This window comes from Achromobacter marplatensis, assembly GCF_049060505.1.
GTDB classification, from domain to species: Bacteria; Pseudomonadota; Gammaproteobacteria; order Burkholderiales; family Burkholderiaceae_B; genus Achromobacter; species Achromobacter marplatensis_A.
The window spans coordinates 111,976-167,270 of record NZ_JBMGRB010000004.1 but is presented as its reverse complement, the minus strand read 5'-3'; the positions used below and the strand labels follow the sequence as shown (position 1 = coordinate 167,270).

Annotated in this window: 52 protein-coding genes and 1 pseudogene (2 of these 53 only partly in view); 40 read left to right on the top strand and 13 right to left on the bottom strand. The window is 65.2% G+C overall.

Features of this window, described 5'->3' with window-relative positions:
* From ACI0FO_RS11810 to ACI0FO_RS11790, 5 genes are all read left to right on the top strand, one after another.
* Positions 1-1,023, top strand: the 3' portion of a protein-coding gene (locus tag ACI0FO_RS11810) for a M20 aminoacylase family protein (RefSeq protein WP_310035414.1). It extends 177 nt beyond the left edge of the window; the window shows 1,023 of its 1,200 coding nt (coding positions 178-1,200); the start codon falls outside the window, past its left edge; it ends in the stop codon at positions 1,021-1,023.
* 245 nt (positions 1,024-1,268) lie between these two features.
* Entirely contained in the window at positions 1,269-2,177 is a 909-nt protein-coding gene (locus ACI0FO_RS11805; RefSeq protein ID WP_416026869.1) for a TauD/TfdA dioxygenase family protein, read from the top strand.
* Between the two features lie 47 nt (positions 2,178-2,224).
* A complete protein-coding gene (locus tag ACI0FO_RS11800; protein WP_416026867.1) occupies positions 2,225-3,268 on the top strand; it encodes an ABC transporter substrate-binding protein in 1,044 nt (347 codons plus the stop codon).
* A gap of 1 nt (position 3,269) precedes the next feature.
* Positions 3,270-4,112, top strand: a complete 843-nt coding sequence (locus tag ACI0FO_RS11795; protein ID WP_416026865.1) for an ABC transporter ATP-binding protein — start codon at positions 3,270-3,272, stop codon at positions 4,110-4,112.
* Between the two features lie 49 nt (positions 4,113-4,161).
* Complete coding sequence (locus ACI0FO_RS11790; RefSeq protein ID WP_416026864.1) at positions 4,162-5,040, top strand: ABC transporter permease; 879 nt, start codon at positions 4,162-4,164, stop codon at positions 5,038-5,040.
* A gap of 295 nt (positions 5,041-5,335) precedes the next feature.
* Here ACI0FO_RS11790 and ACI0FO_RS11785 read toward each other — a convergent pair whose 3' ends face one another.
* From ACI0FO_RS11785 to rpmH, 5 genes are all read right to left on the bottom strand, one after another.
* Positions 5,336-6,781 (bottom strand): catalase, encoded by a 1,446-nt coding sequence (locus tag ACI0FO_RS11785; RefSeq protein WP_416026862.1) that lies wholly within the window; start codon positions 6,779-6,781, stop codon positions 5,336-5,338.
* A gap of 267 nt (positions 6,782-7,048) precedes the next feature.
* A complete protein-coding gene (gene yidC / locus ACI0FO_RS11780; protein ID WP_416026861.1) occupies positions 7,049-8,728 on the bottom strand; it encodes a membrane protein insertase YidC in 1,680 nt (559 codons plus the stop codon).
* Between the two features lie 48 nt (positions 8,729-8,776).
* The gene (gene yidD / locus ACI0FO_RS11775) at positions 8,777-9,049 is read right to left on the bottom strand and encodes a membrane protein insertion efficiency factor YidD (RefSeq protein WP_183017186.1); all 273 of its coding nucleotides are present in this window, start codon (positions 9,047-9,049) and stop codon (positions 8,777-8,779) included.
* On the bottom strand, positions 9,049-9,420 hold the full coding sequence (locus ACI0FO_RS11770; RefSeq protein ID WP_105555642.1) for a ribonuclease P protein component: 372 nt from the start codon (positions 9,418-9,420) through the stop codon (positions 9,049-9,051). The genes yidD and ACI0FO_RS11770 overlap by 1 nt, the downstream gene beginning before the upstream one ends.
* 111 nt (positions 9,421-9,531) lie before the next feature.
* Positions 9,532-9,666, bottom strand: a complete 135-nt coding sequence (gene rpmH / locus ACI0FO_RS11765) for a 50S ribosomal protein L34 (protein WP_006228069.1) — start codon at positions 9,664-9,666, stop codon at positions 9,532-9,534.
* 404 nt (positions 9,667-10,070) lie between these two features.
* Between rpmH and dnaA the strand changes: the two genes are divergently transcribed.
* The 4 genes from dnaA to ACI0FO_RS11745 all read left to right on the top strand — a co-directional run bounded on the left by dnaA (position 10,071) and on the right by ACI0FO_RS11745 (position 17,122).
* On the top strand, positions 10,071-11,522 hold the full coding sequence (gene dnaA / locus ACI0FO_RS11760; protein WP_416026859.1) for a chromosomal replication initiator protein DnaA: 1,452 nt from the start codon (positions 10,071-10,073) through the stop codon (positions 11,520-11,522).
* Between the two features lie 2 nt (positions 11,523-11,524).
* Positions 11,525-12,634 (top strand): DNA polymerase III subunit beta, encoded by a 1,110-nt coding sequence (gene dnaN, locus ACI0FO_RS11755; protein ID WP_006227714.1) that lies wholly within the window; start codon positions 11,525-11,527, stop codon positions 12,632-12,634.
* A gap of 95 nt (positions 12,635-12,729) precedes the next feature.
* Positions 12,730-15,177, top strand: coding sequence for a DNA topoisomerase (ATP-hydrolyzing) subunit B (gyrB, locus tag ACI0FO_RS11750; protein ID WP_416026857.1), 2,448 nt, complete (start codon positions 12,730-12,732; stop codon positions 15,175-15,177).
* A gap of 73 nt (positions 15,178-15,250) precedes the next feature.
* The gene (locus ACI0FO_RS11745) at positions 15,251-17,122 is read left to right on the top strand and encodes a WG repeat-containing protein (protein WP_416026855.1); all 1,872 of its coding nucleotides are present in this window, start codon (positions 15,251-15,253) and stop codon (positions 17,120-17,122) included.
* A gap of 7 nt (positions 17,123-17,129) precedes the next feature.
* Here the strand turns inward: ACI0FO_RS11745 and ACI0FO_RS11740 are convergent, their stop codons facing one another.
* On the bottom strand, positions 17,130-18,035 hold the full coding sequence (locus ACI0FO_RS11740; RefSeq protein WP_416026853.1) for a LysR family transcriptional regulator: 906 nt from the start codon (positions 18,033-18,035) through the stop codon (positions 17,130-17,132).
* Positions 18,036-18,197: 162 nt separating this feature from the next.
* On the opposite strand from ACI0FO_RS11740, the gene ACI0FO_RS11735 reads away from it, so the two are divergent.
* Together ACI0FO_RS11735 and ACI0FO_RS11730 are read left to right on the top strand one after the other, a co-directional pair.
* Positions 18,198-18,686: a VOC family protein gene (locus ACI0FO_RS11735; RefSeq protein WP_416026851.1), complete on the top strand. Its 489-nt coding sequence runs from the start codon at positions 18,198-18,200 to the stop codon at positions 18,684-18,686.
* An 18-nt stretch (positions 18,687-18,704) separates the two neighbouring features.
* Positions 18,705-19,373: a flavin reductase family protein gene (locus ACI0FO_RS11730; RefSeq protein ID WP_416026849.1), complete on the top strand. Its 669-nt coding sequence runs from the start codon at positions 18,705-18,707 to the stop codon at positions 19,371-19,373.
* A 90-nt stretch (positions 19,374-19,463) separates the two neighbouring features.
* Here ACI0FO_RS11730 and ACI0FO_RS11725 read toward each other — a convergent pair whose 3' ends face one another.
* Entirely contained in the window at positions 19,464-20,396 is a 933-nt protein-coding gene (locus ACI0FO_RS11725; protein ID WP_416026847.1) for a LysR substrate-binding domain-containing protein, read from the bottom strand.
* A 171-nt stretch (positions 20,397-20,567) separates the two neighbouring features.
* On the opposite strand from ACI0FO_RS11725, the gene ACI0FO_RS11720 reads away from it, so the two are divergent.
* The 6 genes from ACI0FO_RS11720 (at position 20,568) to ACI0FO_RS11695 (ending at position 25,821) form a co-directional block, all read left to right on the top strand.
* Positions 20,568-21,479 carry an amino acid ABC transporter substrate-binding protein gene (locus ACI0FO_RS11720; RefSeq protein WP_416026845.1) on the top strand — a complete coding sequence of 304 codons (912 nt, stop codon included), beginning with the start codon at positions 20,568-20,570 and terminating at the stop codon, positions 21,477-21,479.
* A gap of 84 nt (positions 21,480-21,563) precedes the next feature.
* Entirely contained in the window at positions 21,564-22,313 is a 750-nt protein-coding gene (locus ACI0FO_RS11715; protein WP_105555634.1) for an amino acid ABC transporter permease, read from the top strand.
* Between the two features lie 8 nt (positions 22,314-22,321).
* The gene (locus tag ACI0FO_RS11710; protein WP_416026843.1) at positions 22,322-23,011 is read left to right on the top strand and encodes an amino acid ABC transporter permease; all 690 of its coding nucleotides are present in this window, start codon (positions 22,322-22,324) and stop codon (positions 23,009-23,011) included.
* Positions 23,012-23,074: 63 nt separating this feature from the next.
* A complete protein-coding gene (locus tag ACI0FO_RS11705) occupies positions 23,075-23,809 on the top strand; it encodes an amino acid ABC transporter ATP-binding protein (RefSeq protein WP_416027399.1) in 735 nt (244 codons plus the stop codon).
* Between the two features lie 5 nt (positions 23,810-23,814).
* Positions 23,815-24,873: a threonine aldolase family protein gene (locus ACI0FO_RS11700; protein ID WP_416026841.1), complete on the top strand. Its 1,059-nt coding sequence runs from the start codon at positions 23,815-23,817 to the stop codon at positions 24,871-24,873.
* A 42-nt stretch (positions 24,874-24,915) separates the two neighbouring features.
* Positions 24,916-25,821, top strand: a complete 906-nt coding sequence (locus ACI0FO_RS11695) for an EamA family transporter (RefSeq protein ID WP_416026839.1) — start codon at positions 24,916-24,918, stop codon at positions 25,819-25,821.
* A gap of 85 nt (positions 25,822-25,906) precedes the next feature.
* On the opposite strand, the gene ACI0FO_RS11690 is transcribed toward ACI0FO_RS11695, so the two are convergent.
* Entirely contained in the window at positions 25,907-26,203 is a 297-nt protein-coding gene (locus ACI0FO_RS11690) for an acylphosphatase (protein WP_105555629.1), read from the bottom strand.
* 163 nt (positions 26,204-26,366) lie between these two features.
* On the opposite strand from ACI0FO_RS11690, the gene ACI0FO_RS11685 reads away from it, so the two are divergent.
* Positions 26,367-27,263: a phytanoyl-CoA dioxygenase family protein gene (locus ACI0FO_RS11685; RefSeq protein ID WP_313456544.1), complete on the top strand. Its 897-nt coding sequence runs from the start codon at positions 26,367-26,369 to the stop codon at positions 27,261-27,263.
* A 206-nt stretch (positions 27,264-27,469) separates the two neighbouring features.
* Positions 27,470-28,633 (top strand): alpha-hydroxy acid oxidase, encoded by a 1,164-nt coding sequence (locus ACI0FO_RS11680; protein ID WP_416026837.1) that lies wholly within the window; start codon positions 27,470-27,472, stop codon positions 28,631-28,633.
* 396 nt (positions 28,634-29,029) lie between these two features.
* Here ACI0FO_RS11680 and ACI0FO_RS11675 read toward each other — a convergent pair whose 3' ends face one another.
* Positions 29,030-29,875, bottom strand: a complete 846-nt coding sequence (locus ACI0FO_RS11675) for an IclR family transcriptional regulator (RefSeq protein WP_416026835.1) — start codon at positions 29,873-29,875, stop codon at positions 29,030-29,032.
* A gap of 215 nt (positions 29,876-30,090) precedes the next feature.
* On the opposite strand from ACI0FO_RS11675, the gene ACI0FO_RS11670 reads away from it, so the two are divergent.
* The 9 genes and pseudogenes from ACI0FO_RS11670 to ACI0FO_RS11630 form a co-directional block, all read left to right on the top strand.
* Positions 30,091-31,158 (top strand): ABC transporter ATP-binding protein, encoded by a 1,068-nt coding sequence (locus ACI0FO_RS11670; RefSeq protein ID WP_416026833.1) that lies wholly within the window; start codon positions 30,091-30,093, stop codon positions 31,156-31,158.
* A gap of 1 nt (position 31,159) precedes the next feature.
* Positions 31,160-32,047 carry an ABC transporter permease gene (locus ACI0FO_RS11665; RefSeq protein WP_416026831.1) on the top strand — a complete coding sequence of 296 codons (888 nt, stop codon included), beginning with the start codon at positions 31,160-31,162 and terminating at the stop codon, positions 32,045-32,047.
* A 16-nt stretch (positions 32,048-32,063) separates the two neighbouring features.
* Positions 32,064-32,858, top strand: a complete 795-nt coding sequence (locus ACI0FO_RS11660) for an ABC transporter permease (protein ID WP_416026829.1) — start codon at positions 32,064-32,066, stop codon at positions 32,856-32,858.
* A gap of 37 nt (positions 32,859-32,895) precedes the next feature.
* The gene (locus tag ACI0FO_RS11655) at positions 32,896-33,234 is read left to right on the top strand and encodes a (2Fe-2S)-binding protein (protein ID WP_416026827.1); all 339 of its coding nucleotides are present in this window, start codon (positions 32,896-32,898) and stop codon (positions 33,232-33,234) included.
* Positions 33,231-34,616, top strand: a complete 1,386-nt coding sequence (locus ACI0FO_RS11650) for an NAD(P)/FAD-dependent oxidoreductase (RefSeq protein ID WP_416026825.1) — start codon at positions 33,231-33,233, stop codon at positions 34,614-34,616. The genes ACI0FO_RS11655 and ACI0FO_RS11650 overlap by 4 nt, the downstream gene beginning before the upstream one ends.
* The gene (locus ACI0FO_RS11645; RefSeq protein WP_416026823.1) at positions 34,613-35,785 is read left to right on the top strand and encodes an NAD(P)/FAD-dependent oxidoreductase; all 1,173 of its coding nucleotides are present in this window, start codon (positions 34,613-34,615) and stop codon (positions 35,783-35,785) included. The genes ACI0FO_RS11650 and ACI0FO_RS11645 overlap by 4 nt, the downstream gene beginning before the upstream one ends.
* Positions 35,782-36,852, top strand: a complete 1,071-nt coding sequence (locus tag ACI0FO_RS11640; protein WP_416026821.1) for an ABC transporter substrate-binding protein — start codon at positions 35,782-35,784, stop codon at positions 36,850-36,852. The genes ACI0FO_RS11645 and ACI0FO_RS11640 overlap by 4 nt, the downstream gene beginning before the upstream one ends.
* A gap of 91 nt (positions 36,853-36,943) precedes the next feature.
* Positions 36,944-37,879, top strand: a complete 936-nt coding sequence (locus ACI0FO_RS11635; RefSeq protein WP_416026819.1) for a 2-hydroxyacid dehydrogenase — start codon at positions 36,944-36,946, stop codon at positions 37,877-37,879.
* Between the two features lie 613 nt (positions 37,880-38,492).
* Positions 38,493-38,660: pseudogene (locus tag ACI0FO_RS11630) on the top strand (AraC family transcriptional regulator); the annotation flags it as partial.
* A 9-nt stretch (positions 38,661-38,669) separates the two neighbouring features.
* On the opposite strand, the gene ACI0FO_RS11625 reads toward ACI0FO_RS11630, so the two are convergent.
* The gene (locus tag ACI0FO_RS11625) at positions 38,670-39,551 is read right to left on the bottom strand and encodes a LysR family transcriptional regulator (protein WP_416026817.1); all 882 of its coding nucleotides are present in this window, start codon (positions 39,549-39,551) and stop codon (positions 38,670-38,672) included.
* 174 nt (positions 39,552-39,725) lie between these two features.
* On the opposite strand from ACI0FO_RS11625, the gene ACI0FO_RS11620 reads away from it, so the two are divergent.
* The 3 genes from ACI0FO_RS11620 to ACI0FO_RS11610 are packed head-to-tail and all read left to right on the top strand — an operon-like array spanning position 39,726 to position 44,522.
* On the top strand, positions 39,726-40,706 hold the full coding sequence (locus tag ACI0FO_RS11620) for a Bug family tripartite tricarboxylate transporter substrate binding protein (protein WP_416026815.1): 981 nt from the start codon (positions 39,726-39,728) through the stop codon (positions 40,704-40,706).
* 38 nt (positions 40,707-40,744) lie between these two features.
* Positions 40,745-42,802, top strand: coding sequence for a hydantoinase/oxoprolinase family protein (locus ACI0FO_RS11615; protein WP_416026813.1), 2,058 nt, complete (start codon positions 40,745-40,747; stop codon positions 42,800-42,802).
* The gene (locus ACI0FO_RS11610; protein ID WP_416026811.1) at positions 42,795-44,522 is read left to right on the top strand and encodes a hydantoinase B/oxoprolinase family protein; all 1,728 of its coding nucleotides are present in this window, start codon (positions 42,795-42,797) and stop codon (positions 44,520-44,522) included. Before ACI0FO_RS11615 ends, ACI0FO_RS11610 begins: the two co-directional genes overlap by 8 nt.
* Here the strand turns inward: ACI0FO_RS11610 and ACI0FO_RS11605 are convergent.
* Entirely contained in the window at positions 44,509-45,312 is an 804-nt protein-coding gene (locus tag ACI0FO_RS11605) for a GntR family transcriptional regulator (RefSeq protein ID WP_416026810.1), read from the bottom strand. The two genes, ACI0FO_RS11610 and ACI0FO_RS11605, sit on opposite strands and share 14 nt — an antisense overlap.
* A gap of 131 nt (positions 45,313-45,443) precedes the next feature.
* On the opposite strand from ACI0FO_RS11605, the gene ACI0FO_RS11600 reads away from it, so the two are divergent.
* The 9 genes from ACI0FO_RS11600 to ACI0FO_RS11560 are packed head-to-tail and all read left to right on the top strand — an operon-like array spanning position 45,444 to position 53,702.
* Positions 45,444-46,475 (top strand): ABC transporter substrate-binding protein, encoded by a 1,032-nt coding sequence (locus ACI0FO_RS11600; RefSeq protein ID WP_416026808.1) that lies wholly within the window; start codon positions 45,444-45,446, stop codon positions 46,473-46,475.
* Positions 46,476-46,533: 58 nt separating this feature from the next.
* The gene (locus ACI0FO_RS11595) at positions 46,534-47,595 is read left to right on the top strand and encodes an ABC transporter ATP-binding protein (RefSeq protein ID WP_313456573.1); all 1,062 of its coding nucleotides are present in this window, start codon (positions 46,534-46,536) and stop codon (positions 47,593-47,595) included.
* Positions 47,592-48,458 (top strand): ABC transporter permease, encoded by an 867-nt coding sequence (locus tag ACI0FO_RS11590; RefSeq protein WP_416026805.1) that lies wholly within the window; start codon positions 47,592-47,594, stop codon positions 48,456-48,458. The genes ACI0FO_RS11595 and ACI0FO_RS11590 overlap by 4 nt, the downstream gene beginning before the upstream one ends.
* 1 nt (position 48,459) lies before the next feature.
* On the top strand, positions 48,460-49,260 hold the full coding sequence (locus ACI0FO_RS11585) for an ABC transporter permease (RefSeq protein WP_416026803.1): 801 nt from the start codon (positions 48,460-48,462) through the stop codon (positions 49,258-49,260).
* Entirely contained in the window at positions 49,260-50,417 is a 1,158-nt protein-coding gene (locus ACI0FO_RS11580; protein ID WP_416026801.1) for an NAD(P)/FAD-dependent oxidoreductase, read from the top strand. The genes ACI0FO_RS11585 and ACI0FO_RS11580 overlap by 1 nt, the downstream gene beginning before the upstream one ends.
* The gene (locus ACI0FO_RS11575; protein WP_006227750.1) at positions 50,401-50,709 is read left to right on the top strand and encodes a (2Fe-2S)-binding protein; all 309 of its coding nucleotides are present in this window, start codon (positions 50,401-50,403) and stop codon (positions 50,707-50,709) included. Before ACI0FO_RS11580 ends, ACI0FO_RS11575 begins: the two co-directional genes overlap by 17 nt.
* Positions 50,706-52,148, top strand: coding sequence for an NAD(P)/FAD-dependent oxidoreductase (locus tag ACI0FO_RS11570; RefSeq protein WP_416026799.1), 1,443 nt, complete (start codon positions 50,706-50,708; stop codon positions 52,146-52,148). The genes ACI0FO_RS11575 and ACI0FO_RS11570 overlap by 4 nt, the downstream gene beginning before the upstream one ends.
* A 4-nt stretch (positions 52,149-52,152) precedes the next feature.
* Entirely contained in the window at positions 52,153-53,316 is a 1,164-nt protein-coding gene (locus ACI0FO_RS11565) for an NAD(P)/FAD-dependent oxidoreductase (protein ID WP_416026797.1), read from the top strand.
* On the top strand, positions 53,313-53,702 hold the full coding sequence (locus ACI0FO_RS11560) for a RidA family protein (RefSeq protein ID WP_416026795.1): 390 nt from the start codon (positions 53,313-53,315) through the stop codon (positions 53,700-53,702). The genes ACI0FO_RS11565 and ACI0FO_RS11560 overlap by 4 nt, the downstream gene beginning before the upstream one ends.
* Here ACI0FO_RS11560 and ACI0FO_RS11555 read toward each other — a convergent pair.
* Together ACI0FO_RS11555 and ACI0FO_RS11550 are read right to left on the bottom strand one after the other, a co-directional pair.
* Entirely contained in the window at positions 53,677-54,957 is a 1,281-nt protein-coding gene (locus ACI0FO_RS11555; protein ID WP_416026793.1) for an amidohydrolase family protein, read from the bottom strand. The genes ACI0FO_RS11560 and ACI0FO_RS11555 overlap by 26 nt on opposite strands.
* A 131-nt stretch (positions 54,958-55,088) precedes the next feature.
* Positions 55,089-55,295, bottom strand: partial view of an ABC transporter permease gene (locus tag ACI0FO_RS11550; protein WP_088589856.1) — the 3' end only. It continues 744 nt past the right edge of the window; only the last 207 of its 951 coding nucleotides appear in the window; the start codon falls outside the window, past its right edge; it ends in the stop codon at positions 55,089-55,091.

The window sequence follows — 55,295 nt, the reverse complement described above, 5'->3', positions numbered from 1 at the left end:
GGCGTGCTGCGCGCCGGTAGCGGCAAGGCGACGGTGGGGCTGCGCGCCGACATGGACGCGCTGCCCATGCCCGAACACAACCGCTTCGCGCACAAGTCCACCATCAGCGGCCGGATGCACGGCTGTGGTCATGACGGCCACACCGCCATGCTGCTGGGAGCGGCGCAGTACCTGTCCACGCACCGAAATTTCGACGGCACCGTCGTGTTCATCTTCCAGCCTGCCGAGGAAGGCGGCAATGCGGGCGCGCGCGCCATGATGCAGGACGGCCTGTTCGAGAAATTCCCTTGCGATGCGGTGTTCGGCATCCACAACATGCCGGGCATGCCAGTGAACCAGTTCGGCTTTCGCGCGGGGCCGACGATGGCCTCCAGCAACCGCTGGGATATTGTCATCAAGGGCGTGGGCGGCCACGCGGCGCAGCCTCACGCGTCGGTGGACCCGATCATCGTGGCAGCCGACATGGTGCATGCCCTGCAGACGGTGATTTCGCGCAGCAAGAACCCGCTGGACCAAGCGGTGCTGTCGATCACGCAGATTCATGCGGGCGACGCGTACAACGTGATCCCGGGCGAAGCGGTGCTGCGCGGCACGGTGCGCACGTACTCCGTCGAAACGCTGGACAAGATCGAAGCCGACATGCGCCGTATCGCTACGACGTTGCCGCAGGTGTACGGCGGCACGGGCGAACTGGACTTCGTGCGCGCCTATCCGCCGCTGGTGAACTGGGAAAAGGAAACGGCCTTCGCGGCCCAGGTCGCCGAAGACGCGTTCGGCGCCGAGAACGTGCTGCGCGACATGCCGCCATTCATGGGTGCGGAGGACTTTTCATTCTTCCTGGAAGCGATTCCGGGCGCCTATCTGTTCCTGGGCAACGGCGATGGCGACCACCGCATGGAAAGCTATCACGGCATGGGCCCGTGCCAGTTGCACAACCCGAACTACGATTTCAATGATGCCTTGCTGCCGGTGGGGGCAACGTACTGGGTGAAGCTGGTCGAGGCCTATCTGCCGGCCGCCTGACAGGCCGGCGCAGGCCGGCGCAGGCGGGCGCAGGCTGGCGCGGGCCGACTCGGGCCGACGCTTAACATCGATCGATGCGCTATTTGCTTATAGGCGTCCGGCATGAGGCCGCGGGGTTTCCGCCCTGCGGCTTTTCTATATGACGTGAAGCTCTGTTCAAACGTCGATAACTTCGTTTGAGATACAAGGCGCGCTTTCCATAATCGATCGTTCCAGACATGCCGCAAGGCGAACCGGAGCGATCGATGTCCCAGAGCAACGCCTTGCGGCGAGAAGTAGACGCTGCCCCCGTCCCCCAGGCGCAGGCCTTTGAATTGCGCCCCCTTCCCGGCCCTTTGGGCGCCGAGATCATCGGCCTGGATTTGTCGCGCGAACTGGCGGCGGCCGACTTCGCCCGGGTGCACCAGGCGCATCTGGACCATCACCTGCTGGTGTTCCGCGACCAACGCATCACGCCGCAACAGCACATCGATTTCAGCCGCCGCTTCGGCCGCTTGATGATCCATGTGCTGCATCAATTTCACCTGGCGGGCCACCCCGAGATCCTGATCGTTTCCAACATCGTGGAAGACGGCAAACCGATTGGTTTGGGCGACGCGGGCAAGTACTGGCATTCAGACATCTCGTACAAGGAGCTGCCCAGCCTGGGCTCGTTGCTGCACGCGCAGGAACTGCCGGCCGAAGGCGGCGACACGCTGTTCGCCAACATGCACCTGGCCTACGACACCTTGCCTGCGGCGCTGCGCAATGCGGTCGAAGGCAAACGCGCCGTGCATTCGTATCTGGCGCAATACGGGCAACTGCAAAAAGAAGGCAATTGGCGTCCGACATTAAGCGCGCAGCAGATCGCGCAGGTGCAGGAAGTGGTGCATCCGGTGGTGCGCACGCACCCCGAAAACGGCCGCCGCGCGTTGTTCGTGAGCGAAGGCTTCACGACGCGCATCGTCGATGTGCCGGAAGACGAAAGCCGCGCCTTGCTGGCCGAGTTGTTCGCGCACAGCGTGCGTGCGGAAAACACGTATCGCCACCACTGGCAGCCGCATGATCTGGTGTTCTGGGACAACCGTTCGCTGATCCATCTGGCGGGCGGCACGCCGGACCATCTGCGGCGCAAGCTGTACCGGACCACTATCGAAGGCGATACGCCCTTCTGAGGCCATACGCGGTATTCGACGCCAAGCACTTATCCACAAGGAATTCCATGCGCATGTCCTCCGCCCTACGGGATCGTTTGGTCCAAACCGTTACCGCCGCTGGCCTGGCGCTGATACTGGGAGTATTGGCGTTGGCGTCGCCCACGCCTGCCGTGGCCGAAGGGCGCATCCGCATCGCGGAGCAGTACGGCATCGTGTACCTGCTGCTGAACGTGGCGCGCGACCAGCAACTGATCGAAAAGCACGGCAAGGCCGAGGGTGTGGATATCTCGGTCGAGTGGGCCAAGCTGTCCGGCGGCTCGGCCGTGAACGATGCGCTGCTGTCGGGCGCCGTGGATATCGCGGGGGCGGGCGTAGGGCCGCTGTTGACGATCTGGGACCGCACGCGCGGCAAGCAGAACGTGAAGGGCGTGGCGTCGCTGGGCAACTTTCCCTACTACCTGGTCACGAACAACCCCAATGTGAAAAGCATCGCGGACTTTACGGATAAGGACCGTATCGCGGTGCCGGCCGTGGGCGTATCGGTGCAGTCGCGCGTGCTGCAACTGGCGTCCGCCAAGCTGTGGGGCGATGCGCAATTCAACAAACTGGACAAGATTTCGGTGGCGCTGCCACATCCGGACGCGGCGGCGGCGATCATCGCCGGCGGCACGGAAATCACGGGCCATTTCGGCAACCCGCCCTTCCAGGAGCAAGAGCTGGCCGAGAACCCCAAGGCCCGCATTGTGCTGAATTCCTATGATGTGCTGGGCGGCCCCAGTTCGTCCACCGTGCTGTTCGCCACCGAGAAATTCCGCAAGGAAAACCCCAAGACGTACAAGGCATTCCAGGAAGCACTGAAGGAAGCGGCGGCTTTTGCCACGGCCAATCCGGAAAAGGCTGCGGATATTTACCTGCGTGTCACGGGCGCCAAGCAAGACCGCGCCTTCCTGATCAAAGTAATCAAGAACCCCGACGTGCAATTCAAGCTTGAACCCCAGAACACCTTTGCGCTGGCCGAATTCATGCACAAGGTGGGCGCCATCAAGAATGCGCCGGCCAACTGGCGCGACTACTTCTTCGACGATGCGCTGACGGCAAAGGGCAGCTGAGATGCCGGTGACCGCCGCCAGGCCTGTGGATAACGTTGACAAGGCGTCGCCGCTGCTGGCTGTGGATAAGGTGACGATCGAATATAAGACGCGCGAACGGCGGGTCCGCGCCACGCACCAAGTCAGTTTTGACGTTCATGGGGCGGACCGCTTCATCCTGCTGGGGCCTTCCGGTTGCGGCAAATCGACGCTGCTGAAGGCGGTGGCCGGGTTCATACCCCCGACCGAAGGACGCATCGCAATCGACGGGCAGGCAGTGCAGGGGCCGGGGCCGGACCGCATTGTCGTGTTCCAGGAATTCGACCAATTGCCGCCGTGGAAAACGTTGCGGCAGAACGTGGCGTTTCCGCTTGTGGCTTCGCGCAAGCTGGGCCGGCGCGAAGCGGATGAGCGCGCCATGCACTATCTGGACAAGGTGGGCCTGGCCGCGTTCGCGGACGCTTATCCCCACACGCTTTCCGGCGGCATGAAGCAGCGCGTGGCGATCGCGCGGGCTTTGGCCATGCAGCCCCGCGTGCTGCTGATGGACGAGCCCTTCGCCGCGTTGGACGCCCTGACCCGGCGCCGCATGCAGGAAGAGCTGATGGCGTTGTGGGAAGACGTGCGCTTTACCTTGTTGTTCGTCACGCATTCGATCGAAGAGGCGCTGGTGCTGGGCAGCCGCGTGCTGCTGCTGTCCCCGCATCCCGGCCGCGTGCGCGCCGAACTGAACGCGCATGCCTTCGGGCTGCATAGCCAGGGCTCGGCCGCCTTCCAATCGGCGGCCAAGCGCATCCACGACCTGTTGTTCGAGTCACCCCTTGCGCTGTCCGATCCCGCGCCGGCCGAGCGCGCGGCGGCTTGAACGTAGCGCGCGTGCCGCTTCCTGAATTCCGTTCGATGAGTGTCGCCCGATGAGCAGCGCCTACCCCGCCTCGCCCCCCATTCGTCCTGAAGTCGAGTACGACCTGCCGCCCTTGCCGGCCCAAGCGGCAGAGACGCCGTTGCCTTGGCACGAACGGCTTTGGCAGCACGCCAGCCTGCGCAAGCTGGTGATCCTGGCGCTGCTGGCCGCGGTGTGGGAATTGGCCGCACGCTATACCGACAACGACCTGCTGTTGCCGGGCGCCTGGCAGACGGCGCAGGCCTTTGGGCAGGGCATCGCCAATGGCGAACTGCCGGCGCGCGCCGGACAGTCGCTACGCGTGCTGGTGCAGGGGTATCTGGCCGGCGTGGTACTGGCGTTCGTGCTGACCACGCTGGCCGTGTCCACGCGCTTCGGCCGCGACCTGTTGTCCACGCTGACCGCCATGTTCAACCCGCTGCCGGCCATCGCGCTGTTGCCGTTGGCCCTGCTGTGGTTCGGGCTGGGCGAAGGCAGCCTGGTGTTCGTCTTGATCCACTCCGTGCTGTGGGCGCTGGCGCTGAACATGTACGCGGGCTTCCTGGGCGTGTCGGAAACCCTGCGCATGGCGGGCCGCAACTACGGGCTGACGGGCTTGCGCTACGTGCTGCAGATCCTGGTGCCGGCTGCGTTGCCGGCCATTCTGGCGGGCCTGAAGATAGGCTGGGCGTTCGCGTGGCGCACCTTGATCGCGGCGGAACTGGTGTTTGGCGCCTCCAGCGGCAAGGGTGGACTGGGTTGGTACATCTTCCAGAACCGCAACGAGTTATACACAGACCGCGTGTTCGCGGGGTTGGCCGCGGTGGTCATCATCGGCCTGCTTGTGGAAAACCTGGGGTTCGATACATTGGAGCGGCTGACGGTGCGGCGCTGGGGAATGCAGCGCTGAAGCGATGGGTTGCGCGCGCTGGGCGCTTGCGTACAAGCGGAAGCGTTGCCGCGCTCCACCCATCCTACACAGGATAGCCGCGCCTTGCGGGGAGATACGGCGTTCGTGCGTTGCGGAGAGATGCGCCGTTCGCGCGTTGCGGGGAGATACGGCGTTCGTGCTTTGTAGGATGGGTGGAGCGCGCGCTATTGCTTGCCGGGGAACCGGTTCCCAGCGCGCACAACCCATCGTCTGCAACGCCCAAGAAAACGGCCCCTTCCGGGGCCGCATTCCTTCCCGCCGATCTACCTGGGCCTTAAATCTTCAGTCCCAGCGCCTTGGCCACGCCGGCGGCATACGCCGGATCGGCCTTCCTGAAGTGCTCCAGCTGGCGGCGCTGGATCTCTTCCGGCACGCCCGCCATGTGGCGGCCGATGTTGCCGAACAGCAATTCCTGCTGGGCCGGCGTCATCAAGCGGAACAAGGCGCCCGGCTGCGAATAGTAGTCGTCGTCCTCGCGGTGGTTCCAGCGCGCGGCGGCCTGGCCGTCCAGCGCCAGCGGCGGTTCGCCGGCGGACCGGGTTTCCTTCCACTCGCCCGCGCTGTTGGGCTCGTAGTTCAGCGTGCCGCCGGCGTTGCCGTCCACGCGGCCGGCGCCGTCGCGGTGGAAGCTGTGGACCGGGCAGCGCGCGGCATTCACCGGGATCTGATGGTGATTGATGCCCAGGCGGTACCGGTGCGTGTCGCCATACGAGAACAAGCGCCCCTGCAGCATCTTGTCCGGCGAGAAATCGATGCCGGGAACGATGTTGGCCGGCGTGAAGGCGGCCTGCTCCACTTCCGCGAAGTAATTTTCCGGGTTCTTGTTCAGTTCCAGCACACCCACGTCGATCAGCGGGTAATCGCCATGCGGCCAGACCTTGGTCAGATCGAACGGGTTGATGTGATAGGTCTGGGCTTCGGCCTCGGGCATGATCTGCACTTTCAGCGACCACTTCGGGAAGTTGCCTTGCGCGATGTTGTTGAACAGGTCGCGCTGCGAGCTTTCGCGGTCGTGGGCGACGACCTGCGCCGCTTCCTCATCGGTCAGACAGGCGATGCCCTGCTGCGATTTGAAGTGGAACTTCACATAGAAGCGTTCGTTGCTGCTGTTCACGAAGCTGAAGGTGTGCGAACCGAAACCATGCTGCTGGCGCAGGTTGGCGGGAATGCCGCGGTCGCTCATCAGCGTGGTGACCTGATGCAGCGATTCCGGGCTGTGCGACCAAAAGTCCCATGCGGCGGTGGCGCTGCGCAGGTTGGTCTTGGGGTCGCGCTTCTGGGTGTGGATAAAGTCGGGGAATTTCAGCGGGTCGCGGATGAAGAAGACCGGGGTGTTGTTGCCTACCAGGTCCCAGTTGCCTTCTTCCGTGTAGAACTTGATGGCAAAGCCGCGCACGTCGCGTTCCGCGTCCGCCGCCCCGCGTTCGCCGGCAACGGTGGAAAAGCGCAGGAACAGCGGGGTCTGCTTGCCCACCTGGGAAAAGATATTGGCGCGCGTATAGCGCGAGATGTCGTGCGTGACGGTGAAGGTGCCGTAGGCGCCGGAGCCTTTGGCATGGACGACGCGCTCTGGAATCCGTTCGCGGTCGAAGTGGGCAAGCTTTTCAATCAGCCAGAAGTCCTGCAACAGCGCGGGACCGCGAGGGCCGGCGGTCAGCGTGTTGTTGTTGTCCGCCACTGGCGCGCCTGCTGCGGTGGTCAGATGCTTCTTGTCGGTCATAGCTCACTCCCTGCATGATTCTGGAATGCGCCGGGCCTGGTCGGCCCGCGCGATGTTGTCGATGCCTCCGCGTTGCCGCTTTTGGGGACATGGCCGCCACATCATAGGGGCCAACGTGTAGTTTGTGAAGTTGATTGATTGGTTAATTTCAATAGACATTAACTATGATCAACGTCTCAATGCGGCAACAGGACGGGGCCTGCGGTCACCGCGCCCATAAAAAAACCGGCCCCAAGGGCCGGTTCTTCATGCTTGCAAGCGTCAGGCTCAGCGGTTTGCCAAGGCTTCCGTCTTGCGCTGCATGGCGCGGGTGATGGACCACTGTTGCGCGATCGACAACGTGTTGTTGACGCACCAGTACAGCACCAGGCCAGCCGGGAAGAAGAACATCATCCCGCCGAACACCAGCGGCATGATCATCATGACCTTGGCCTGGATGGGATCCGGCGGCGTCGGGTTCAGCTTGATCTGCAGGAACATGGTGGCCATCATGATGGCGGGCAGAATGAAGAACGGGTCGCGGATCGAAAGGTCATGCACCCACAGGATCCACGGCGCGCCGCGCATTTCCACGCTGGCCAGCAGCACCCAGTACAGCGAGATGAACACCGGGATCTGCACCACCATCGGCAAGCAGCCGCCCAGCGGGTTGATCTTCTCGGTGCGGTACATCTCCATCATGGCGGCGTTGAGCTTCTGCTTGTCGTCGCCGTACTTTTCCTTCAGGGCTTGCAGGCGCGGGGCCACTTGCTTCATGCGGGCCATCGAGCGGTAGCTCGCGGCGGCCAGCGGGTAGAAGATGGCCTTGATCAGCACGGTCAGCGCAACGATGGTCCAGCCCCAGTTGCCCAGGAGCGAATGCAGCCAGGTCATCAGCGTGAACAACGGCTTGGCGATGATGGTCAGCCAACCGTAGTCCACCACCAGTTCCAGGCCGGGGGCGAGCGCCGCCATGGCCTTCTGGTCTTGCGGACCGACCCACAGGTGCGAGTCCACGCGCGACGCGGCGCCCGGGGCGATTTCTCCAACGGCTTCGATGCTGCGGGCGGCGTACAGGTTCTTCTGCACTTCCAGCAGTTCGTTCTTGCGCGGCTTGCCTTGCGGCGGCACCCAGGCGGTGGCGAAGTAGTGCTGAACCACGGCGATCCAGCCGTTGTCCGCCTCCTTGATGTAGGCGGCCTTCTTCTTTTCGATGTCGCTGAACGTGCTCTTCTGGAACTTGTCCTGTTCGGAGTAGACGGCGAAACCGGTGAACGTGTGATAGAAGCTGGACGTATCGGCCGGGTCATTGCCGTCGCGCTCTAGCTGCAAGTACAGCGAGGGCGTCACGGGGGCGGAGCCGACGTTGGCCAGGTCGTGGCGCACGTCGATGTCGTAGCGGCCCTTGTGCAGGGTGAACGATTTGGTCACCTTCACGCCGCCCGACTCGCCTTCGAACGAGACGACCAGGTTGTCGCCGGTCAGTTGGCGTTCCGACGTCACCAGGCGGAAAGGCGTCTGGTGCGTGGGGAAGCTCTGGCCGCTAGGCGCGCCGACCACGCCGGATTGCACGACGTAGTTCAGGCCGGCCGAACGGTCCAGCAGCACCGTGGGCTTGTCGGCCTGGCCGGTTGCGGGGTACTTCAGCAGCTCGGCGCGCACCAGTTGGGCGCCCATGGTGTCGAACGTCAGGCGCAGCACGTCCGTGGTGATGACGACTTCTTCCGACCGCGCGGCAGCGGGTGCGGTGGCGCCGGGCACGGCCGACGGCGCAGTGGCCGTGGAAGTGGGAGCGCTGGGCACCGAAGGCGTGGCGTTGTTGGCGCCGGCCTGCGGTTCAGCCGTGCTGGCCGCGGGCGTCGGGCCCCCGAACAGCGACGGCTTGCCGTTATGGATTTGCCAGTTGTTCCAAAGGAGCAACAGCGAAAAGGAAAAAATCATCCAGAGGACGGTTCGTCGGATATCCATGGTGCCTACTGAAGTGAATACGGGCCAGCAAAGCCCGCCAGTTTAGCGTCAATCGTGCTCGGTGCGGTGGCTGTGGGAACAGCAAGGGGGGCCTTTGGTTCCCGGGCCCGGCGGAACCGGATCCCAGCCCCCGGGCGACCACGGATGGCATCGGCCAATGCGCCGGACGGCCAGCCAGAAGCCGCGCCAGGCGCCATGGCGTTCGATTGCTTCAATCGCGTACGCCGAGCAAGTCGGGGTAAAGCGGCACTGCCTGCCGATCCAGGGACTCAGGAAGAACCTGTAGAACCGGATGGGAGCAATGAGCAGTGCTTTGAACATCATCGCGCGATCCGCTCGAAGTGAGCGTCCACTTCGGCTCTGACCAAGCGTTTTAGCGAGGTGAGCGTGGTGGGCGCGACCTTGCTATGCAGGCGCACGACGTAATCCTTGGCGGGCAGCGCCAGACGCCGATGGCGAAACGCTTCGCGGATGACCCGCTTGATGGCGTTGCGCGTACTGGCGTGGGCGGCGAACCGCTTGGCAATGATCAGCCCCAAGCGGGCGCAGGCATCCTGGCCGGGAGGCAGATCATTGGGAGCCGAAGTCACAATGAATAACGCCCCTCGGGCAAGACGCCGGCCTTTCAGGGCAGCGGCGAACTCGGAGGGGCGATGCAGCCGCGCCTCCGGGGGAAGCGTGGAGCGCGGCATGGACTGCGGGTCAGGCGTTTGCGCGGAACCGGAACGAGATTGCGAGAGGTCTTGCAATATGGCCGGTCCGTGCAAATAGTCAGGTTTTCCGGAAAACCGGAAATCCAGGACTTAGACGGCCAGACGCTTGCGGCCCTTGGCGCGACGGGCGCTCAGGATGGCGCGGCCAGCGCGGGTTTTCATGCGCACGCGAAAGCCATGGGTGCGCTTGCGGCGGGTAACGGAAGGTTGGTAGGTACGTTTCATGGACGATCCACAAAAAGAACAAAAGTCAGAAGGGACCTGCCCGGAGGGTTCCAGGTCGCGCATTCAGAAGCGGGTATCTGGTGCGCATTTTTGCAACAGGTGCAAAAATAACGCATAGACGGGGCTCTGGACTGGAAATTTCTTCCCAGGCGACCTATTCAGCAAAGCTAAAAACCGGACAGTGCGGTAAGCGCCCCGACCTATGAAAGGAGGGTACTTGCCACAACTCCGGCTAAGCTCTCTGTGAAACCTTCTGACAGACAGAATTCGGAAAAGCCCACCATTTCAGCAAGTTTTCCCTGTCTTGTCAAACAGTTAAGCCTGAGCAGTGTAGACGCTTATGTCCTGCCCTGTGGATAACCCGTGCCCAGGCAAGGTAGAATCGAGGTTTGAATAAGAGCGACATGAAAGAATTCTGGCAGACCTGCGTCAGTCGTCTTGAGCAGGAACTCCCCCCCCAACAAATCAGCGCGTGGATACGGCCGCTGGTCCCGCTTGCGTACGACGAAACGCAGGCGGTGTTGCGCGTTGCCGCGCCCAACCGCTTCAAGCTGGACTGGGTGCGCAAGAACTTTTCCCACCAGATCGAAGCGTTGGCCGCGGAGTGGTTCAAGCGACCGGTACAGGTCTTGTTCGAGTTGCCGTCCCACGGCGCCGCGCCCCGCATGCCGGTCGCGCCGGTGCGTGCCCAGGCGCCCGAGCAAACGCACCTGTCCGCGGCTCAGCCCTCAGGCGGCGCGCCGCCCATGCAGGCCGCGGCACCGGCCGCCCCGCCCGCCACCACCGTGGCGGCGCAGGCGGTAACGGCGGACGCGGCCAACATCGTGTACGAGCGCTCGCGGCTGAACACGGACCTGACGTTCGAAAACTTCGTGACGGGTAAGGCCAACCAGCTGGCGCGCGCCGCCGCGCTGCAAGTGGCCGAGAACCCGGGCACCTCGTACAACCCCCTGTTCCTGTACGGCGGCGTGGGCCTGGGCAAGACCCACCTGATCCACGCCATCGGCAACGCCATGGTGGCGGCGGGCACCGGGGTGCGCGTGCGCTATGTGCATGCGGACCAATACGTGTCCGACGTGGTGAAGGCGTACCAGCGCAAGGCGTTCGATGACTTCAAGCGCTACTACCATTCGCTGGACCTGCTGCTGATCGACGATATTCAATTCTTCTCCGGCAAGAACCGCACGCAGGAAGAGTTCTTCTACGCGTTCGAGGCGATGGTGGCCCAGCGCAAGCAGATCATCATCACCAGCGACACATATCCGAAGGAACTGTCGGGCATCGACAGCCGCCTGATCTCGCGTTTTGATTCCGGCCTGACGGTGGCGATCGAGCCGCCGGAGCTGGAGATGCGCGTGGCGATTCTGCTGCGCAAGGCGGAATCCGAAGGCGTGCCCATGCCCGAGGAAGTGGCGTTCTTTATTGCCAAGCATCTGCGCAGCAACGTGCGCGAACTGGAAGGCGCGCTGCGCAAGGTCCTGGCCTACGCCCGCTTCCACGGCCGCGACGTGCTGACGGTGGATGTCTGCAAGGAAGCCCTGAAGGACCTGCTGTCCGTGTCCAACGGCCAGATCACTGTGGAAAACATCCAGAAGACGGTTGCGGATTTCTACAAGATCAAGGTCGCCGACATGTACTCGAAACGCCGGCCCGCCAATATCGCATTGCCGCGCCAGGTCGCGATGTACCTGGCGAAGGAGCTGACGCAGAAAAGCCTGCCGGAAATCGGCGATCTGTTCGGTGGTCGTGATCACACCACCGTGCTGCACGCCGTCCGCAAGATTTCCGACGCCCGCGCAAAGCAAGCGGAGCTCAACCATACCCTGCACGTGTTGGAACAAACTCTAAAAGGATGAACATGCAACTCGTACAAACCACACGCGATGCATTGCTGAAACCGCTGTCGACCGTGGCGGGCATCGTCGAAAGACGCCATACCCTGCCCATCCTGGCGAACATCCTGATGCGCAAGGAAGGCAACAAGGTTGCCTTTATTGCGACTGACCTCGAAGTACAGATCACCACGCACGCCGATTTCGGCGTGGGCCAGGACAACGAGTCCACCACGGTCGCGGCGCGCAAGCTGCTGGACATCCTGAAGGCGCTGCCGGACACCGGCGACGTGCGCCTGGCGCTGGCCAGCAACAAGCTGTCGGTGCAGTCGGCCAAGAGCCGCTTCGCGTTGCAGACGCTGGCCGCCAGCGAGTTCCCCACCGTTGCTCAGCCCGAGCAGTGGGACGTCTCGCTGACCATGCCGCAACGCACGCTGCGCCACCTGTTCAACATGGTGCACTTCGCCATGGCGCAACAGGACATCCGCTATTACCTGAACGGCATGCTGCTGGTGTTTGAACCCGGCCGCGTGCGCGCCGTCGCTACCGATGGCCACCGCCTGGCGCATTGCTCGACCGAAGCCGACGGCATCGCCGAACGCCACGAAGTGATCGTGCCGCGCAAGACCGTGCTGGAAATGCAGCGCCTGCTGGAAGACTCCGACGAGGTGGTCTCCATTGATGTGGCGCCGGGCCAGATCCGCTTCCGCTTCGGCGACGTGGAACTGGTGTCTAAGCTGGTCGAAGGCAAGTTCCCCGATTTCACGCGTGTGATTCCCACGAACTACACGCGCCATTTCATGGTGGGCCGCGAAGCGCTCCAGGGCAGCCTGCAGCGCGCCGCCATCCTGACCACCGACAAGTTCAAGGGCGTGCGCCTGCAATTGGCGCAGAACCAGATGAAGATCTCGTCTTCCAACGCCGAGCAGGAAGAGGCGCAGGAAGAAATCGACATCGATTACGGCCATGAAGCGCTGGACGTGGGCTTCAACGTGGGCTACCTGCTTGACGTGCTGGCCAACGTGAAAGTCGACAACATCCAGTGGTCGGTCATGCCCGATGCGAACGCGTCGGCGCTCATCACCTTGCCCGAAGACGACCAGTTCAAGTACGTCGTCATGCCCATGCGGATTTGATCCGCGCCCCATTTGTGGGTTTGTGCCGCTTGCGGGCCTTGGCCCGCGAGCGGTCCGGCCGCCAGGCCGTTCTTTAAAGCGTTATCGAACCAGACATGTCAGATCAGCAGAACACTACTTCCGAGAACAGCGGCTACGGCGCTGACTCGATCAAGATGCTCAAGGGGCTGGAGGCCGTGCGCAAGCGCCCCGGCATGTACATCGGCGACACGTCCGACGGCACCGGCTTGCACCACATGGTGTTCGAAGTCGTGGATAACGCCATCGACGAAGCCCTGGCCGGCCATTGCGACGATATCGTCGTCACGATCCACACCGACAATTCCATCTCGGTCACCGATAACGGCCGCGGCATCCCGACCGATATCCACAAGGAAGACGAATTCCACCGCAGCGCGGCGGAAATCGTCATGACCGAGCTGCACGCGGGCGGCAAGTTCGACCAGAACTCGTACAAGGTGTCCGGCGGCCTGCACGGCGTGGGCGTGTCTTGCGTGAACGCGCTGTCCGAATGGCTGCGTCTGACCATCCGCCGCAACGGCCAGGTCCACCAGATGGAATTCCGCCAAGGCGCGCGCGTTGCGCCGCTGGCGGTGACCGGCACGACCGACATGCGCGGCACGGAAGTGCGCTTCCTGGCCGACCCGGTCATCTTCAACAACATCGAATACCACTACGAGATCCTCTCCAAGCGCTTGCGCGAGCTCTCGTTCCTGAACAACGGCGTGAAGATCCGCCTGGTTGACCAACGCCAGGGCAAGGAAGAGAACTTCGCGTTCTCGGGCGGCGTGAAGGGCTTTGTCGAATACATCAACCGCACCAAGACCGTGCTGCACCCGAACGTGTTCTCGGTCACGACCGAGTCCGCCGCCGGCGGCGTGTCGGTAGGCGTGGAAGTGGCGATGCAGTGGAACGACAGCTACAGCGAAAGCGTGCTGTGCTTCACCAACAACATCCCGCAGCGCGACGGTGGTTCGCACTTGACCGGCCTGCGCGCGGCCATGACCCGCATCCTGAACAAATACATCGCCGACAACGAACTGGCCAAGAAGGCCAAAGTTGAAACGTCCGGCGACGATATGCGCGAAGGCCTGGCCTGCGTGCTGTCGGTGAAGGTGCCCGAGCCCAAGTTCAGCAGCCAGACCAAGGACAAGCTGGTGTCCAGCGAAGTGCGTCCGGCCGTTGAAGAAGCCGTGGCCCGCACGCTGGAAACCTGGTTGCTTGAAAACCCGAACGACGCCAAGGCGTTGTGCAACAAGATCGTCGAAGCCGCCCGTGCGCGCGAAGCCGCGCGCAAGGCCCGCGAAATGACGCGCCGCAAGAGCGTGCTGGAAGGCGCAGGCCTGCCTGGCAAGCTGGCCGACTGCCAGGAAAAAGACCCGGCGCTGTGCGAGCTGTACATCGTCGAGGGCGACTCCGCAGGCGGCTCGGCCAAGCAAGGCCGCGACCGCAAGTTCCAGGCCATCCTGCCGCTGCGCGGCAAGGTGCTGAACGTGGAAAAGGCGCGCTTTGACCGCCTGATCGCCAGCGAACAGATCGCCACGCTGATCACGGCCCTGGGCACCAGCATCGGCCCCGATTTCAACGTGGACAAGCTGCGCTACCACCGCCTGATCATCATGACCGACGCGGACGTGGACGGCGCGCACATCCGCACGCTGCTGCTGACGCTCTTGTATCGCCAGATGCCCGAGCTGGTTCAGCGCGGCTACGTGTATATCGCCCAGCCGCCGCTGTACAAGGTGAAGGTCGGCCGCGAAGAACGCTATCTGAAGGACGACCAGGAAGAAGCGCAGTTCATGCTGCAACTGGCGCTGAAAGATGCCGAGATCATCTCGGGTGGCAACATCATCCGCGGCGAAGAACTCACCGACCTGGCCAGCCAGTACGTGGCGGCTGACGGCGTCATCGCGCGTTTGGCGAAGGTGTTCGACGTGGGCGCGCTGTCGGCCATGGCCGAAGGCGTCGAGATCAACCTGGAAACGGCCGAGTCCACTGCGGATTCCGCCAAGCGCCTGGCCGACGCCATGCGCGACCCGGTCAGTGGCAATAGCGTGGAAGTGGTGCCGCAGTTTGATGAAGCCACCGAACGCCATCGCCTGTCGGTGCAGCGCATGCACCACGGCAACGTGCGCGTCAGCATCATCGATGCCGACTTCGTCAACGGCACCGACTACACGATCCTGTCCAAGGCCGCCAAGAGCTTCCTGGGCAAGGTTGGCGCGCGATCGCTGGCCGCGCGTGGCGAGGGCGACAAGCGCAAGGAACAGACCGTGTCCGACTTCCGCGAAGCCATGCAGTGGCTGCGCAGCGAAGCCGATCGCAGCATCTCGAAGCAGCGCTACAAGGGTCTGGGCGAAATGAACCCGGAACAGCTGTGGGAAACCACGATGGACCCGAAGGTGCGCCGTCTGTTGCGCGTGCAGATCGAAGACGCCATTGCGGCGGACGAAGTCTTCACGACGCTGATGGGCGACGACGTCGAACCGCGCCGCGCGTTCATCGAACGCAACGCGCTGTCGGCGGGCAACATCGACGCTTGATCGCGGACGCGGTTGTTTGAAGAAGGCCAGCCTGAAGGGGCTGGCCTTTGTTTTTTGTTGCAAGGATGCGGTGATGGGCAATCGAGCGTGGTTGGTGTTGCAGTCGGAACAATATGGCCAGCCGGTGTCGGCGGAAATCGCCAGCGCCAATGGCAATCTGCCGACGTTGTGGCAGGTGCTGCTGGCCGACGGCGACTGCGTGGAGGCGGACACGTCGCAGCGTGTGTTCGGCGATGCGGAGACGGCGGGGCTGGCCGCAACCGCGCACGCGGCGCATGACCGCTTGTGCGAGGTCGCGGCGTTTCTGCTGTCGCATGCGGTAAGCAATGATGCGGCCTATTGCTTGCAACTGGACGCCGCGGCCACGTACCTGGCGGAACGGATCGACCAGGAGCCGGAAGGCGCCGGCCTGTGGATAAGCGCGAATCTGGACGAGTTGGCGTGGATGCATGAGGGGGGCGCGGCGGCGTATGTGGGCCACGTGCGGGCGTTGTGCAATGAGCGCTGGCAGGCCATGCGCGAGGGCATGGCGGCGCACGATGTGCCGACCGTCCTGCGGCTGTTGGAGGTGCGTGACCTGGGCGATGACGCCGGCTGGGCCTGGCGGTTTGGCTTGGGCGGCCTGGACCATCCCTATTTCGCCCAGCAGGAGCCGCCGCGCGCCGTTCGTTATGACGACTTCGAGGCGGATGCCGGCGAAGAAGGCGAAGACGAAGAGGAAGACGGCGACGACCGGGACGGCACGCACCTGGGGGGCGGTTTGCATCGCTTTCTTGTGGACAAGCTGTGGGGCGTGCGCGTTGGCCCGGACGCGGGCGGCAAGGTGCTGCTGGCGCCGCGGTTCGACGCGATCTGGGCATTTGAAGACGGCGCCGCGACCGTGTTGAAGCACGACAAGCTGGGTTTGATCGACACGGAAGGCCGCGAACTGATGCCATGCGAGTTGGACGAGGTGTGGAGTTATTCACAGGGCTTGGCGATGGCGCGCGTTGGCGGGCAAATCGGATTTGTGGATAACCTGGGGGCGTGGGCAATCTCGCCGCGTTTCGAATCCGCGGGCGATTTTTCGCCGGGCGGCCTGGCGCCCGCCTACGAGGCCGGCCAATGGGGGTTGATTGACCGGCACGGCGCGTGGACGGTGCCACCGCAGTGGGACGACATTAATTGGGACGATGCGCTGCACGCCTACGTAACGCAGCGCGGCGACCTGCATGGCTTGATTGATCTACATGGCCATCAGGTGTTGGACGCGTTGTACGCGGCTATGGGGCCGGCGGATCCGGTTGCGGATTTGGTTGTGGATGACGCAGCGGATGACGCTGCCAATGCCGCGGCGCTGTGGGCTAACAATCGGATGCGCGTGCGCGTGCTGACCGATGATGGCAAACGCGGCATTGTCGACGGCCGGGGTCAAGCGATCGTGCCCGTGGCGTATACCGATCTGGGCAACGTCATATGGCTGCCGTCCGATGACCCGGCCGAGATTCCGCCGCCGCCGCGCGGGCAGGAAGGCCGCTACGTGCGCGTGTTGCAGTGCGTGGATCACGGCGAGTGGGACGAATGGTCGCAGGGTGTCTATGACATGCTGGAACGCCGTGAAGTCCTGCCCTGCGCGCAGCAGATGGTGTTTGGGTTGAAGTGGGCTGCGCGCTACGGCTGGCTGTGCGCGGTGTCGCCTGACGCCGCCGGGCATAGCGAGGATGGCCTGCATGTCGGCATCGCGGATGCCCAGGGCGCGTGGCTGCATGAACCGGTCTACGCGTGGATCGGCGCGCCGGCGTCGTTGCGCACGGGGGATGGCGTGCACGGCGGGCCGCTGGCGATTTCGACGCGCTGGGCCCAGGGCTTGCCCGTCCAGGCGCGGCGGGCCGATACGGGCGAGGTCGCGTGGCTGCATTCGGACGGCCGGGTCGACGCGCAGCCAAGGGTTGAGCCTGCCGGATAGGAACCGGTCAGTCGCCGGCGTCGCACACGTGCTTGATCGTCTGCCTTAACCATCGGTGGGCGGGATCGCTGTCCAGCCGGGGCGGCCACGCCTGCACCACCCGGACGGGCGCCATCGGGACCGGCACGGCGAAGCTGCGCAGGGCCAGCCCCAGGCGTTCGATGCCCGGCATCAGATGCTGTGGCATGGACGGCAGGATCATGTCGGAATCGGCCAGGGCGAAGATGGCGGCATGGAAGGTAGGGGTGATCAGCGCGACGCGCCGGGACAGGCCCAGATCGCCCAGCGCCAGATCGATCGGGCCTTGCGCGCGGCCGCGCCGCGACACGCTGATGTGGTCGTAGGCGACGAAGCGCTGCGGCGTGATGTCGCCCTGGAAAATGGCGTGGTCGGTGCGGGCCAGGCCACGGAAGGACGTGGTGAACAGCGTCTGCACTTTGATGTCGGCCCCGAACTTCTGCGACGAGCCAATGTACAGGTCGGCGTCGCCGGTCAGGGCGTCGCCGTCGTCTTCGGCTTCGGACAAAAAGCGCAGCACGGTGTGAGGGGCATAGCGGCGCAGGTGCTCGCGCAGCCGCCCGCCGTAAGCGCCCACGAACACGTCGTTGGACCGCAGGGTGAAGGTACGCGTCAGCGTGCCCAGGTTGACGTCCTGGCTGAATGCCGAGAACACGGTTTGCGCCTGTTCCACCACGCTGCGCACCTGGTCGCGCAATTCCAGCGCGCGGGGCGTGGGCGCGAGCCCTCGGCCCGAGCGCACCAGCACGGGGTCGCCCACGGCTTCGCGGATGCGCGCCAGGGTGCGGCTCATGGCCGGCGTGCTGAGGTTGAGGCGGCGCGCCGCGCCGGCGACGCTGCCTTCCTGGATCAACACGTCCAGCGTCAGCAGCAAGTTGAGGTCTGGCGTAGTCATGCCGCCAAGCATAGCGTGCCTGCCCCGCCGGATAGCGGCATATGGGTTGCGTGGCGCGCAATCGTGAATTGCACGATACGGCATTCCCCGGGCCGTCCGGCAGCGCCACTATTGCGCCCTTGGCGGCGCGTGGGCGCCAGCCAGAGAACCAAGGAGAGAGACATGGCGCTGGACGTTCTGGAGTTGCACCATCATGCGGTGCGCATGCCGCTTGCCAAAGTGGCGGCCATGGGCGCGTTCTATGGAGGCGTGCTGGGGCTGGATACGGATAAAGGCCGTTGGGAGATCCCGGGCATTGCGGGGTACTTCCTGGATATGGGCAATGACTGCCAGATCCATTTGCTGGGCAGCGACGGCCCTTCGCCTTACTCGCAGGGGCCGGGCTGCGACCCGGTGGAAAACCACGTGGCGCTGGCCGTGCGGGATATCGCCGAGGCCGAGGCCGAGCTGCGGCGGCAGGCGGTGGACTACTGGAAGCTGGACAACGTGGCGGCCCCCGAATTGATGCAGCTGTTTTTGCGCGACCCGGTGGGCAATCTGATTGAATTGCACCAGATCGGGCGGTGCCGCTGTAAACGCAGCGACCGCCTGTTTGCCGATGCGAAGGCGGCGGCGGGCGCGGCGCCGGCGCAAACCGCGCCGCAAGACTGACGCGGCTGGGGATAAGCCATGTTCATCGATTTGAATGCGCTGGCGGGCCCCGCCCGCTACAAGCTGCTGACCGCGGCGATCGTGCCGCGCCCCATCGCCTGGATCGTGTCGCGCGATGGGCGGGGGGCGACGAACGTGGCGCCCTTCTCGTTCTTCAACCTGATGTCGGGCGACCCGCCGCTGATTTGCGTGGGCATCGGGATGCGCGATGGCGCGCCCAAGGACACCGCCCGCAACATCGCCGAGCGCGGCGAGTTCACCGTCAATCTGGTGTCGGTGCGCCTGGCGGCCAGGATGAATGTCACGGCGGTGGATTTTCCCGCCGGCGTGGACGAATCGGTCGAGGCCGGCCTGGTGCTGTCGCCATCCGAGTGCATCGGCGTGCCGCGGGTGATGCAGTCGCCCGTGGCGTTCGAGTGCCGGGTGCATGAATTGCTGCGCATCGACGGGCGCAGCCTGGTGGTGGCCGACGTGGTGGCGATGCACGTGCAGGATGACCTGGTGGCCGACCGGGAACACCTGTATCTGGACGGCCCGAAAATGGACTTGCTGGCCCGCCTGCATAACCCGGGCTGGTACAGCCGCCCGCAGCCGGCCTTCCAGATGCCGCAGATGAGCCTGGCCCAGTGGGAGGCGCTGAAGCAGTCGGGCGAGGCGGACCGTTACCTGGAGCAGCCGCTGATCTAGGACGGCACGCGTGCCGCCCGCTGTGCGCGTCGTCCGGCGTGGCGCGCTGCCTCTCCTTTCCCGCGCGCCGGCCCTTTCATTGCCGTCGCGTCAGCGCGGCGGCCGCGCCTTCAGGTCGGCCATCTCTTCGGTCATCAACTGGTGCGCATAGCGCGAGAACACGCTGACCAGGCGCGTGCGGGTATGGTACGGCGGGTACAGCAGCGCCACCGTGACCGGCACCGACGGGCTGAAAGGGCGGACCTCGACGCCGTTGGCTTCGTATTCTTCGCGGGCGGCCAGCGGGTTGATCAGGGCCACGCCCAGGCCGGCGCCCACCAGTGCGCATACCGACGAGCCCAGTCCGGCTTCGGCCACCGTCTGCCGTTCCACCTTGGCAGCCTTGAAGACGGCGTCGATCTTCTCGCGCAGCGGCGTGGCGCTGGGGAAGGCGATGAACGGCTCGCCAGCGAAGTCGGCGGGTTTCAGCTTTTTCAGCTTGGTCAGCCGATGCCCTTTCGGCAGGACCGCCACGCAGCTCATCGTCAGTACCGGTTCGACCTGGATGCCGGGACTGTCGCCCGACAGCATGGCCAGCCCCGTGTCGCAGAACCCCGAACTGATCCAGTTGTGCACCGCGCTGGCGTTGCCGGAGTGAATGGAGACCATCACGTCCGGGTACTCCGTCTTGAAGGCGGCGACGATGCGCGCCAGGATGCCGCCGGCCAGCCGCGGCATGGCGGCCACGCTTAACCGGCTGGCGCTGAACGAGCGGATGCTGGCCGCCGCTGACTCCAGTCCGGCCAGGCCAATGAAGGTCTTTTCGACCTCCTGGAAGAAGCGCGATCCGTCTTGCGTAGGGCTCAGGCGGCTGCCATTGCGGTCGAACAAGGGAAACTGGGTGATCGCTTCCAATTGCGCTATTAAGCGGCTAACGTGCGGCTGCGAGGTATGCACGCGCCGCGCCGCGGCCGTCATCGAGCCGGTCATCATGACGGCTCGGAAGGCCTCGATGTGTCTTAAGCCCATCCGTGGAATGGCCATATCAAATCCGTATAGAGGAATACCTGATTGGAACTGGATAAAACCATACTGCTAGTTGATACTTTTTGCCAGCCGCGGGGCTCATCGCGGGGCGCGGCGGACGCCAAACTTTCTGGCGCCGCCGATCGTGAATACAAACACGCGCCGCACGCACGGCGCCAAGGGAATCAGATGAAAGCATTTGCCGCGATCTCCGTCGCCGCCGCCCTGCTGGGCAGCGCCGCCACCGTTCACGCCGAGGGCCCCAGCCGCCTGGACAAGATCCGGGAAACCGGCGTGATCACCCTCGGCCATCCTGAGACCTCGGTCCCCTTCGCGTACCTGGACGGCAACCAGAAGCCGGTCGGTTACACGGTAGAGATCTGCCAGGAAGTCGCCCAGTACGTGAAGACGGCGCTGAAACTGCCCAAGCTGGACGTGCGCTACAACCCGACGACCTCGGCCACGCGCATCCCGCTGTTGGCCAACGGCACCATCGATTTGGAATGCGGCAACACCACCAATAACCTGGACCGCCACAAGCTGGTGTCGTTCGCGCCCACGACCTTCGTGGCGCAGGTGGTGCTGGTGGCGCGCAAGGACGGCGGCGTGGACCCCAACAACCTGGAGTCGTTCCGCGGCAAGACCATCGCGGCCCAGGCCGGCGGCCAGACCTTCCGCCTGATTTCGGGCCTGAACGCCAAGGGCAACCTGGGCATCACCATGGCGCCCACGAAGGATACCGCCGAGACCATCCTGATGGTGGAATCGGGCCGCGCCGCGGGTTCGGCCAATGATGATGGCATCGCCTACGGCGCCGTGGCGTCCTCGAAGAACCCGGACGCGTTCGTGATCGGCAAGAAGGGCCTGGAAATGGCCCCCTACGGCATCATGGAGCCCAAGGACGACCCGGCCTTCAAGAAGGTGGTGGACGACGCCGTGCGTGACCTGATCAAGACGGGCAAAGTGGCCGCGATCTACGACAAGTACTTCAATTCGCCCATCCCGCCCAAGCAGATCAACCTGAAGTACCCGATGAGCGACGCCCTGAAGCGCGCGCTGGCCAACCCGACTGATTCGGGCGACCCCAAGGCATACGAGTAAGCAGGGTATCCGCGGGACGCCACGCGCGTCCCGCGGCGGTTTCGGGGCAAGGCGCCGCGGCCGGCGCCGATCTAGGGCACAGGCATGAATTACAACTGGAGTTGGAGCGTCTTCCTGGAGATGTCGCCAGACGGCGTGCATACCTTCCTGGAAACGATCCTGATCGGCGTGGGCTGGACGCTGGCGCTGGCGTTGACGGCGTGGGTGTTTTCGCTGCTGCTGGGGTCTTGGCTGGGCGTGATGCGCACGGCGCAGTCCCGCCTGATGAACGTGCTGGGCGCGACGTATGTGGAGATCTTCCGCAACGTGCCGCTGCTGGTGCAGATGTTCCTGTGGTATTTCGTGCTGCCCGAACTGTTGCCGCATGCCTGGGGCCTGGCGATGAAGCAGATGCCGCAGCCCTGGGGGCAGTTCGTGCCCGCCGTGCTGTGCCTGGGATTTTACGGATCGGCGCGGGTGGCCGAGCAATTGCGCGCCGGCATCCAGTCGCTGCCGCGCGGCCAGTTCCAGGCGGGCACCGCGCTGGGGCTGACCGAGGTGCAGGTGTACCGCTACATCATCCTGCCCGAGGCGTTTCGCATCGTGCTGCCGCCGCTGACGTCGGAATTCATGGGCACCATCAAGTATTCGTCGGTGGCCCTGACGATCGGCCTGTTGGAACTGACCGGCCAGGCGCGCTCCATGCAGGAATTCAGCTTCCATATTTTCGAGGCGTTCTCCGCCGCCACCGTGATCTACCTGATCATCAATGGCATCGTCGTGCTGGGCATGCGCCTGCTTGAACACCACGTCGCGGTTCCCGGGCTGATCGGCTCAACCGGCAAGAGCCGCTAGGGGGCGCCATGGGTAAATTCGATTTCGATGTGATCTGGACCGCGCTGCCCTATCTGTTCCAGACGGGCATGACGTTCACGCTGACGCTGACCGCGCTGGCCGCGGTGATGGGGCTGGCGCTGGGCACGCTGCTGGCCATGATGCGGCTGTCGCGCTTCAAGATCCTGTCGGTGCCGGCGGGCATCTATGTGAACGTGATGCGGTCGATCCCGCTGCTGTTGGTGATCTTCTGGTTCTATTTCCTGGTGCCGTACATCGCGGCCTGGGTGGTCGGGTCGCCCACGCCGCTGCGCGTGGGGGCGTTCAATTCGGCGGTGATCACCTTCACCCTGTTCGAAGCCGCCTACTTCTGCGAAATCATGCGCGCGGGCATCCAGTCGATCGCGCGCGGCCAGGTGTCGGCCAGCATGGCGATTGGCCTTTCCCCCTGGCAGGGCATGCGCTACGTGGTGCTGCCGCAGGCCTTCCGCAACATGGTGCCGGCGTTGTTGACGCGCGTGATCATCCTGTTCCAGGACACGTCGCTGGTCTATGTGCTGTCCCTGACGGACTTCCTGGGCGCGGCGTCCAAGATCGGCCAGCGCGACGGCCGCCTGGTGGAGCTCTATCTCTTCGTGGCGGTGGTGTATTTCGTGATTTGCTTCACGGCATCCCGTCTGGTCAAGCTGCTGGAAAAGCACACCCGGGTGTTGCGCTGAGCGCCCCGGCACCGCTATCCGTTATCCACAGGTTCTACGATGCAACTCTCTTCCACGCCTCCGATGATCGAGATCAACCAGGTCAGCAAGTGGTACGGCGCCTTCCAGGTGCTGGATGAATGCACGACGAAAGTCGGCAAAGGCGAGGTCGTGGTCGTGTGCGGGCCGTCGGGCTCCGGCAAGTCGACCCTGATCAAGACCGTGAACGCGCTGGAACCTTTCCAGAAAGGCGACATCACGGTCAACGGCATTTCGGTGGGCGATCCGCGCACCAACCTGCCCAAGCTACGCTCGGTGGCCGGCATGGTGTTCCAGCATTTCGAGCTGTTCCCGCACCTGTCGGTGACCGAAAACCTGTGCCTGGGCCAGGTGAAGGTGCTGCACCGGAGCAAGGACGAGGCACGCGCCCGGGCGCTGACGCTGCTGGAACGCGTGGGCCTGTCGGCGCACAAGGACAAGCACCCCGGTGAATTGTCGGGCGGCCAACAGCAGCGCGTGGCGATCGCGCGCGCGCTGTCGATGGACCCGGTGGTGATGTTGTTCGACGAACCGACCTCGGCTTTGGACCCTGAGATGGTCAACGAGGTGCTGGACGTGATGACGGACCTGGCTGGCGAAGGCATGACGATGATGGTGGTGACCCATGAAATGGGATTCGCCCGCCGCGTCGCCGACCGTGTGGTTTTCATGGACGGCGGCAAGATTGTGGAGGACTGCGCGAAAGACGCATTCTTCGGCAATGTAGAGGAGCGTGCCCCGCGCACGCGCCAGTTTCTTTCCAAAATTCTGCAGCACTGAAAGCCATGACCCAGCGGACTCCCGCCGACCTTCCCAGCGCCCCTGTCGACCTGCGCAGCGATACGGTCACCCACCCCACCGCAGCCATGTACGAACGCATGCGCACCGCGCCGATCGGCGATGACGGCCTGGACGGCGACCCCTCCGTGCGCGCGCTGGAAGCCCACGTGGCGGCGCGCCTGGGCAAGGAGGCCGGGTTGTTCGTGCCCAGCTGCACCATGGCCAACCTGCTGGCCGTGCTGGCCCAGACGCAGCGCAACGAGCAAGTCGTGCTGGAGTCGTCCGCCCACATGTTCACGTCCGAGCGCGGCGCCGCCACGTTCACCGGCCTGTTCTACCAAGGCGTGTCCGGCATCGACGGGGCCATGGACCTGAACCGGCTGGAAGACGCGCTGTTGTCCGGCGGCCACCGCCTGAAGACCTCGCTGGTGGCCATGGAGACCTCGCACAACAACGCCGGCGGCGCGGTTCTGCCGCTGGACCACATGCGGGCGGTGTACGGCATGGCCCACGCCGCCGGCATCCCCGTGCACCTGGATGGCGCCCGCCTGTTCAACGCGGCCGTGGCGCTGGACGTGCCGGCAGCGGATATCACGCAATTCGCCGACACGGTGTCGCTGTGCCTGTCCAAGGGTCTGAGCGCGCCCGTGGGCGCGGTGCTGGCCGGCAGCAAGGCGGTGATGTCGCGCGCCCGCACCTTGCGCCGCATGCTGGGCGGCACCCAGCGGCAGTCGGGCATCATGGCGGCGGCTGGGCTGGAGGGCGTGCAGTCGATGACCGGACGGCTGGTCGAAGACCATGCCCGCGCGCGCCGCTTGAGCGACGGCATCAACCGCCTGGCGCCCGCGCTGTCGGCCACCGTGCCGCAGACCAACATCGTGCAGGTCGAGACCGCGGGCACCGGCATGACCAATGCTGAATGGGTGACCGCGCTGCAGGCGCAGGGCCTGCTGACCCGGCCATGGGGCCGCACGCGCCTGCGCTGCGTGACCCACCGGCATATCGATGACGAAGACATCGACAGCGCCGTGCAGGCGTTCGCGCAGGTGCTGGAAAAGCAGTGAAATCGCACCGCCGGCAAGGGCCGGCGATGCGATAATGCGTAGATGTCCACGACCCACCTAACCCGAAAAGACTATTTCTGCGCACTGGCGGTCGTGGTCATCTGGGGCCTTAACTTTGTTGTCATGAAGGTCGGCATGCGGGGCTTGTCCCCCATGATGCTGGGCGCGCTGCGGTTTGCGCTGGCGGCCTTCCCCCTGATTCTTTTCGTGCGCCGGCCCCAGCTGCCGTGGCACTGGATCGCGGCCTACGGGCTGGTGCAGGGGCTGGGGCAGTTCGGCCTGTTGTTCACCGCGCTGAAGTTCGGCATGCCCGCGGGCATGGCTTCGCTGGTCATCCAGACCCAGGCGTTCTTCACCTTGCTGCTGGCCGCGCCCGTGCTGGGCGAACGCGCCCGCCGCCATCATTGGATCGGTCTGAGCGTGGCCGCGGTGGGCTTGGCGGTGATCGCTGGCGGCCGCGGCGAAGGCCCCGGCCAGATGACGATGCTGGGCTTTGCGCTGACGCTGGGCGGTGCGTTCATGTGGGCGGTGTCCAACCTGATCGTGCGCCTGGCCAGCCGTAAATCCCCCGGCTATGACCCCTTCGCCTTCATCGCCTGGAGCAGCGCCGCGCCGGTGTTGCCGTTCCTGCTGCTAGCCGTGCTGATCGACGGCTGGGAACCCGTGGTGGGCATGGTGACGGGCATCGGCTGGGGCGAGGCGCTGTCGGTGTTGTATCTGGCGGTGCTGGCGACGCTGGTGGCCTACACCTTGTGGACGCAGTTGCTGACGCGCCACCCCGCGGCCAAGATCGCCCCGTTTTCGCTGCTGGTGCCCGTGGTGGGCCTGTGGGCCGCGTCCATGGCCTTTGGCGAACGTCTGCAGCCGCTGCAATGGATAGGGGCGGCCTGCGTGCTGGCCGGTTTGGTCATCAACCAGGTGGGCGGGCGCTGGATGCGCACCCGCTGACCTTACGGCTGACCGCTAGTCCGATGGGATTACGCCATTGCGCCGAGACGGCGCGAGGCGGCCCCGCCTATGACCACCGCTTCGCCTACACCTGTTCGAAACGAATGTAACGCTTGTCGGTGTATTCCCGGCGCGTGGTGATTTCCTGCACGGTGGCGCCCGGCGGGCCGCGCCGCAACCATTCCAGCATGTGATCCACCTGGTCGGGCGACCCCTGCACCAGGGCTTCGACCGTGCCGTCCAGCAGATTCTGCACCCATCCCGTCACGCCCAGCAAGTGGGCGCGGCGCACGGTGGCGTGGCGGTACCCCACGCCTTGGACCGTGCCGCTGACGGTGACGAGGACGGTTTCGATATGGGTGTCGGAGCGAGGGGCTTGCATGGATATTTTCCTTCGGATGATGCGCCGCCCGACGCGATGAGCGTAGGCGGTTATGGCTACGGCGGATGGTCTATAGGCCCGGTGGGCATCGAAGCGATACGTTAGAGCACATGTCAAAACGTGCCAACGGGAACGCCCGCTACCAGAGCTTGGAGAAGCCATTATGGAAGAGACCAGTTTGTTGTCGGAAGCAGAGACAGCGCGCTACAGGGACCAGGGGTACCTGGCCCTGAAGGACATGTGCCCGCAGGACGAGGTCGGGTACATCCGCCGGACACTGCTGGACCTGTTCGCGAACAAGACCGGCTACAACGAGGGTGCGCAGTACGATTTCGTGAGCCGCGACGATCCCTCCAAGCCGGCCAAGTTTCCCAGCCTGCATGATCCGCGCCATTATGCCCCCGGTCTGCTGAAGACGGTGTATCACGAGCGCACGCTGGACCTGGCGCGGCAGCTGCTGGGTGACGACGCCGCGCTGTACGGCGAACACGCGCTGCTCAAGCCTGGCCCGCACGGTCCGGAAACGCCGTGGCACCAGGATGAGGCGTTCCGTTCGCCCGACTTCATCTACAACGAGCTGAGCATCTGGCTGGCTCTGCAGCCTGCGACCATCGAGAACGGGTGCATGCAGTTCATTCCGGGGTCGAACAAATGGGATGTGCTGGAGCACCGTTCGCCCGGCGGCGACAAGACCCTGCACCCGCTGGAATGCTGCGGCGATTTTTCCCGCGACCAGGCCGTGCCAGAACCGCTGGACCCGGGCGGCATCACCGTGCACGATGCCCGCACGCTGCACTTCACCGGCCCCAATACGTCGCCGTCGCCGCGGCTGGCCTACATCCTGATCTACAACACGCCGCCCGTCTACAAACCGGGCCGGCGTGAATTCCCGTGGTTGGAAGGCCGCTGGACCGACAGCCAGACCCGCAAGAAGCAATGGCATAAGCGCGGCGGCCTGGCCGTCGATGTGATGCGGCGGTTGCCCGGCGCGCGGCTGACGAGTCCGCGCTGGGTGGCTTGGGCCACGATTCGGGCGGTCAGCAAGGTCTGGCCAAGATAGCTTGGGTGGGCAGGGGCCGCAGAGCTCCAGTCCGAGGGGGGCGAACGAGGCCGGCAAGCGACGCTTGCCGGCCTCGGCGCGTATACTGAGCGGCGCCGCGGGGCGTTGCCGCCCCTGCGCAGTGGCGAAGCCGCCGCAGCCGGCGGCACCAGACTCCAGAAAAACGAAACGCAGCTGGCGCACCTCTATCACTCCTCAGACCTCCCATGACCGCTAACCTTTCTACGATCACCTGCATCGAAGATTTGCGCGCCGTTGCGCAAAAGCGCGTGCCGCGCATGTTCTACGACTACGCCGACTCCGGCGCCTGGACCGAAGGCACGTACCGCGCCAATGAAAGCGATTTCCAGAAGATCAAGCTGCGCCAGCGCGTGGCGGTGAACATGGAAGGCCGGTCGCTGCGCACCACCATGGCGGGCCATGATGTGGTGATGCCGCTGGCGATCTCGCCCACCGGCCTGACGGGCATGCAGCATGCGGACGGGGAGATCCTGGCGGCCAAGGCCGCGGCGGATTTCGGCGTGCCGTTCACCTTGTCCACGATGAGCATCTGCTCGCTGGAAGATGTGGCCGAAGCAACCAAAAAGCCGTTCTGGTTCCAGCTTTACGTGATGCGCGATCGCGAGTTCGTGGCCAATCTGATCGACCGGGCCAAGGCCGCGGGCTGCACCGCGCTGGTGCTGACGCTGGACTTGCAGATCCTGGGCCAACGCCATAAAGACATCAAGAACGGCCTGTCGACGCCGCCCAAGCCCACGCTGCGCAACCTGATCAACCTGGCCACCAAGCCGCGCTGGTGCATGGGCATGCTGGGTACCAAGCGCCGTACCTTCGGCAACATCGTCGGTCACGCCAAAGGCGTCAGCGATCTGTCCTCGCTGTCGTCGTGGACGGCCGAACAGTTCGACCCGCGCCTGAGCTGGGACGACGTGGAATGGATCAAGCAGCGTTGGGGCGGCAAGCTGATCATCAAGGGCATCCTGGATGCCGAAGATGCGCAACTGGCGGCCAATAGCGGCGCCGACGCGCTGATCGTCAGCAACCACGGCGGCCGCCAGCTGGACGGCGCCATGTCGTCGATCGCGGCGCTGCCGTCGATCGCCGACGCCGTGGGCTCTAAGATCGAAGTCTGGATGGACGGCGGCATCCGTTCGGGCCAGGACATCCTGAAGGCGGTGGCGCTGGGCGCGCGCGGGACGATGATCGGCCGCGCATTCCTGTACGGCCTGGGCGCCTACGGCCAGGCGGGCGTGACCCGCGTGCTGGAGCTGCTGTACAAGGAAATGGACACGACGATGGCGCTGTGCGGCCGCCGCAACATCGAACCCGGCGACCGCAGCATCCTGTTGCCGGGCACCTACCCGACCTGAGCTCGGCGCGTTCGCTCGTACCTGACGCGCTTCGTACACGGCGCGTTAGTTCGTACATGGCACGGTCGTTCGTATACGGCGCGGTCGTTCGTACATGGCACGGTCGTTCATATACGGCGCCATCGTTCGTAGGATGGGTGTAGCGCGAGACATCGGCGGCAAGAACCCCGATATCCAGCGCGCGCAACCCATCAAGCAACGATTGCATTGTGGCTGAAGCGGCCAAGAAATCACCGCTGCTTGATGGGTTGCGCGCGTTGCGGACCTGGGTTCTTGCTTAAGAACTCTCGCGCTACACCCATCCTACCGGCTTTCCGTTATCGTACCGGCGGCCCGTTATCGTGCCGGCTTTCCGTTATCCCACCGGCGGCCCGTTATCGTGCCGCTTTACGGTCATCATCCTTCGCTGTTTCCCGCGCCCAGGTACTGGCTGGGGCGGCGTAGCGCCGGGTCGAAGGGGTTGATCTGCGCGCCTATGGCATCGGCTTCGCGGCGCAGCATTTCCACGATCAGCGGCAGGCGTTCGTCATTGATGCGTTCGATGGGCGCGGCCACGCTTAGCGCCGCCACGGTTACGCCGTTGGGGTCGTAGACCGGCACCGCCAGCCCGGCGATGTTGGGGAACACGCCCTGCCCCTGGCTGCGCGCGTATTGCCGTTCCAGACATTCGCGGATGCGCACGCGCATCGAGATCTCGTCCACGAAACCCAGATGGTGCAGCCGCGGGATATTGAAGCGGATGACCTCTTCGCGCTCGGCCTCCGGCAGGCTGGCCAGCAGCACCAGGCCGCCCTGGCCCATGCCCAACGGCACGCGCCCGCCGATGTCGCCGGTGTGCGAGCGCACCGGAAACGCGCCGTCGACGCGGTCCACGCAGACCGCGTCGAACCCGCTGCGCACCAACAGGAAAATCGTGTCGTTCAGCATGCCCGACAGGCGCAGCATGGCGGGCCGGTACAACGAACGCAGACTGGACTGATGCGTGCCGGCGGCGGCCGCCAATGAGAAGAACGCCACGCTGAGCTGATAACCCTTGCTTTGCGCGGGCTGCTCCACCACGCCTTCCTGCATCAGGCCTTGCAGCACGCGATGCACCGTGGCCTGGGCTTGGCCGGTGCGGGCGGCGATGTCGGTCAGGCGCAGCTTTTCGCCCTTGGCGTCGGCCAGCACGCGCAACACGGCAAACGCCCGTTGCAAGACCCCCAGGCCGCCGGATTCGTCGCTTGTCTCTGATTTCTTCATTCTATGGTTCCGATAATCAAAATTATCAGACACGTTTTTATCAGGAAATTCTATCTAATGGAATTCGTAGACAAAAAATTCGATTGTTCGGAAAACCCTAATTGACCCCGGGTTTTGGCGAAACCTAGACTGCCCCATCGAATAAGCCGCCAGGGCGTCGGGAAACCGACCTGCCCCGGGGCGCAAAGCCCGCCATGGGCTACGGGGTTTGGAATATGTCATTTCTGCGGCTGGACAACGTCTCGAAGAACTACGGCGACCTGCGCGTCGTGTCCGATCTGAGCCTGGCGGTCGAGCAAGGCGAATTCGTCTCGCTGCTGGGGCCTTCCGGTTGCGGAAAGACGACGACCCTGCAGATGATCGCCGGCTTTGCCGACGTGACGCGCGGCACCATCACGCTGGACGGGCGCGACATCACCCACGCCAAGCCCAACACGCGGGGTTTGGGAATCGTGTTCCAGAGTTATGCGCTGTTTCCGCACCTGACCGTCACCGACAACGTGGCGTTCGGCCTGAAAATGCGCAACGTCGAGCGCGCCGAACGGCAAGAGCGCGTGCGCGAGGCGTTGGCGTTGGTGAAGTTGGACAAGCACGCTGACCGCTTTCCGCGCGAACTCTCCGGCGGTCAGCGCCAACGCGTGGCGCTGGCGCGCGCGCTAGTCATCCGGCCACCCGTGTTGCTGCTGGACGAACCGCTGTCGAACCTGGACGCCAAGCTGCGCGAAGACATGCAGTTTGAATTGCGCAGCATTCAAAAGAAGATCGGCACGACTACCGTGATGGTCACGCACGACCAGGCCGAAGCGCTGTCCATCAGCGACCGCGTCGTGGTCATGCAGGACGGGCGCGCCACGCAGGTGGATGCGCCCTTTCGCATGTACGAGCATCCGCAAAGCGAGTTCATCTCGCGCTTCGTGGGCAAGACCAATCTGCTGCCGGGCCGTGTCACGCGTTGTGGCGAGCAGGCCGAAATCGAGACCGGCGCCCTGCGCGTCGTGGTCGACGGCGAAGGGCTGCGTCATGGCGATAGCGTGCAGCTGTCGCTGCGCCCGGAAAAACTGGTGCCGGTGCCGGCGGGCCAGGGCAAGTTGTCCTGTGTCGTCAGCACGCGTTATTTCCTGGGCAGCCAGTGGATGTACGACCTGGATTCGCCGGTGGGGGCGCTGACCGTCCTGACGCCCAACGACGGCCGCCGCCCGCACGACGACGGCGAGGCCATCGACCTGGACTGGGCCGAAGGCGTGTTGCGCGTGCTGCGCGCGCCCGCGCAGAAAGAGGCCTGACATGGCGACGCTGACGCAATCCGGCGCCGCCGCCGGACCCAAGCCGCGCAACGAAGGCCTGCTTGCCATCCTGGGTTCCCTGCCGCTTGCTATCGTTTTCCTGACGCTGGTGCTGACGCCGCTGGCGCTGAGCTTCGTGCTGTCCTTCCGCCCGTTCGACTACGGCGCGGGCATCTTGCCGGGGCACACCTTCGAACATTACCTGGCGGTGGTCACCGACAGTTATTTCCTTGAGATCTTCTGGCGCACGTTCTGGATCGCCGGCGTCACCACGCTGATCTGCGTGCTGATTGGCGCGCCCGAGGCCTACATCCTGTCGCGCATGGGCAAGCCGTGGCGGTCCATTTTTCTGCTGGTGGTGCTGTCGCCGTTGCTGATCTCACTGGTGGTGCGCGCCTTCGGCTGGAGCATGCTGCTGGGCCCGGGCGGGGCCATTGGCCGCGCAGCCGCGGCGCTGGGGATGGGGCCGCTGTTGTACACGCCCACCGCCGTCATCATCGGCCTGGTGCATGTGATGATGCCGTTCATGGTGATCCCGGTCTGGACGTCGCTGCAAAAGCTGGATCCCACCGTTGAACACGCCGCGCTGTCGCTGAATGCGTCGCGCTTCCAGACGCTGACACGCATCGTGCTGCCCCAGGCGATGCCGGGCATCCTGTCGGGCAGCCTGATCGTGTTCGGCTTGTCTGCCAGCTCGTTCGCGATTCCCGCGCTGTTGGGCGGCCGCCGCCTGAAGATGGTGGCCACCGTGGTGTACGACGAATTCCTGACCGAGCTGAACTGGCCGTTGGGCGCGGCTATCGCGATCGTGCTGCTTGTGGTCAACGTGATCATCATGATGGCGTACAACCGCGTCGTGGAACGCTCTTACCGCCGCAGCCTGGGCTAGCCGGAAAGGAATCGACATGCAGAAAAACGGTCCTCTCGCGCTGGCGTTCAACTTCCTGGTGGTGGCATTCGTGCTGGCGCCGCTGGTCATCGTTTGCCTGGTCGCGTTCACGCCGGACACGACACTAACGATGCCGACCACGAGCTTTTCGTTGCGCTGGTTCCGCGCGGTGTTTGAACACCCCAACTTCATGCAGGCGTTCCAGAACAGCCTGTGGCTGGCGTTCCTGTCGGCCACCATCGCGGTGTGCCTGGCGGTGCCCGCGGCCATCGCTATCACCCGCTACCGCTTTCCGGGGCGCGACGTGCTCAATGGCCTGTTCCTGTCGCCACTGATGATTCCGCATCTGGTGCTGGGCGTTGCCTTGCTGCGTTTTTTCGCGCTGATGGGCATGGCGGGCAGTTTCCCGTGGCTGGTGGCCGCGCACGTCGTGGTCATCACGCCGTATGTGATGCGGCTGGTGATCGGCGCGCTGGTGGGCTTCGACCGGTCCATCGAACACGCCGCGCTGTCGTTGGGCGCAAGCCGCGCCACCGTGTTCTTCCAGGTGACGCTGCCGTTGATCATTCCGGGCGTGTCGGGCGGCTGGCTGCTGGCGTTCATCAATAGCTTCGACGAACTCACGATGTCGGTGTTCATCACCGCGCCGTCGACGATCACGCTGCCTGTCCGCATGTACATGTACGCCACCGAATCCATCGACCCGATGATGGCGGCCGTGTCCGCGCTGGTCATCGGGCTGACAGCCGTCACCATGCTGCTGCTGGACCGCGTGTATGGCCTGGACCGCGTGCTGGTGGGGCAGAAATGAACATTCCGACCGCGACGACAAGCAAGGCGCCTGCATCATGGCCATACTGAAACGCCTGGCTGAAACGGCCCGGCCCCCGATCCCGTTCACGTTGGACGGCCTGGCTTGTACCGCGCTGGCGGGCGACACGGTGTTGACCGCCGTGCTGACGCAAGCCGACTGCGTGCGCCATTCTGAATTTGGCGGCGCGCCGCGCGCGGGCTTCTGCATGATGGGCGCGTGCCAGGATTGCTGGATGCAGCTGGAAGACGGCACACGCGTGCGCGCATGTTCCACGGCTATCGAGCCCGGCATGCGACTGCGGACCTCGCCGCTGGCACCCGCCGCCGCGCCGGGCACGCTGGCTGCCGCCTGGCCGGAGGACGACGCGCCATGAGCATGGTGATGCCCGTTATCGTGGGCGCCGGACCGGCGGGCGTGCGCGCCGCCCAGGCATTGGCCGCGCAGGGCCTGCGGCCCGTGATCCTGGATGAGGCCCCGCGCGCGGGCGGCCAGATCTACCGGCAGCCGCCAGCGGGGTTCCAGCGCCCGAAACCGGCGCTGTACGGCTTCGAACACCGCAAGGCCGACGCCGTGCACCGTGCCATGGACGCCTTGTTGCCGCTGGTTGACTACCGTCCCGGCAGCCTGGTGTGGAACCTGGAAGGCAAGACGTTGGACGTTCTGCAGGACGGCGTCAGCACGGCGGTGCCGTACACGCACCTGATCCTGGCCACCGGCGCCACCGACCGGGTGCTGCCGTTTCCCGGCTGGTTGACGCCCGGCGTCTACACCTTGGGCGGGTCGCAGGTAGCGCTGAAGTACCAGGGTTGCGCCATCGGCGCGCGCGTCGCTTTCATGGGTACGGGCCCGCTGCTGTACCTGGTGGCCTATCAATACGCGAAGGCCGGCGCGCAGGTGGCGGCGGTGCTGGACACGTCGCGTTTTGGCGACCGCCTGGCCGCGTTGCCTGGCATGCTGCGCGCGCCCGGCCTGCTGGCCAAAGGGCTGTATTACATGGCGTGGCTGCGCCTGCGCGGCGTGCCGATGCGTAGCGGCGTGCGCCCGGTGACGGTGCAAGGCAAGGAACGCGTGACGGGGCTGATTTACCGCCAGGGCGCGCGCACGCGCACCGTCGAATGCGACGCGCTGGCGTATGGCCTGGCGCTGCGCTCCGAAACCCAGTTGGCAAGCCTGGCCGGCTGCGAATTCGAATACAACGCGCGCGACCGCAGCTGGGCGCCGCGCCGCGACGCCGCCGGACGCAGCAGCGTGCCGGGCGTCTACGTGGCCGGGGACGGCGCCGCGATCGCCGGGGCCGATGCCGCGGAACTAGCCGGCGAACGCGCCGCGCTGGCGCTGTTGGAAGACAGCCGGCATCCGCACGATGCGGCGCGCGCCCGCGAGCTGGAAGCGCGGCTGGACGCCAACGGCCGCGTGCGCGCGGCGCTGGAACGCGCGTTTCCATTCCCCGAGGATTGGGCCCAAGGCATTGCCGACGATACCGTCGTTTGCCGCTGCGAGGAGGTTACGGCCGGCACGTTGCGCCAGGCCGTCAACGATACTGCCGCGCAGGAACTGAACCGCCTGAAAGCGCTGACGCGCGTGGGCATGGGACGCTGCCAGGGCCGCATGTGCGGCGCGGCCGCGGCCGAGGTATTGGCTCATGCCTGCGGCCGCTCGCCGGCCGAGGTCGGGCGCCTGCGCAACCAACCGCCGGTCAAGCCGGTGCCGGTGCGCGTGGTGTGCTTGGAACGGCGGGAAAAGGTCTCGTCATGACGCAACGTATCGACACCGAAGTCGCCATCATCGGCGGCGGCATCGTGGGCGGGAGCGCGGCGCTTTTCTTACGTCGCCAGGGCGTGCCCGTGGCGCTACTGGAAGCCGCGCTGTGTGGCGCGCGCGCCAGCGGCGTGAACTACGGCGGCGTGCGCCGGCAGGGCCGCGGGTTGGAACAGATGCCGTTGACGCGGCGCGCGCATGAACTGTGGGGCCAACTGCCCGCCCTGATCGGCATCGATGGCGAGTACGTGCGCTCCGGCCACTTGAAGCTGGCGGCCTCGGCGTCCGACATGGCGCTGCTGGAAGCCTACCGCGAACGCACGCGGGGCTTCGGCATGCACCTGGAAATGCTGGACCGGCGCACCTTGGCGCGCCGCTTCGGCTGGCTGGGCCAAGGAGTTACGGGGGGCTCCTTCTGTCCGGAAGACGGCCACGCGAATCCCCGCTTGGTGTCGCCCGCATTCGGCCGCGCGGCCGCCGCATTGGGGGCGGACGTGCGCGAAGGCGTGCGCGTGGCGTCCGCCGACCATGACGGATCGCACTTCATCCTGCGCGCGGACGACGGGTTGGAAGTGCGTTCGAGATTCCTGCTCAATTGCGCGGGCGCCTGGGCCGGCCGGTTCGCCGAAGCCTTTGGCGAGCCGGTGCCCGAAACCTCCATCCATCCGCTGATGATGGTGACCGAGCCGCTACCGGTGTTCATGGGCGTCAGCCTAGGGATACAGGGCGGCGGCATCTATGCGCGCCAGGTGGCGCGCGGCAATTGCGTGATCGGTGGCGGGCGCGGTGAGTCGTCGAACCCGGATTTTGCGCGGCCTGGCCGTGCGGGGCTGGGCACGCTGATGGCCAACGCCACGAAGCTGCTGCCGGTGCTGCGCGGCGCGCAGGTCATTCGGTTCTGGACGGGCGTGGAAGGCAATATGCCCGACCACAATCCGGTGCTGGGGCCGAGTTCCACCGTGCCCGGTCTGTTCCACGCCTTCGGGCTGTCGGGCGCGGGCTTCCAGATCGGCCCCGCCGTGGGCGAAGTGTTGTCCGAACTGGTCGTGCGCGGTCAGTCCTCCATTCCTATCGATGCCTTCCGCATTGAACGGTTCTCGGCCGCCGCTCACGGCGCCGCGGCCCGGCCTGAGAGTGTTCGTGAGCAAACGCTGGAGTCACCATGATGGATAAGAAACAGGGCGCATCGCGCCCCGGCAAGGGGAAGTGGCTGTTGGGCGCGGCGATGATGGCGTTGCTGTCCGCGGGCGCCATGGCGCAGCAGAAGACGTTGTACGTCGGCATGAACGGCGGCGACATGGAGCGCGCGTTCACGCAGTACGTGTTCCCGGATTTCGAAAAGGCCAACAACGTCAAGATCGTCGTGGTGCCCGGCACCTCGACCGATGTGCTGGCCAAGGCGCAGGCCTACAAGGACAAGCCGCAGATGCACGTCATGTTCCTGGACGACGGCATCATGGCGCGCGCAATTTCCATGGGCCTGTGCGAACAGCTGAACGACGATCCCGTGCTGAAAGAACTGTATCCCACCGCGGTGATGAAGGACCGCATGGCGGCCGGCATCGACATCGGCATGACGGGCCTGGGCTACAACACCAAGATGTTCGCCGACAAAGGTTGGGCGCCACCCACATCGTGGATGGACCTGGCGGATCCGAAGTACAAGGGCAAGGTTGTGTTCCAGTCCGCGTCCGGCAGCACCTTCGGACTGCATGGCTTTCTGATGTTCAACCGCATCCAGGGCGGCGACGACAAGAACTACGAGCCCGGCTTCAAGAAGTGGCCCGACACCATCGGCCCGAACGTGCTTGAATACATCCCCAATTCGGCCAAGTTGGCCGAGATGATCCAGTCCAACGAGGCCGCGATATTCCCGTTGACGCCCACCGCGATCGCCCGCCTGAAGAAGCGCGACATCCCGGTCGAATACGCGCAACCCAAGGAAGGCTCGGTGATCCTGATGGTGGGCGAATGCGTGATCGCCAAGAATAGCGAACCCGAACTGGCGCAAAAACTGGCGTTGTACCTGCTGTCGGCCAGCGCCCAGGCAAAAGCGCTGGAAATGGGCGGCCACTTCCCATCCAACAAGAACGTCCAGGCGCCGGCCGACAACGCCGAGGCGCTCAAGCGTTTCCAGGGCTATATGGCGAACGCCAAGATCCTGGACTGGGATCAGATCAACACGACCCGGCCCGCGTTCAACGCCCGCTGGAACCGCACCGTCGAACGTTGATAAGATCTTGCGGCGCGCCGCTTGTGGATAACCCGCAAGCGCGCGCCGCGCACAGCCCGGGCCTGCCCGCCCACAGAATGGAAGGACCCGCATGCGGCTCATCATCAATTCCGGCGGCCCGTCCGCCATCGACGCATGGCGCGAACAGTTCCGCGCCTTCGCGCCCGAACTGGACGTGGTGGGCTGGCATGAAGACATCGACCCGGCCACCGTCGACTACGCGCTGGTCTGGGCCCCCGACGCCGGCCGGCTGGCCACCTTTACCCGCCTGAAGCTCATCATCAGCGCCGGCGCCGGCGTCGACCACATCCTGGCCGACCCGCAGCTGCCGCGCCACCTGTCCATCGCCCGCATGATCACCGCCCGGACCCGCACCGAAATGGCCGAGTTCGTGCTGACGTCCGCGCTGATGCTGACCCGCGACATCAAACGGGTCGTGGACAACCAGGCGCGCCGCCACTGGGAGCTTTTCGACTCGCTACGCGTGGCCGCCGACATGCGCGTCGGCATCATGGGCCTGGGACACCTGGGCGTGGCCGCCGCCGAACTACTGTCCCGCGTGGGCTTTCCCGTCACTGGCTGGTCGCGGGGCGCCAGCACGCTGGAAGGCCTGCCCTCATACGCCGGCCAGGCCCAGTTTGGCGAATTCCTGGCGGGCACGGACTTGCTCGTCTGCCTGCTGCCCGCCACGGATGCCACAAGAGGCATCCTCGACACCGCCACGTTGTCGCAACTTCCACGTGGCGCCAGCCTGATCAACGCGGGCCGCGGATCGCACATGGTCACGCAAGACGTCGTAGATGCCTTGAACAGCGGCCAGCTGCACCAGGCGATCCTGGACGTTTTCGAGCAAGAACCGCTGCCCCAGGATTCGCCGTTGTGGACGCATCCCGGCATCATCATCACGCCGCATTGCGCCGCGATCCCCGACCGCAAGGAACGCGCCCGGCACACCGCGTTGTTGATCGCGGCCAACGAGCGCGGCGAGCCATTGCCGAACATCTACGATCCGCAGCGCGGGTATTGATAATGCGGGCATGATGGGTTGCGCGCGTTCGACACCGCCGCACGAACCCGACCCGGACGCGCTCCACCCATCCTACGGGCGCATGGAGGCATGGAAAGCGGACCCGCGGATCGACGGTCAACCGTCCGCCGATCCGACGCACCACACATCCGACGGCGGTTATGCGCAACTCCCCGACGCAAGACATCGCGTAAGCCCCAAAAGGCCGCCCGCGCGGCCGGCCTGGGGCGGGTCCCGCAAGATCCTCCACCAGCCCCCGTTCGAGGTGAGAACGCAAGAGCGCAACTCTCCCCCGCTGACGCGAGATTGCATCTGACCGAGCCTGGCGTGGCGGTGTCGCGCGGTGCGCGGGGCGTCGATAAGCCCGAGGGAATCTGAAGGAACCGCCGAAGGCGGCGACGAAGATGACAAGGGGGAAGTCCGGAGCGAAGGCTCCGGACCGCAATCGTTGACCCGCGCACCGCGCGACGCCGCCGCGACAGGCGTCAAAAGAACCCTTCAGTCACGCCCCAAGATAACGACAACAAACCCCACGAAAAACCGCAAAATCTGCAAACCCCCCAAAGCTACATTGCCCTCCAAGGAGCAAGCATGAAGCCCGAAACCCGAACCCGGGCCCTACAACGAAATGAGCCAGCCCTACCAATGGATGTTCTCGGAATGGCTGCCCGCCAGCGGCATGGTGCCGGCTGACTTTCCCATGTTCGAGCAATACCTGAATGACCCGCGCAGCACCCCGCCCGCGCAATTGCAGACCCGCATCTGCCTGCTCCTGAAATAGCGGCGGAAATTACCCGAGCACGCCGGCCAGATACTGCCGCAGCCACGCGTGCGCGGGATCGTCCTGATAGCGCTCGTGCCAGTACAGCGACACGGCGATCGGCGGCAGCGTCAGCGGCACCTTTAACGTGACGATGCGCGCCGCGCCCGTCATCGCGCGGGCGATGCTGACCGGCATCGTCGCGATCAGGTCCGAGCCCTCCACGATGAACGGACAGACCAGATAACTGGACAACGTCGCCACGATCTTGCGGCTGCGGTTTTGTCCCATCAGAATGCGATCAATCGCGGTGCTGAAATAGCGCGTGTGCGCCGCCAGGTCCAAGTGGCCATAGCGCAGATAGGCGTCCAGATTCCAGCGCTTTCGCAAGCATGGATGCCCTTCGCGCACGATGCACACCGCCGGCTCCTGGTACAGGAACCGCGTGCGCAGGTCCGGGGCCGGGTCAGGGAAATAGCCTGCAATCAATTCCACATGATTCGTGTCCAGCATGCTCAGGCCGTGCTGTGGGCGCGCCGGCACGATCTGCAATTGAAAATGCGGCGCGTCTACCGCCAGCCGCGGGATCAACTTGGGCAACAACGTGAACTGCACATAGTCCGTCGCATAGAACGATAGCCTGCGCGACGAGTGCATGGGGTCGAAGGCTTCGCGGGTGCGGGTAGCTCGATGCCAGCTTTCCAAAAGCGGCTTGAAATTCTGATGCAGCTCCATCGCGCGCAACGTGGGTTGCCACACACCGCCTTCGCGCACCAGCAAGGGGTCGCCAAACAGCTGGCGCAGCCGGTTCATCGCCGCGCTCATTGCCGGCTGGCTGATGTTCAACTGCTCGGCCGCGCGCGAGACGTTGCGGCACGCCATCAGCGCGTCGAAATGCAGAAGCAGATTCAAGTCCGGATTCTTCACGGCCGCGCACCTATAAATAGCAGTTATACAAATATAAGCCCATAGGGCTGCTGTCATTGAATCCCCAGGCCTAGCATGGCCTTGTTGTTGCAGCGAACCAAGGTCGGACACGCATGATCCGGCCACAAGGAAGTTCTATCAACAAGGGGAAACCAAGCCATGAACCAAGGGCTGATACGCAGTTGCTGTCGCATTGCCGCCGGGGTCGCGTTGTTTGCGGCCGCCGGTTCCGCCAGCGCCGCCTGGCCGGATAAAGTGATCCGCATCGTCGTGCCGTTCGCGGCCGGCGGGTCGACCGACCTGATCGCGCGCAAGGTGGCCGAAGGACTGGGCCAGCGCCTGTCCGCCAACGTCATCGTTGAAAACCGCCCCGGCGCTGGCGGTACGGTGGGCACCGAGTACGTGGCTCGGCAACCGGCCGACGGCTACACCATCCTGATGGGCTCGGTCAGCACGCACGGCAGCGCGCCCTGCGTGTATTCCAAGCTGCCGTATGACGCCATCAAGGACTTCACGCCCTTGACCGTGGTGGCCACGATTCCCAACGTGATGTCGGTCAACCAGTCGGTGCCAGCCAAGACCTTGCAGGAATTCGTGGCGCTGTTGAAGAAAGAGCCTGAAAAGTACTCCTTCGCCTCCAACGGCCAGGGCACGTCCAACCATCTGGCCGCCGAACTCTTCAAGACCACCGCCGGCGTGTCGATGGTGCACGTGCCCTATCGCGGATCCGGGCCGGCGCTGATTGATCTGGTCGGCGGGCAAATCAACATGATGGTCGACGTTGTGATGACGTCCTACCCCTACATCAAGGACGGCAAGATCAAGGCGCTGGCGGTGACGTCGCCGCAGCGTTCGCCGATGCTGCCCGATGTGCCGACCGTGGCGGAATCCGGGTATCCGGGCTACGAGGCCATGGTGTGGTTCGGCATGCTGGCGCCGGCCGGCCTGCCCGAACCGCTGCGGCAAAAGCTCACCGACGGCCTGGTGCAGACCTTGCACGCGCCCGCCATGAAGACCTATCTGGAGCAGCAAGGCGCGCAGGTGTCGGACGTGGCGGGGCCGGTGTTCGGCACGATGATCAAAGATGAAATCAGCAAGTGGTGCCAGGTGGTGAAGAAGGCCGACATCCGCCTGGATTGATCCGCCCGGCCCACAAGACTCTTTTTGGAAAGAACGATATGTATCGCATTGGGATAGACGTCGGAGGCACGTTTACCGATTTCACGATGATCGACGAGGACGCTGGCGTGGTGCACTTTCACAAAGTGCCTTCCACGCCGCACGATCCTTCGGAAGCCATCGCCACCGGCATCGGCCAGATGTTGGCCGACCACGGCGTGCCGCCCTCGCAGGTGTCGCACGTGGGGCACGGCACGACGGTCGCCACCAACCTCATCATCGAACGCAAGGGCGCGCGCGTGGGGCTGATCACCACGCGCGGCTTCCGCGACGTGCTGGAGATCGGCCGCCAGACGCGGCCGCATCTGTACGACTACAGCGGGGGCAAACCCCCTGTCGCCGTGCCGCGCGAGTTCCGTATTGAAGTGGACGAGCGCGTCAACGCGGCGGGTGAGGTGTTGACGCCGCTGGACGACGAGCAGGTGCTGGCTGCCGCGCGCCAGTTCGCCGCGGCTGGCATTGAAGCCGTGACGATCTGCTTCCTGCACGCCTACCGCAATCCGGCGCACGAACGCCGGGCGGCGCGGCTCGTGGAGGAGGTCATGCCGGGGGTCTACATCAGCCAGTCGTCCGATGTGCTGCCGGAGTTCCGCGAATATGAACGCCTGTCGACGACCGTGCTGAATGCCGCCGTCGGGCCGAAGATGGCGCGCTATCTGGAACGCTTCCTGCTGCGCGTGCGGGAATTGAATATCGATCATGAGCCGCACACCATCCACTCCAATGGCGGGCTGATGTCGATTGCCACGGTGCGCCAGTATCCCGTGCGGACCTGCCTGTCGGGGCCGGCGGCGGGCGTGGTGGGGGCGGCCGCCGTGGGCCGCGCCATCGGTAGCCTGAATCTGGTCACCTTCGATGTGGGCGGAACCAGCACGGATGTATCCCTGGTGTGCGATGGCCGTCCCTTGTTCACATCGCATCGCCATGTGGCGGGCTATCCCGTCAAGACGCCGATGGTGGATATCCACGTGATCGGCGCGGGCGGGGGCAGCATCGCGTGGCTGGACGACGCGGGCGCGCTGAAAGTGGGCCCGCACAGCGCGGGCGCCGTGCCGGGGCCGGTGGGTTACGGCCGCGGCGGCCAGGAACCGACAATCACCGACGCCGAGATCGTTTTGCAGCGGCTGAACCCCGTGGCCTTGCTGAACGGCCGCATGCCGGTGTACGCCGACGCGGCGCGGCAAGTGATCGATGAACGCGTGGCCAAGCCGCTGGGCCTGGACCGGGACGCTGCCGCCGAAGGAATCCTGCGCATCGCGGCCGCGAACATGAGCCGGGCCATCCGCGCCGTATCGACCGAGCGCGGCTACGACCTGTCGGACTTCGCGTTGTATGCCTACGGCGGCGCGGGGCCGCTGCACGCGGTGGAAGTGGCCGAGGAATGCGGCATCCCGGTCGTGATCGTGCCGCAGGAGCCGGGCACCATGTGCGCGCGCGGCATTCTGCTCAGCGACATTTCGTTCGACTTCGTGCAAAGCGAGATCTCGCTGGCCGGCGAAGACACGTGGCCGGCGATTGCGGCCATCTTCACGGGCCTGCGCACGCAAGCCGAAAACTGGTTGGCGGAAGAACGCGTGGACCCTGCGCTTCGCGTCTATCGCAGCGCGATCGACGCCCGCTACGAAGGACAAAACTTTGAAGTGCAGGTCAGCCTGGACGACACCGGCGTGGGCGGCCATGCGGAATTCGCGCGCCGTTTCGCCGAGGCGCACGAACGCGAATACGGCTACACGGTGGACGACCGTAAGGTGCAGATCATCAACTGCCGCATGCAGGCGGTGGGCCAGGTGGTGAAGGCGCCGCTTGCGCCACGCCAGATCGGCGGGGTGCTGGCGGACGCCAGGATCGGCCAGCGCGACGCCTATTTCGGACCCGTGCACGGATGGCAGGAGACACCGGTGTACGACCGCGATCGCGTGCCCACCGGCGCGCGCTTCGTCGGCCCCGCACTGCTGGAAGAAATGAGTTCGACCACCGTCGTCGGCGTGGGCCAGCACGCCAGCGTCGACGAATACGGCAACCTGATCATCCGTTTGCAAGGAGGCTTGCATGACTAAGCCCGACCATTCCAGTTCCAGCGTGGCGCTGGCCGACCCCATTGGCATGGAGGTGTTCTGCAACCGCCTGCTGTCCATCACCGAAGACATGAACAACACGCTGGTGCGGGCGTCGTTCTCCACCAACATCAAGGAACGCAAGGACTGCTCGGTAGCGTTGTTCGACGCGGCGGGCCGGCTGGTGGCGCAAGGCACGCAGATACCGCTGCACCTGGGCTCGCTGGACGGCGCGATGGGCGCGATCTTGCGCACGTTCAAGACCGCCGACATTCGCGACGGCGACGTCTTCATCTGCAACGACCCCTATCTGGCAGACGGCAGCCACTTGCCCGACATCAACATCGTTACCCCCGTGTTCTGGGAAGGCGTGCTGCGCTTCTTCGCGGCCAATATCGCGCACCATTCTGACGTTGGCGGCGCCGTGCCAGGATCGATCGCGGGCGGCTTGAAGTCCATTTTCGAGGAAGGCATTCGCATCCCCGCCTGCCGCATCGCGAAGCATGGCGAGACGGACGAGGACATGCTGCGCCTGATCTGCGCCAACACCCGCGACCCCGAAGAGCGTGTGCTGGATCTGCGCGTGCAAATGGCGACAAACCGCCGGGGCGCGGCCGCGGTGCAAGGCCTGATCCGGCAGATGGGACTGGACGCGGTGCTGCGCTCCGTGGATGACGTGATCGCGTACACGCGCCGGCGCCTGCTCAACCGCATCGCCGAGCTGCGGCAAGGCAGCTACACGTTCCGCAGCGATCTGGACGACGACGGAATGGGCGGGGATCCGGTGCCGATTCAAGTGACGCTGACCGTGCGGCCCGGCAATCTGCATTTCGACTTCGACGGCTCCGGCAAGCAGGCGCGCGGCGCGATGAACCTGCCGATCAATGCGTTGCGCGCTTGCGTGTACTACGCGGTCAAAGCGCTGCTGGATCCGGACCTGGCGCCCAACGCCGGCTTGTTCGACCCTATTACCGTGTCGGCGCCGCAGGGCACCATCACCAACCCGGAACATCCGGCGGCAGTGGGCGCGCGGTCGATCACGGCGCAGAAGGTGGCAGGCGCGATCTTCGGCGCGTTCCGCGGCTTGCTGCCGCCCGAGAAGACCATGGCGTCCAGCAACGACTGCTGCCCCGCCATCGTGTTTTCGGGCCGCTGGCGCGAGCGCGCGGGGCACTTCGTCTATCTGGAAACCTTGGGCGGCGGCGCAGGGGCTCGCTTCGATGCGGACGGGATGGACGCGGTCCACGTGCATATGACCAACACGTCCAACCTGCCGGTTGAAGCGCTGGAAAACGAGTATCCGTTGATGATGGACGAGTACGCCATGATCCCCGACTCCGGCGGCGTCGGCCGCACGCGCGGCGGACTGGCGATCGCCAAGCAGATCCGGGCGGTTGGGCCGGGCATCGTTTTTTCGGCGCGCTCGGACAGCCACACGGTGGGCGTGGCGGCCGGGGTGGACGGCGGCGGCGACGGACGCCGCGCACGGCTGATCCGCAATTACGGCACGCCACAGGCCGAAGCGCTGTTTTCCAAGACGGCCAACATTGCCCTGGCGCCGGGCGACAGCGTGCGCATCGAAACGCCAGGCGGGGGGGGGTATGGCGCGCCGGCCGAGCGGTTACGCGCGCGCATCGCGCAGGATCTGGCCGACGGGAAAGTCAGCGCGGCGGCTGCGCGCGCCGCCTATGGCGCAGGCGCCGTGCCCGTCACCCCACGTTGAGCGTCATCGAATACTTCATCTTGTCGTGCGGGAAGGTGGTGATGGTGGCCAGCAGCAGCAGGCCGCCATCACCGTAATAGCGGCGGGTGATGACAAAGCCCGCCGTCTTGGGCTCGACCTTCAACTGCTTGGCGATGGTGGCGTTGATGGGCGTGGCCGAGAATTCCTGGTTCACCTCGGTGATGCGGTCGCCGAAGTGGTCTTCGATCAGGCGCAGCAGCGAAATGCGCGATTTGACCTCGACGCGCACGTCTGAATGTTCGGGGTCGGCGTAGATCAGCGTGCTGGCCGCGGCGGTGTCCTGGTCGTCCAGGGTCTTGATGGAGTTGATGTGCAGCCAGGACTTGTCGGGTGTGCAGCCCAGTGCCTCAGCCAGCCGCTTGGGCAGCTTGATGGTGCGCACGTCTTGTACCAACAGGGCGGCGTTGCGCGCGTATTGCAGCAGGTCGGGAAATTGCGAGATGCGCTGTGTGAACCGGGTGCTGGCGCGGGCGGTCTCGACGCGGGTGCCCACACCCGGGCGGCGCGACACCATGCCGGCAACCGTCAGCATGCGGATCGCTTCGCGGATGGTGTGGCGGCTGGCGTTGAACTGGTCGCAGAGCTCGTGTTCGGTCGGCAGCAGCGTCATGACCGGGTAGCGGCCGGTGCTGATGTCGTGCGACAGCGTTTGGAAAATGCTCTTGTAGCGGGGGCCGCCAACGTCACCGTCCGGCGCCTGCGATTCGGGTTTCCCGCGCGCCTGCCGTGCTCCGCCAGGGCCGGCCGCGCGCTCGGAGGATCGGGTCATGGGGGGGACTCCTTGCATTGTTATATGGGGTTTGTACGGACAATAACCGATTGACAACGATGTCTCGTCGGATCCATTATTTGTCCGGACATTCATGTACGGACAAAGTGTACCAACAATCGGGGGTTCTCATGGGTAAGGTACTTGCAGTGATCGCGGCGACGACGGTGGCCGTCGGACTCAGCGCAAATGCAGCAGCGCAGCAGAAGTTGGTGGTGGCCGGCTACGGCGGTTCGTTCGAAGACATCATGCGCAAGGACATCTTCCCGCCCTTCGCCAAGCAACACGGCGTCGAGCTGGACTATGTGGCCGGCAATTCCACCAATACGGTGGCGCGGCTGCAAGCGCAAAAGAGCAACCAGCAGATCGACGTGGCCATCATCGATGACGGCCCCATGTACCAGGCCATCGCGTTGGGGTTTTGCGAACCCATCAAGGGCCTTTCGAGCGACGATATCTACAGCACCGCGCGCTACAAGGACGACAAGGCGGTGGCCATCGGCATCGTGGCCACCGGCATCATGTACAACAAAAAGGTCTTCGACGAAAAGAAGTGGGCGCCGCCCACGTCCTGGAAGGATTTGAAGGACCCGAAGTACAAGAAACAGCTGGTGGTGCCGCCACTGAACAACACCTACGGGCTGCACGCGCTGGTGGAATATGCGCGCGAAGGCGGGGGCGGCGAAAAGAAGATCGACGCGGGCTTCACCACCTTCAAGAACGAGGTGGGTCCCAACGTGCTGGTCTACGAGCCGTCGCCCGGCAAGATGACCGAGCTGTTTTCATCCGGCCAGGCGGTGATCTCGGTGTGGGGCAGCGGCCGGGCCAAATCGTTTGCCGACACCGGCTTCCCGGTGGGCTTCGTGTATCCGCAGGAAGGCGCCTACGCGCTGCTGTCCTCGGTGTGCCCCGTCGCCAAGCCCAAGACGAATCCCATGGCGCAGGCGTTCGTGCAGTACCTGGTCACGCCGGAAGTGCAGGAAAAGCTGGCTAGCGCCTACGGCTACGGACCGGTCAACAAGAAGGCGAAGGTCGCCGACGACCCGCGCGTGCCGCTGCCTATCGGCAAGCGCGCCGCCGATTTGATCGTGATCGACTGGGACACGGTGAACCAGAACCGCGACGACTGGAACAAGCGCTGGACGCGGGAAATCGAGCGCTGATACGCGTAGCCGGTAGTGCAATACGGGGCGGCGCGGCGCGTCGCCCACGGGAGCCTTCATGACTTATTTAGTGCTGAACCGCCTTTGCAAGCGCTATGGCGAAACGACCGCCGTGGAAGAACTGAGCCTGTCCGTGAATCGCGGCGAGTTCATTTCGCTGCTGGGGCCATCGGGATGCGGCAAGACCACCACGCTGCAAATGATCGCGGGCTTTGTTGAACCCACCAGCGGCAGCATCGTGCTGGATGGCCGCGACGTTAGCCGGGTGCCGGCCAACAAGCGCGGTCTGGGGCTGGTGTTCCAGAACTATGCCCTGTTCCCGCACATGACCGCGTTTGAGAACGTATCGTTCGGCCTGGAGATGCAGCGCGTCAAGAAGGAAGAACGGGAAGCGCGCGTGGCCGATGCCTTGAAGCTGGTGGGCCTGTCCCATCTGGCGGACCGGCATCCGGCGCGCATGTCTGGCGGTCAGCAGCAGCGCGTGGCATTGGCGCGCGCGCTGGTGATTCGGCCCAGCGTGCTGCTGCTGGACGAACCGCTGTCGAACCTGGACGCCAAGCTGCGCGAGGAAATGCAGTTGGAACTGCGCAGCATCCAGCGCACGATCGGCACCACCACCATTCTTGTCACACACGATCAGTCCGAGGCGCTGGCGCTGTCGGATCGCATCGTGGTGATGAACCAGGGCCGGGTGGAACAGGTGGCCGAACCCTTCCAGGCCTACGAAGGGCCGGCCAGCCATTTCGTCGGCGGTTTCCTGGGCAAGGCCAATGTGTTCACACCGACGGCCGAGCAATACGAAAACGAGACGCGCGCACGCATCGGCGAAGCGCACATCCCGATGGCCGGCGCACCGGTGCCGCAGGGCGCGGTGATCGTGCGCCCGGAAAAAATCCTGTTCTCGGAACCCGCCGCCTGTGCCCTGCCCGGCCGCATGAAGACGCGCGTATTCCAGGGCAACCACTGGCTGTGCCAGGTTGATACGTCGGTGGGCGAAGTGATGGTGATTCGCCAGAACGACGGCGTGGCGGTGCCCGCCGAGGGCGAGCCCGTGCACTTGCGCTGGCGCGCGCAGGATATGTGCGAAGTCGCGGCCGCGCCCAAGGGTCTGGCGTCATGAGCACGCGCGCCAACCCGTGGATGCTGAGCGCGCCGGCGCTGGTGGTCTACGCCACCTTCCTGGTGGTGCCGATGGCGCTGGTGTTTCTGATCAGCTTCTTTGACTTCCAGTTCTATGGCGGCATGCAGGTGACCTTCACCTGGAAGAACTATTTCGAGATTTTCAGCGACGGCTACTACTACGAAATCTACGCGCGCACGTTCGGCGTGGCGGCGGCCGTGACGGTTGCGTGCCTGGTGCTGGGCACCGCCGAGGCCTACGTGCTGTCACGCATGGCCAACCCCTGGAAGGGCTTGTTCCTGATGGTGGTGCTGGGCCCCTTGCTGATTTCGGTGGTGGTGCGCACGCTGGGTTGGGCGCTGCTGTTCGGCTCCACCGGGCTGATCAACAAGGCGCTGATGGGCATCGGGCTGATCAACACCCCCGTGGACCTGATGTACAGCAACCTGGGCGTGGGCATCGCGCTGACGCACGTGCTGGTGCCCTTCATGGTGATCTCGGTGTGGGCGTCGCTGCAACGGATCAATCCGGCCACCGAAGCCGCCGCCTTGTCGCTGGGGGCATCGCAGTTCACCGTGATCCGGCGCGTGATCGTGCCGCAAGTCATGCCCGGCATTCTGTCGGGCGCGATCATGGTGTTCGCGATGGCGGCCAGCTCGTTCGCCACCCCCGCCATCATCGGCGGCCGGCGCTTGAAGAACGTGGCTACGGCGGCCTACGACGAATTCCTGAACACGCTGAACTGGCCGCTGGGCGCGGCGCTGGCCGTGGTGCTGCTGCTGGCCACCGTCGTCGTGCTGCTGTCGGCCAACCGGATCATTGAACGCAAGTACGGCGCCGTCTTCAACCAGGCAGGAGGCTGAGATGCCATTTCGAAACGGCCCCATCGGCCTGGTGTTCCACACGCTGTTCATCCTGTTCATCCTGGCGCCCATCGTCATGGTGTGCGCGGTGGCGTTCACGTCAGAGGGTTTTATTTCCCTGCCCACGGGCGGCTTGTCGTTGCGCTGGTTCCGCGCCATCTTGGACAACCCGCGTTTTGTCGAAGCGTTTTGGTTCAGCCTGGGTCTGGGCACCTTGTCGGCGACGCTAGCCATCGGGTTGGCCGTGCCCAGCGCGCTGGCCCTGGCCCGCAACCGCTTCCGTGGCCGCGAAGCGCTGGTGGCATTCTTCCTGTCGCCGCTGATGATCCCGCATGTGGTGCTGGGCCTGGCCTTCCTGAAGTTTTTCACCACCGTGGATCTGGCCGGCACCTATGTGGGTCTGGTGGTGGCGCACGTGATCCTTGTCATGCCATACGCGCTGCGCCTGGTACTGGCGTCGGCCACCGGCATCGACCCCGCGCTGGAGCGCGCCGCGCAATCGTTGGGCGCGTCCAACTGGACCGCGTTCCGGCGCGTGGTGCTGCCGCTGTTGCTGCCTGGCGTGGTCAGCGGCTGGGTTATCGCGTTCATCACCAGCTTTGATGAACTGACCATGTCGATCTTCATCGCTTCGCCGTCGACGACCACGCTGCCGGTGCGCATCTTCCTGCATATCGAAGACACCATCGATCCGCTCGTGACCGCCGTGTCGGCCGTGCTGATCTACGTGACGATCATCGCCATTTTCATTCTGGACCGCGTGGTCGGCCTGGAAAAGCTGTTTGTAGGAAAGGGACGCTAATGACGGACGAGAAAGAACTGGCGCCCCGCGCGCCCGTGCATCGCGGCATTTATGACGCCGTGGTGATCGGCGGCGGGCTGGTGGGATCGGCCATCGCCTATGGCTTGCGGCGCGAGCTGGACCATGTGGCCGTGCTGGACGAAGGCGACGTGGCCTACCGCGCGTCGCGCGGCAACTTCGGGCTGGTGTGGGTGCAGAGCAAAGGCATGGGCCTGCCGCGCTACGGCGTGTGGACGATGACGTCCGCGGCCGGTTGGCCGCGCTTGGCCGCGCAATTGCTGGAGGAAACCGGCGTAGACGTGCACCTGGAGCAGCGCGGCGGACTGCATGCGCTGCTAAGCGACGAAGAGGTGGAAGCGCGCGGCAAGTTCATGCAAACCCTGCTGGCGCAGCCCGGCATGGCGCAATACGACTGGAAGCTGCTGGACCGCGCGGAAGTGGCCGACCTGGTGCCGGGCATCGGCCCCGATGTGCGCGGCGCAACGTGGACGCCCGTCGACGGAATTGCCAACCCGCTCAAGCTGCTGCGCGCCTTGCATGCGAGTTTTGCACAGCGGGTTGTGGATTACCTGCCGCGCCGTCCGGCGCAAAGCATCAAGCAGCGCGATGGCGTGTTCGACATCGCGACGCCATCGGGCACGGTGCGCGCGCGCAAGGTGGTGCTGGCATCGGGCTTGTCCAACAAGGACCTGGGCGCGCAGGTTGGCCTGGACGTGCCGGTGCGCCCGCAACGCGGTCAGATCGTGGTGCTGGAACGCACGCGCCGCCTGCTGGAAACACCGTTGTCCACGTTGCGTCAGACGGACGAAGGCACGTGGCTGATCGGCGATTCGCAGGAAGAAGCCGGCTATGTGGATAACCTGGTGGGGCTGCCCATCCTGGGCACGCTGGCCGACCGCGCCGTGCGCACGCTGCCTGCATTGCGCGACGTGCGCGTGGTGCGCAGCTGGGCGGCGTTGCGCGTGATGTCCAAGGATGGTTTCCCGATCTATCAGCAATCCGAAACGTGCCCGGGCGCCTTCGTCGCCACCTGTCATAGCGGCGTGACGCTGGCCGCCGCGCACGCCCTCAATTTGGCGCCCATGATCGTGGCCGGCAAGCTTGCCGACGACATGGCGCCCTTCTCGACCCGGAGGTTTCATGTTCAAGAGGCTTGATGAGGCGCAGCGCCAGACGCAAGGCGCGCCGGTGCGCGTGACGGTCAACGGGGCCGAGCTGCAATGCCGCCAGGGCGACAGCGTGGCGGCCGCCTTGTTCGCGGGTGGCGTGTCGGCCTGTCGCGACACCGCCGTGAACGAAGTACCGCGCGGGCCCTATTGCATGATGGGCGTGTGCTACGACTGCCTGGTCACCATTGACGGCCAGGCGAACCAGCAGGGCTGCATGACGGCCGTGCGCGAAGGCATGAAGATCGAGCGCCAGCTGGGCGCGCGCAAGGTGCAGGCATGATCGAAACAACGCAATGCGATTTGCTGGTGGTGGGCGCGGGCCCGGCCGGGTTGGCCGCGGCGACGCTGGCGGCCGGGCTGGGCGTGGATACGGTGCTGCTGGATGAGCAGCCGGCGCCGGGCGGACAGATTTATCGCGCCATCACGACCACGCCGGTCACCGACCGGGGCATCCTGGGTGAAGACTATTGGCACGGTGCATCCCTGATCGCGCCCTTCAAGCAATCAGGCGCGCGCTACGTGCCGGGCGCCACCGTGTGGGCGGTGGCCGAGCGCACCGCGCCGCATCCCGAGAGGGGCTTCGAGGTGGCATATTCCGTGGCGGGCGAAGCGCGCATCGTCCATGCGCGCCGCTTGCTGCTGGCGACCGGCGCGCAGGAGCGCCCCTTCCCGATTCCGGGCTGGACGCTGCCGGGCGTGATTACGGCAGGCGCGGCGCAGATTTTGTTGAAGTCGGCGGGCGTGGTGCCGGCGGATCGCACGGTGCTGGCGGGCAGCGGCCCGCTGCTGTACCTGGTGGCCTGGCAATACCTGAATGCGGGCGTGAAGATCGACACGTTGCTGGAAACCACGCCACCTGGACGCATGGGCCAGGCGCTGCCCAAGGTGTGGGGCTTCCTGCGTTCGCCGTATCTGGGCAAGGGCTTGAAGCTGTTGCGCGCGGTGAAGGCAGCGGTGCCCATCACTCGCGGCGTGACGGCGTTGGAGGCGGTTGGCGACGGCAAGCTGCAAAGCGTGCGCTACACGGCCGGCGGCGTCACCAAGACCTTGCCCGCGGAACAGCTGATGCTGCATCAGGGCGTGGTGCCCAACGTGAATCTGTCGCGCGCCGTGGGTGCCGAGCATCGCTGGAATGAGGCGCTGGATTGTTGGGAGCCACAGGTCGATGAATGGGGCCTGACGACGGTGGACGGTATCGGCATGGCGGGTGACGGCGCCGGGATCGCGGGCGCGCTGGCGGCGGAACACCGGGGCCGGCTGGCCGCCTTGCAGGCCGCGCACCTGTTGGGCCGCATCGATGCCGCCAAACGCGATAGCCAGGCCGTGGCGCCACGCCAGGCGCTTGCCCGTGCCGTAAGAGGCCGCGAGTTCTTCGACGCGCTCTACAAGGCGCCTGACGCGTTCCGGCGGCCCACGGGCGACACCATCGTATGCCGCTGCGAAGAAGTGACCGCTGCGCAGGTGCGCGAAACGGTCAAGCTCGGTTGCAGCGGACCCAACCAGATGAAGGCATTTCTGCGCTGCGGCATGGGGCCGTGCCAGGGGCGCTTCTGCGGGCTGACGGTGGCTGAAATCATCGCTGAAGAGCGCGGCGTGCCCACGCAGGAAGTGGGCTATTACCGGCTGCGCTTTCCGACCAAGCCGTTGACGTTGGGCGAGCTGGCGTCGCTGCCGCAAACGGACGATTCCCGCCAGGCCGTTGTGCGCCTGAAAAAGTAATGCCATGACCGGTTCAACGCGGTCGGCGGCAGTCATCATCATCGGCGGGGGCCTGCACGGCAGTTCGGCCGCGCTGCATCTGGCGCGTGCGGGTGTGCCCGCCCTGGTGATCGAAAAGAACTACGTGGGCCGGCACGCGTCGGGCGTGAACGCGGGCGGCGTGCGGACCTTGTCGCGGCATTTGGCCGAAGTGCCGCTGGCGCTGGCGTCGCGCGAACTTTGGTATCGCATCGGCGACCTGGTGGATGACGACTGCGGTTTCGAGCAGCACGGCCAGGTGCGCGTGGCCGAGGACGCCGCCGACGTCGAGACCTTGCAGCAGCGCCTGCGGACGATGACCGGCCACGGCTACACGCACGAGCAGTGGATCAGCGCCGAGGACCTGCGCGACATGATCCCCGCCATCGCGCCCACCATCCAGGGCGGGCTGATCGCGCGTGAAGACGGGGCCGCCGATCCATATCGCACGACGCTGGCGTTTCGCACCAAGGCCGCCAGCCTGGGCGCGCGCTTTCTGGAAGGCGTGCGGGTCGACCGTGTCGCGCACGACGGCGGCCAATGGCGGGTGGACACCGACGCCGGCACCTACACCGCGCCGCAAGTGTTGAACTGCGCGGGCGCCTGGGCTGACCGCATCACGGCGCAGTGGGGTGAACCGGTGCCGCTGCTGGCCATCAGCCCGATGATGTTGGTGACGTTGCGCATGGATCATTTCCTGGACCCGGTCGTGCTGGGCACCGGGCGTGCGCTATCGTTCAAACAGCGCGCGAACGGCACGGTGCTGATTGGCGGCGGACGCCGGGCCTGGGTGGACCGCGACGCGGAATGGACCGAACTGGATTTCCGCTCGTTGGCGGAAGGCGCTCGCACGGTTTGCGACTTGTTCCCGCACATGCGCGACGCCATCGTGAACCGAGGCTGGGCGGGTATCGAAGCGGCCATGCCGGACGAGATCCCCGTGATCGGCCGCAGCAGCCGCCACGAGACCGCGTTCCATGCGTTCGGCTTTTCGGCGCATGGCTTTGAACTGGGCCCCATCGTAGGCCGCATCATGGCCGACCTGATAACAACCGGCGCGACGGACATGCCCATCGCGCCATTTCGGATTACTCGTTTTTCGGACGCGAACATCGCGTCCACCCCATCAGAAAAGGAGCAAGGCGAATGAACGACGACATCGTGCGCAAGCAAACCAACCAGCGCCTGAGCCGCATCGTGATTCACGGCGATACGGTCTATGTGGCCGGCGTGACGTCAGCGGCCGAGGGCGGCATCGTGGCGCAGACGCGCGACGCGTTGGCGAAGATCGACGGTTATCTGGCCGAGGCCGGCACCGACAAGTCGCGGCTGCTGTCGGTGCAGATCTGGCTGAAGGATATCGACCGCGACTTCGCCGGCATGAACAGCGTGTGGGCCGAATGGGCGCTGCCCCATGCGATGCCCACCCGCGCCACCTGCGAGGCCAAGCTGGCCGCGCCGGAGCTGCTGGTGGAGATCATCGTGACGGCGGCCAAGCGGCCGCCGTATGTCAGCGGGCCGGTGTCTGAAAGCTGACCTGACCCGGGCGGCCCGGCAGATTCAAGGTGGCGGTAGCGGGCGGCGTGGTGGCAATCACCTGCCCCGCGCGCAGCACCATCAGGCGGGTCGCGCGCAGGCGTAGCGCTTCGACCGGGTCGCGCGCTTGCAACAGCACCAGGTCGGCGCGTTTGCCGACCGCGATGCCCGTGTCGTCCAGCCCCAGGATCTTGGCGGGCGTGGTCGTCACGGCCTCGAAACAGGCGCGCATGGCGTCCTGGCCCGTCATTTGGGCCACGTGCAGGCCCATGTGCGCCACTTCCAGCATGTCGCCAGAGCCCAGGCTGTACCACGGGTCCATCACGCAGTCATGGCCGAACGCCACCGGCACGCCGGCTGCCAGCAATTCGGGCACGCGCGTCATGCCGCGGCGCTTCGGGTAGGTGTCGTGGCGGCCTTGCAGCGTGATGTTGATCAGCGGGTTGGCAATCGCCGCGACGCCGGCTTCGCGCATCAGCGGGATCAGCTTGGACACGTAGTAGTTGTCCATGGAATGCATGGACGTCAGGTGCGAACCGGTGACGCGGCCATGCAGGCCCAGGCGCTGCGTGTGGTAGGCCAGCGTTTCGATATGGCGCGACAAGGGGTCGTCGCTTTCATCGCAGTGCATATCCACGCGCAGGCCGCGCTCGGCAGCCAGTTCACACAGGATGCGCACGGATTCGGCGCCGTCCTGCATGGTGCGTTCAAAGTGCGGAATGCCGCCCACGACGTCCACGCCCATGTCGAGCGCGCGCTTCAGGTTGTCCAGCGCACCGGGCGCGCGCAGCACGCCGTCTTGCGGGAAGGCCACCAGTTGCAGGTCCAGATAGGGTTTGACCTTCTCGCGCACGTGCAGCAGCGCTTCGGTGGCGAGCAAGCGCGGGTCACAGACGTCCACGTGCGAGCGAATGGCCAGCAGGCCGCGGGCAACGGCCCAGTCGCAATACGCCAACGCGCGTTCCACCAACGCTTCCTGCGTCAACAGCGGCTTCAGTTCCCCCCACAGCGCGATGCCTTCCAGCAAGGTGCCGGACTGATTCACGCGCGGCAGCCCGAACGACAGCGTGGAGTCCATGTGGAAGTGCGCGTCCACGAAGGGCGACGACACCAGCTGACCGGCGGCATCGATCACCTGCCCGGCTTCGGCCTTCAGCGCGGGTTCCACCGCCGTGATGCGACCCTGCGCCACGCCGATGTCGATGTTCGTGCGCCCATCGGGCAGCGTGCAGTTCTTGATAATCAGATCGAGCATGGATGCATCCTAAAAAATCCAGCAATTCACGGTGCACCAAAAGTACACCACCATCGGGGTCGCACGGATCCGGCTTTGCCGGTCCGTAGCGACGCCCCTGGGGGAAGCGCGCAGCGCTTCGGGGGGGCCCTCTACCTTTCGCCTTTGCGATATGGCTTCATCAGGGCTTGCGGGTAGGCGGCGCGGCGCGCCATCACCACCAGGGCCAGGATGGACAGGATGTAGGGCAGCATCAGGTACACCTGATACGGTAGCTCGGGCAGGCCGGGCAAGGCTGCTCCGCCCTGTTGCAGACGCAATTGCAGCGCGTCGAAGAAGGCGAAGATCAGCGCGCCCAG

What these genes read in the sequence shown, in the direction of transcription:
- ACI0FO_RS11640 (WP_416026821.1), top strand. Translation starts at nt 35,782, where the DNA reads ATGATGGATAAGAAACAGGGCGCATCGCGCCCCGGCAAGGGGAAGTGG.
- ACI0FO_RS11595 (WP_313456573.1), top strand. Translation starts at nt 46,534, where the DNA reads ATGACTTATTTAGTGCTGAACCGCCTTTGCAAGCGCTATGGCGAAACG.
- ACI0FO_RS11615 (WP_416026813.1), top strand. Translation starts at nt 40,745, where the DNA reads ATGTATCGCATTGGGATAGACGTCGGAGGCACGTTTACCGATTTCACG.
- dnaA (WP_416026859.1), top strand. Translation starts at nt 10,071, where the DNA reads ATGAAAGAATTCTGGCAGACCTGCGTCAGTCGTCTTGAGCAGGAACTC.
- ACI0FO_RS11580 (WP_416026801.1), top strand. Translation starts at nt 49,260, where the DNA reads ATGACGGACGAGAAAGAACTGGCGCCCCGCGCGCCCGTGCATCGCGGC.
- ACI0FO_RS11585 (WP_416026803.1), top strand. Translation starts at nt 48,460, where the DNA reads ATGCCATTTCGAAACGGCCCCATCGGCCTGGTGTTCCACACGCTGTTC.
- ACI0FO_RS11785 (WP_416026862.1), bottom strand. Translation starts at nt 6,781, where the DNA reads ATGACCGACAAGAAGCATCTGACCACCGCAGCAGGCGCGCCAGTGGCG.
- rpmH (WP_006228069.1), bottom strand. Translation starts at nt 9,666, where the DNA reads ATGAAACGTACCTACCAACCTTCCGTTACCCGCCGCAAGCGCACCCAT.
- ACI0FO_RS11805 (WP_416026869.1), top strand. Translation starts at nt 1,269, where the DNA reads ATGTCCCAGAGCAACGCCTTGCGGCGAGAAGTAGACGCTGCCCCCGTC.
- ACI0FO_RS11795 (WP_416026865.1), top strand. Translation starts at nt 3,270, where the DNA reads ATGCCGGTGACCGCCGCCAGGCCTGTGGATAACGTTGACAAGGCGTCG.
- ACI0FO_RS11555 (WP_416026793.1), bottom strand. Translation starts at nt 54,957, where the DNA reads ATGCTCGATCTGATTATCAAGAACTGCACGCTGCCCGATGGGCGCACG.
- ACI0FO_RS11700 (WP_416026841.1), top strand. Translation starts at nt 23,815, where the DNA reads ATGACCCAGCGGACTCCCGCCGACCTTCCCAGCGCCCCTGTCGACCTG.
- ACI0FO_RS11800 (WP_416026867.1), top strand. Translation starts at nt 2,225, where the DNA reads ATGCGCATGTCCTCCGCCCTACGGGATCGTTTGGTCCAAACCGTTACC.
- ACI0FO_RS11670 (WP_416026833.1), top strand. Translation starts at nt 30,091, where the DNA reads ATGTCATTTCTGCGGCTGGACAACGTCTCGAAGAACTACGGCGACCTG.
- ACI0FO_RS11680 (WP_416026837.1), top strand. Translation starts at nt 27,470, where the DNA reads ATGACCGCTAACCTTTCTACGATCACCTGCATCGAAGATTTGCGCGCC.
- ACI0FO_RS11725 (WP_416026847.1), bottom strand. Translation starts at nt 20,396, where the DNA reads ATGGCCATTCCACGGATGGGCTTAAGACACATCGAGGCCTTCCGAGCC.
- ACI0FO_RS11650 (WP_416026825.1), top strand. Translation starts at nt 33,231, where the DNA reads ATGAGCATGGTGATGCCCGTTATCGTGGGCGCCGGACCGGCGGGCGTG.
- ACI0FO_RS11610 (WP_416026811.1), top strand. Translation starts at nt 42,795, where the DNA reads ATGACTAAGCCCGACCATTCCAGTTCCAGCGTGGCGCTGGCCGACCCC.
- ACI0FO_RS11685 (WP_313456544.1), top strand. Translation starts at nt 26,367, where the DNA reads ATGGAAGAGACCAGTTTGTTGTCGGAAGCAGAGACAGCGCGCTACAGG.
- ACI0FO_RS11590 (WP_416026805.1), top strand. Translation starts at nt 47,592, where the DNA reads ATGAGCACGCGCGCCAACCCGTGGATGCTGAGCGCGCCGGCGCTGGTG.
- ACI0FO_RS11575 (WP_006227750.1), top strand. Translation starts at nt 50,401, where the DNA reads ATGTTCAAGAGGCTTGATGAGGCGCAGCGCCAGACGCAAGGCGCGCCG.
- ACI0FO_RS11620 (WP_416026815.1), top strand. Translation starts at nt 39,726, where the DNA reads ATGAACCAAGGGCTGATACGCAGTTGCTGTCGCATTGCCGCCGGGGTC.
- ACI0FO_RS11690 (WP_105555629.1), bottom strand. Translation starts at nt 26,203, where the DNA reads ATGCAAGCCCCTCGCTCCGACACCCATATCGAAACCGTCCTCGTCACC.
- dnaN (WP_006227714.1), top strand. Translation starts at nt 11,525, where the DNA reads ATGCAACTCGTACAAACCACACGCGATGCATTGCTGAAACCGCTGTCG.
- ACI0FO_RS11740 (WP_416026853.1), bottom strand. Translation starts at nt 18,035, where the DNA reads ATGACTACGCCAGACCTCAACTTGCTGCTGACGCTGGACGTGTTGATC.
- ACI0FO_RS11675 (WP_416026835.1), bottom strand. Translation starts at nt 29,875, where the DNA reads ATGAAGAAATCAGAGACAAGCGACGAATCCGGCGGCCTGGGGGTCTTG.
- ACI0FO_RS11665 (WP_416026831.1), top strand. Translation starts at nt 31,160, where the DNA reads ATGGCGACGCTGACGCAATCCGGCGCCGCCGCCGGACCCAAGCCGCGC.
- ACI0FO_RS11710 (WP_416026843.1), top strand. Translation starts at nt 22,322, where the DNA reads ATGGGTAAATTCGATTTCGATGTGATCTGGACCGCGCTGCCCTATCTG.
- ACI0FO_RS11705 (WP_416027399.1), top strand. Translation starts at nt 23,075, where the DNA reads ATGATCGAGATCAACCAGGTCAGCAAGTGGTACGGCGCCTTCCAGGTG.
- ACI0FO_RS11660 (WP_416026829.1), top strand. Translation starts at nt 32,064, where the DNA reads ATGCAGAAAAACGGTCCTCTCGCGCTGGCGTTCAACTTCCTGGTGGTG.
- ACI0FO_RS11745 (WP_416026855.1), top strand. Translation starts at nt 15,251, where the DNA reads ATGGGCAATCGAGCGTGGTTGGTGTTGCAGTCGGAACAATATGGCCAG.
- ACI0FO_RS11735 (WP_416026851.1), top strand. Translation starts at nt 18,198, where the DNA reads ATGGCGCTGGACGTTCTGGAGTTGCACCATCATGCGGTGCGCATGCCG.
- ACI0FO_RS11655 (WP_416026827.1), top strand. Translation starts at nt 32,896, where the DNA reads ATGGCCATACTGAAACGCCTGGCTGAAACGGCCCGGCCCCCGATCCCG.
- ACI0FO_RS11720 (WP_416026845.1), top strand. Translation starts at nt 20,568, where the DNA reads ATGAAAGCATTTGCCGCGATCTCCGTCGCCGCCGCCCTGCTGGGCAGC.
- ACI0FO_RS11565 (WP_416026797.1), top strand. Translation starts at nt 52,153, where the DNA reads ATGACCGGTTCAACGCGGTCGGCGGCAGTCATCATCATCGGCGGGGGC.
- gyrB (WP_416026857.1), top strand. Translation starts at nt 12,730, where the DNA reads ATGTCAGATCAGCAGAACACTACTTCCGAGAACAGCGGCTACGGCGCT.
- ACI0FO_RS11600 (WP_416026808.1), top strand. Translation starts at nt 45,444, where the DNA reads ATGGGTAAGGTACTTGCAGTGATCGCGGCGACGACGGTGGCCGTCGGA.
- ACI0FO_RS11715 (WP_105555634.1), top strand. Translation starts at nt 21,564, where the DNA reads ATGAATTACAACTGGAGTTGGAGCGTCTTCCTGGAGATGTCGCCAGAC.
- ACI0FO_RS11645 (WP_416026823.1), top strand. Translation starts at nt 34,613, where the DNA reads ATGACGCAACGTATCGACACCGAAGTCGCCATCATCGGCGGCGGCATC.
- ACI0FO_RS11730 (WP_416026849.1), top strand. Translation starts at nt 18,705, where the DNA reads ATGTTCATCGATTTGAATGCGCTGGCGGGCCCCGCCCGCTACAAGCTG.
- ACI0FO_RS11570 (WP_416026799.1), top strand. Translation starts at nt 50,706, where the DNA reads ATGATCGAAACAACGCAATGCGATTTGCTGGTGGTGGGCGCGGGCCCG.
- yidD (WP_183017186.1), bottom strand. Translation starts at nt 9,049, where the DNA reads ATGTTCAAAGCACTGCTCATTGCTCCCATCCGGTTCTACAGGTTCTTC.
- ACI0FO_RS11635 (WP_416026819.1), top strand. Translation starts at nt 36,944, where the DNA reads ATGCGGCTCATCATCAATTCCGGCGGCCCGTCCGCCATCGACGCATGG.
- ACI0FO_RS11790 (WP_416026864.1), top strand. Translation starts at nt 4,162, where the DNA reads ATGAGCAGCGCCTACCCCGCCTCGCCCCCCATTCGTCCTGAAGTCGAG.
- ACI0FO_RS11770 (WP_105555642.1), bottom strand. Translation starts at nt 9,420, where the DNA reads ATGCCGCGCTCCACGCTTCCCCCGGAGGCGCGGCTGCATCGCCCCTCC.
- yidC (WP_416026861.1), bottom strand. Translation starts at nt 8,728, where the DNA reads ATGGATATCCGACGAACCGTCCTCTGGATGATTTTTTCCTTTTCGCTG.
- ACI0FO_RS11560 (WP_416026795.1), top strand. Translation starts at nt 53,313, where the DNA reads ATGAACGACGACATCGTGCGCAAGCAAACCAACCAGCGCCTGAGCCGC.
- ACI0FO_RS11605 (WP_416026810.1), bottom strand. Translation starts at nt 45,312, where the DNA reads ATGACCCGATCCTCCGAGCGCGCGGCCGGCCCTGGCGGAGCACGGCAG.
- ACI0FO_RS11695 (WP_416026839.1), top strand. Translation starts at nt 24,916, where the DNA reads ATGTCCACGACCCACCTAACCCGAAAAGACTATTTCTGCGCACTGGCG.